The sequence below is a fragment of the Streptomyces sp. NPDC043996 genome (genome assembly GCF_056435225.1).
This window is the reverse complement of record NZ_JBWKEY010000004.1, coordinates 683,087-740,757: the sequence shown is the minus strand read 5'-3', so window position 1 is coordinate 740,757 and position 57,671 is coordinate 683,087. Positions and strand designations below refer to the sequence as shown.

Annotated in this window: 41 protein-coding genes (2 of these 41 running past the window's edge); 22 read left to right on the top strand and 19 right to left on the bottom strand. The window is 74.3% G+C overall.

Features of this window, described 5'->3' with window-relative positions:
• Positions 1-867, top strand: the 3' end of a protein-coding gene (locus AC07A4_RS14080; RefSeq protein ID WP_478597393.1) for a caspase, EACC1-associated type. The gene continues 1,791 nt to the left of window position 1, outside the view; 867 of the gene's 2,658 nt are visible here — the last part of the coding sequence; its start codon lies off the left edge, out of view; its stop codon occupies positions 865-867.
• On the opposite strand, the gene AC07A4_RS14075 is transcribed toward AC07A4_RS14080, so the two are convergent.
• Positions 831-2,438, bottom strand: coding sequence for an acyl-CoA synthetase (locus AC07A4_RS14075; RefSeq protein ID WP_478597390.1), 1,608 nt, complete (start codon positions 2,436-2,438; stop codon positions 831-833). The genes AC07A4_RS14080 and AC07A4_RS14075 overlap by 37 nt on opposite strands.
• Before the next feature lie 166 nt (positions 2,439-2,604).
• On the opposite strand from AC07A4_RS14075, the gene AC07A4_RS14070 reads away from it, so the two are divergent.
• The 5 genes from AC07A4_RS14070 to AC07A4_RS14050 all read left to right on the top strand — a co-directional run bounded on the left by AC07A4_RS14070 (position 2,605) and on the right by AC07A4_RS14050 (position 6,972).
• Positions 2,605-3,411: a crotonase/enoyl-CoA hydratase family protein gene (locus AC07A4_RS14070; protein ID WP_478597387.1), complete on the top strand. Its 807-nt coding sequence runs from the start codon at positions 2,605-2,607 to the stop codon at positions 3,409-3,411.
• 17 nt (positions 3,412-3,428) lie between these two features.
• Positions 3,429-4,388, top strand: coding sequence for a Zn-ribbon domain-containing OB-fold protein (locus tag AC07A4_RS14065; protein WP_478597384.1), 960 nt, complete (start codon positions 3,429-3,431; stop codon positions 4,386-4,388).
• Positions 4,385-5,464 (top strand): thiolase domain-containing protein, encoded by a 1,080-nt coding sequence (locus AC07A4_RS14060; RefSeq protein ID WP_478597381.1) that lies wholly within the window; start codon positions 4,385-4,387, stop codon positions 5,462-5,464. The genes AC07A4_RS14065 and AC07A4_RS14060 overlap by 4 nt, the downstream gene beginning before the upstream one ends.
• Positions 5,457-6,623, top strand: a complete 1,167-nt coding sequence (locus AC07A4_RS14055; protein ID WP_478597378.1) for a thiolase domain-containing protein — start codon at positions 5,457-5,459, stop codon at positions 6,621-6,623. The genes AC07A4_RS14060 and AC07A4_RS14055 overlap by 8 nt, the downstream gene beginning before the upstream one ends.
• A gap of 106 nt (positions 6,624-6,729) precedes the next feature.
• On the top strand, positions 6,730-6,972 hold the full coding sequence (locus AC07A4_RS14050) for a DUF397 domain-containing protein (RefSeq protein ID WP_478597376.1): 243 nt from the start codon (positions 6,730-6,732) through the stop codon (positions 6,970-6,972).
• A 32-nt stretch (positions 6,973-7,004) separates the two neighbouring features.
• Here the strand turns inward: AC07A4_RS14050 and AC07A4_RS14045 are convergent, their stop codons facing one another.
• Both AC07A4_RS14045 and AC07A4_RS14040 read right to left on the bottom strand, forming a co-directional pair.
• Positions 7,005-8,108: a M4 family metallopeptidase gene (locus AC07A4_RS14045; RefSeq protein WP_478597373.1), complete on the bottom strand. Its 1,104-nt coding sequence runs from the start codon at positions 8,106-8,108 to the stop codon at positions 7,005-7,007.
• A 198-nt stretch (positions 8,109-8,306) separates the two neighbouring features.
• A complete protein-coding gene (locus AC07A4_RS14040) occupies positions 8,307-9,878 on the bottom strand; it encodes an amidohydrolase (protein WP_478597370.1) in 1,572 nt (523 codons plus the stop codon).
• Positions 9,879-9,966: 88 nt separating this feature from the next.
• On the opposite strand from AC07A4_RS14040, the gene AC07A4_RS14035 reads away from it, so the two are divergent.
• Entirely contained in the window at positions 9,967-10,599 is a 633-nt protein-coding gene (locus AC07A4_RS14035; RefSeq protein ID WP_478597367.1) for a hypothetical protein, read from the top strand.
• Positions 10,600-10,876: 277 nt separating this feature from the next.
• On the opposite strand, the gene AC07A4_RS14030 is transcribed toward AC07A4_RS14035, so the two are convergent.
• Positions 10,877-12,385, bottom strand: coding sequence for an MFS transporter (locus AC07A4_RS14030; RefSeq protein WP_478597364.1), 1,509 nt, complete (start codon positions 12,383-12,385; stop codon positions 10,877-10,879).
• A 139-nt stretch (positions 12,386-12,524) separates the two neighbouring features.
• On the opposite strand from AC07A4_RS14030, the gene AC07A4_RS14025 reads away from it, so the two are divergent.
• Positions 12,525-12,962, top strand: a complete 438-nt coding sequence (locus tag AC07A4_RS14025; RefSeq protein WP_478597362.1) for a MarR family winged helix-turn-helix transcriptional regulator — start codon at positions 12,525-12,527, stop codon at positions 12,960-12,962.
• Positions 12,963-13,013: 51 nt separating this feature from the next.
• Here AC07A4_RS14025 and AC07A4_RS14020 read toward each other — a convergent pair whose 3' ends face one another.
• The gene (locus AC07A4_RS14020; protein ID WP_478597359.1) at positions 13,014-13,862 is read right to left on the bottom strand and encodes a GNAT family N-acetyltransferase; all 849 of its coding nucleotides are present in this window, start codon (positions 13,860-13,862) and stop codon (positions 13,014-13,016) included.
• 240 nt (positions 13,863-14,102) lie between these two features.
• Between AC07A4_RS14020 and AC07A4_RS14015 the strand changes: the two genes are divergently transcribed.
• Positions 14,103-15,410, top strand: a complete 1,308-nt coding sequence (locus AC07A4_RS14015) for a lysine N(6)-hydroxylase/L-ornithine N(5)-oxygenase family protein (RefSeq protein WP_478597356.1) — start codon at positions 14,103-14,105, stop codon at positions 15,408-15,410.
• Here the strand turns inward: AC07A4_RS14015 and AC07A4_RS14010 are convergent.
• The 4 genes from AC07A4_RS14010 to AC07A4_RS13995 form a co-directional block, all read right to left on the bottom strand.
• Positions 15,390-15,950, bottom strand: coding sequence for a flavin reductase family protein (locus AC07A4_RS14010; protein ID WP_478597353.1), 561 nt, complete (start codon positions 15,948-15,950; stop codon positions 15,390-15,392). The genes AC07A4_RS14015 and AC07A4_RS14010 overlap by 21 nt on opposite strands.
• The gene (locus AC07A4_RS14005) at positions 15,947-18,154 is read right to left on the bottom strand and encodes a tetratricopeptide repeat protein (RefSeq protein WP_478597350.1); all 2,208 of its coding nucleotides are present in this window, start codon (positions 18,152-18,154) and stop codon (positions 15,947-15,949) included. The genes AC07A4_RS14010 and AC07A4_RS14005 overlap by 4 nt, the downstream gene beginning before the upstream one ends.
• On the bottom strand, positions 18,151-19,383 hold the full coding sequence (locus AC07A4_RS14000; protein ID WP_478597347.1) for a hypothetical protein: 1,233 nt from the start codon (positions 19,381-19,383) through the stop codon (positions 18,151-18,153). Before AC07A4_RS14000 ends, AC07A4_RS14005 begins: the two co-directional genes overlap by 4 nt.
• A gap of 1,018 nt (positions 19,384-20,401) precedes the next feature.
• A complete protein-coding gene (locus tag AC07A4_RS13995) occupies positions 20,402-21,127 on the bottom strand; it encodes a leucine-rich repeat domain-containing protein (RefSeq protein WP_478597345.1) in 726 nt (241 codons plus the stop codon).
• A gap of 56 nt (positions 21,128-21,183) precedes the next feature.
• Between AC07A4_RS13995 and AC07A4_RS13990 the strand changes: the two genes are divergently transcribed.
• Together AC07A4_RS13990 and AC07A4_RS13985 are read left to right on the top strand one after the other, a co-directional pair.
• Entirely contained in the window at positions 21,184-21,879 is a 696-nt protein-coding gene (locus AC07A4_RS13990) for a CGNR zinc finger domain-containing protein (RefSeq protein WP_478597342.1), read from the top strand.
• A gap of 109 nt (positions 21,880-21,988) precedes the next feature.
• Positions 21,989-22,489, top strand: coding sequence for a hypothetical protein (locus tag AC07A4_RS13985; RefSeq protein ID WP_478597339.1), 501 nt, complete (start codon positions 21,989-21,991; stop codon positions 22,487-22,489).
• Between the two features lie 107 nt (positions 22,490-22,596).
• On the opposite strand, the gene AC07A4_RS13980 is transcribed toward AC07A4_RS13985, so the two are convergent.
• The 4 genes from AC07A4_RS13980 to AC07A4_RS13965 form a co-directional block, all read right to left on the bottom strand.
• Positions 22,597-24,588 (bottom strand): N-acetylmuramoyl-L-alanine amidase, encoded by a 1,992-nt coding sequence (locus AC07A4_RS13980; protein ID WP_478597336.1) that lies wholly within the window; start codon positions 24,586-24,588, stop codon positions 22,597-22,599.
• A 245-nt stretch (positions 24,589-24,833) separates the two neighbouring features.
• A complete protein-coding gene (locus tag AC07A4_RS13975; protein WP_478597333.1) occupies positions 24,834-26,000 on the bottom strand; it encodes a serine hydrolase domain-containing protein in 1,167 nt (388 codons plus the stop codon).
• Between the two features lie 106 nt (positions 26,001-26,106).
• Positions 26,107-27,009 carry a 4Fe-4S domain-containing protein gene (locus AC07A4_RS13970; RefSeq protein WP_478597330.1) on the bottom strand — a complete coding sequence of 301 codons (903 nt, stop codon included), beginning with the start codon at positions 27,007-27,009 and terminating at the stop codon, positions 26,107-26,109.
• 158 nt (positions 27,010-27,167) lie between these two features.
• Complete coding sequence (locus tag AC07A4_RS13965; RefSeq protein WP_478597327.1) at positions 27,168-28,364, bottom strand: ROK family protein; 1,197 nt, start codon at positions 28,362-28,364, stop codon at positions 27,168-27,170.
• 206 nt (positions 28,365-28,570) lie between these two features.
• Here AC07A4_RS13965 and AC07A4_RS13960 point away from each other — a divergent pair, with 206 nt between their 5' ends.
• The 6 genes from AC07A4_RS13960 (at position 28,571) to AC07A4_RS13935 (ending at position 37,421) form a co-directional block, all read left to right on the top strand.
• Positions 28,571-30,085: a sugar ABC transporter ATP-binding protein gene (locus AC07A4_RS13960; protein ID WP_478597535.1), complete on the top strand. Its 1,515-nt coding sequence runs from the start codon at positions 28,571-28,573 to the stop codon at positions 30,083-30,085.
• A complete protein-coding gene (locus AC07A4_RS13955) occupies positions 30,082-31,086 on the top strand; it encodes an ABC transporter permease (protein ID WP_478597324.1) in 1,005 nt (334 codons plus the stop codon). Before AC07A4_RS13960 ends, AC07A4_RS13955 begins: the two co-directional genes overlap by 4 nt.
• A gap of 8 nt (positions 31,087-31,094) precedes the next feature.
• Complete coding sequence (locus tag AC07A4_RS13950) at positions 31,095-32,117, top strand: ABC transporter permease (protein ID WP_478597532.1); 1,023 nt, start codon at positions 31,095-31,097, stop codon at positions 32,115-32,117.
• A complete protein-coding gene (locus tag AC07A4_RS13945; RefSeq protein WP_478597321.1) occupies positions 32,114-33,325 on the top strand; it encodes a substrate-binding domain-containing protein in 1,212 nt (403 codons plus the stop codon). The genes AC07A4_RS13950 and AC07A4_RS13945 overlap by 4 nt, the downstream gene beginning before the upstream one ends.
• Positions 33,322-34,194, top strand: a complete 873-nt coding sequence (locus tag AC07A4_RS13940; protein ID WP_478597318.1) for a sugar phosphate isomerase/epimerase family protein — start codon at positions 33,322-33,324, stop codon at positions 34,192-34,194. The genes AC07A4_RS13945 and AC07A4_RS13940 overlap by 4 nt, the downstream gene beginning before the upstream one ends.
• Positions 34,195-34,259: 65 nt before the next feature.
• On the top strand, positions 34,260-37,421 hold the full coding sequence (locus AC07A4_RS13935; RefSeq protein WP_478597315.1) for a ThuA domain-containing protein: 3,162 nt from the start codon (positions 34,260-34,262) through the stop codon (positions 37,419-37,421).
• 94 nt (positions 37,422-37,515) lie between these two features.
• Here AC07A4_RS13935 and AC07A4_RS13930 read toward each other — a convergent pair whose 3' ends face one another.
• Positions 37,516-38,694, bottom strand: coding sequence for an aminoglycoside phosphotransferase family protein (locus AC07A4_RS13930; RefSeq protein ID WP_478597312.1), 1,179 nt, complete (start codon positions 38,692-38,694; stop codon positions 37,516-37,518).
• 234 nt (positions 38,695-38,928) lie between these two features.
• On the opposite strand from AC07A4_RS13930, the gene AC07A4_RS13925 reads away from it, so the two are divergent.
• Complete coding sequence (locus AC07A4_RS13925; RefSeq protein WP_478597310.1) at positions 38,929-40,428, top strand: DNA-binding protein NsdB; 1,500 nt, start codon at positions 38,929-38,931, stop codon at positions 40,426-40,428.
• 154 nt (positions 40,429-40,582) lie between these two features.
• Here the strand turns inward: AC07A4_RS13925 and AC07A4_RS13920 are convergent, their stop codons facing one another.
• Positions 40,583-41,995, bottom strand: a complete 1,413-nt coding sequence (locus tag AC07A4_RS13920) for a PP2C family protein-serine/threonine phosphatase (RefSeq protein ID WP_478597308.1) — start codon at positions 41,993-41,995, stop codon at positions 40,583-40,585.
• A gap of 463 nt (positions 41,996-42,458) precedes the next feature.
• Here AC07A4_RS13920 and AC07A4_RS13915 point away from each other — a divergent pair, with 463 nt between their 5' ends.
• From AC07A4_RS13915 to AC07A4_RS13900, 4 genes are all read left to right on the top strand, one after another.
• Entirely contained in the window at positions 42,459-45,950 is a 3,492-nt protein-coding gene (locus AC07A4_RS13915; protein ID WP_478597305.1) for a CHAT domain-containing protein, read from the top strand.
• Between the two features lie 81 nt (positions 45,951-46,031).
• Positions 46,032-47,924 (top strand): caspase family protein, encoded by a 1,893-nt coding sequence (locus AC07A4_RS13910; protein ID WP_478597303.1) that lies wholly within the window; start codon positions 46,032-46,034, stop codon positions 47,922-47,924.
• Between the two features lie 18 nt (positions 47,925-47,942).
• Entirely contained in the window at positions 47,943-48,794 is an 852-nt protein-coding gene (locus tag AC07A4_RS13905) for a VWA domain-containing protein (RefSeq protein WP_478597300.1), read from the top strand.
• Complete coding sequence (locus tag AC07A4_RS13900; RefSeq protein WP_478597297.1) at positions 48,791-49,573, top strand: hypothetical protein; 783 nt, start codon at positions 48,791-48,793, stop codon at positions 49,571-49,573. The genes AC07A4_RS13905 and AC07A4_RS13900 overlap by 4 nt, the downstream gene beginning before the upstream one ends.
• 12 nt (positions 49,574-49,585) lie before the next feature.
• On the opposite strand, the gene AC07A4_RS13895 is transcribed toward AC07A4_RS13900, so the two are convergent.
• The 4 genes in view from AC07A4_RS13895 to AC07A4_RS13880 are tightly spaced (at most 43 nt apart) and all read right to left on the bottom strand, a layout consistent with a single transcriptional unit that may run on beyond the window.
• Positions 49,586-50,503 (bottom strand): protein kinase family protein, encoded by a 918-nt coding sequence (locus AC07A4_RS13895; RefSeq protein WP_478597294.1) that lies wholly within the window; start codon positions 50,501-50,503, stop codon positions 49,586-49,588.
• A gap of 43 nt (positions 50,504-50,546) precedes the next feature.
• Entirely contained in the window at positions 50,547-51,953 is a 1,407-nt protein-coding gene (locus tag AC07A4_RS13890) for a hypothetical protein (protein ID WP_478597291.1), read from the bottom strand.
• Between the two features lie 5 nt (positions 51,954-51,958).
• A complete protein-coding gene (locus AC07A4_RS13885; RefSeq protein ID WP_478597289.1) occupies positions 51,959-55,492 on the bottom strand; it encodes an Hsp70 family protein in 3,534 nt (1,177 codons plus the stop codon).
• A 15-nt stretch (positions 55,493-55,507) separates the two neighbouring features.
• A protein-coding gene (locus AC07A4_RS13880) for a dynamin family protein (RefSeq protein ID WP_478597286.1) crosses the window boundary here: on the bottom strand, positions 55,508-57,671 show its 3' portion. It continues 479 nt past the right edge of the window; 2,164 of the gene's 2,643 nt are visible here — the last part of the coding sequence; the start codon falls outside the window, past its right edge; its stop codon occupies positions 55,508-55,510.

Genomic DNA, 57,671 nt, shown 5'->3' with positions numbered 1-57,671 from the left:
GAGGAGGGACGCCTGGACGAGGCGCGGGAGGAGGCCGAGGCCGCCTACCGGTACGCGACGGGCCAGACCGACGGCAGGGACATCGCACGCGCCCGTGGCTGTCTGGCCCTCGTCGGCGGCCTCGGACCCGACGCGCCCCGGGCCGCGGCGCGCGTCGGCGAGAGCACGCGCCAGGAGGCGGCCGCCGAGCTGCGCCGCGAGGCCGAGGCCGGGCGTCGCCGTGCGGAGGAACGCGATGACCCGGCCCCGCTCGGCAACCTGCTGATGGACCTGGCCGAGCGGGCCCTGGTCGCCGACCTCCTGGAGTACGCCCTGCGGTTCCAGGCCGAGGCGCACGACTGCTTCGAGGCGGCGGGCGACGCGAAGCTGCTGGCCGAGTGCCTCGTCGGGCAGTCGGCGCTGCACATGTTCGCCGGGCAGTACGCGGCCGCGGCGCCCCCGGCCCAGCGGGCCGCCGGGCTGCTCGCCGCCGAGGGGGACGGCGATGGCGCCGCGCACGCGCACGCGTCGGCGGCGGAGGCCCTGCGCAAGGCGGGGGACCTGCAGGGCGCCCGGCGCCACGCCTACCTGGCGCTCGGCCTGTTCAAGACGGCCGGGGACCCCGCGAGCCTCAGTTACGCCTACCGCCTCTCGGCGAAGATCGCCTGGGCGCGCCAGCGGCACGCGCTGGCGCACCGGCTCCTGGCGAAGGCGCACGAACTGCGGCGCGACGCGGCCGCCGAGGGGCCGTCCACGCAGGCGATCGCGCACCCCTTCCGCACCGACCGGGCAGCGGCCCCGAACGGCCTCGCCGCCAGCGGCCCGGACCCGGGGGCGCGGGGGGAGTCGCCTCAGCCCCCGGCCGCCACCGCCCGCGCCCAGCGGTAGTCGGCCTTGCCGCTCGGCGAGCGCTGGACGCGGTCCGTGAACACCACGGCGCGCGGGATCTTGTACCCGGCGAGGTGGGCGCGGCAGTGGTCCTGGACGGCGGCGAGGTCAAGGGGCGCGGCGCCGGGGCGGAGCTGGACGACGGCCGCGACGCGGTTGCCCCAGTGCTCGTCGGGCACCCCGGTGACCAGCGCGTCGTACACGTCGGGATGGGACTTCAGGGCCTGCTCGACCTCCTCGGGGTAGACCTTCTCGCCGCCCGTGTTGATGCACTGGGAGCCGCGGCCGAGCACGGTCACGATGCCGTCGGCGTCGACCGTCGCCATGTCGCCGAGCAGGACCCAGCGTTCGTCGCCGCGCTGGAAGAACGTCTCCGCGGTTTTCCGCGGGTCGTTGTAGTAGCCGAGCGGGACGTGCCCGCGCTGGGCGATGCGGCCCGGCTCGCCGACGCCGACCGGCTCGTGCGTCGCCGGGTCCACCACCTGGGTGCGCTCGTTGACGCTGATGCGCAGGCCCCGCTCGGGCCCCGAGTCGTCGGTGGCGGTGCCGTTGAAGCCGGACTCCGAGGAGCCGAAGTTGTTGAGCAGCATGACGTTCGGGGCGAGCGCGGTGAACTGGGCGCGGACGGTGTCCGACATGATCGCGCCCGAGGAGGAGACGCTGAACAGGCTGGAGAGGTCCGTGCCCGCGAGGGGGCCCGCGAGCGCGTCAATCAGGGGCCGCAGCATCGCGTCGCCCACCAGCGACACACTGGTGACCTTCTCCCGCTCGATGGTGCGCAGGACCTCCTCGGGGGCGAACCCGCGGTGGATGACCAGGCGCTGGCCGAAGTGGAAGCAGATGAACGCGGTGAGGGTGGACGTGCCGTGCATGAGGGGCGGGGTGGGGAAGAACGTGATGCCCTCGCCCCCGGCCGCCACCCGCTCGGCGACCTCTTCCGGCCGCTTCACCGGCTCGCCCGTCGGCGCCCCGCCGCCGAGCCCTGAGAAGAACAGGTCCTCCTGGCGCCACAGCACGCCCTTGGGCATGCCGGTCGTGCCGCCGGTGTAGATGATGAACAGGTCGTCCGCCGAGCGGGGCGCGAAGCCGCGCCCGGGCGATCCGGACGCCTCGGCCGCGGCGAAGGCGATGGCCTGAGGGCCGCCCGGCGCCGCGTCGCCGACCCGGATCAGATGCCGCAGCCGGTCCGCGCGGGGCCGCGCGGCGGCCACCCGCTCGCCGAACTCCGCGTCGAAGACGAGCGCGGCGAGGTCCGCGTCGCGGTAGAGGTAGGCCAGCTCCTCCTCGACGTAGCGGTAGTTGACGTTCACCGGGACCACGCGGGCCTTCAGACAGGCGAGGACCGTCTGGAGGTACTCCACGCCGTTGTACAGGTGCAGCCCCAGGTGCTCGCCAGGATCGATGCCGCTGTCGAGCAGGTGGTGGGCGAGGCGGTTGGCCGCCGCGTCGAGCTCGGCGTACGTCAGACGGCGCTCCGCTCCCGTGCCGGGGTGGTCCACGTACACGAGCGCCTCGCGGTCCGGCACCGCGTCGACGACTGACTCGAACAGGTCGGCAAGGTTGTACTCCACCGCTCCTCCTGACCCCGGCGCCGCGTCGTGTGCCGGTCATCAGAGCAGAGGCGCCCCGAGGGCGGAAGGGCCCGCGCAGAAGAAATCTGACTGACTGTCAGAAGACTCTTGAACTGCCACCTCCGCTCCTGCAACCTGTTCCAGGTCTAAGGACGGGAGGACGGCCATGGCTGGCACGGAACATCTCTCCGTACGGCGCGAGGGCGCCACACTGGTGCTCACACTGAACCGGCCCGAGGCGAGGAACGCGCTCTCGCTCGCCATGCTCGTGGGCCTGTACGACGGGTGGGTGAGCGCCGACGAGGACGACGCCGTGCGCTCCGTCGTCCTCACCGGCGCGGGCGGCGCGTTCTGCGCGGGCATGGACCTCAAGACGCTCGCGAACCAGGGCGAGGGCGCCGCGGACGACCCGTACCGCGCACGCCTGAAGGCCGATCCCGATCTGCACTGGAAGGCGATGCTGCGCCACCACCGGCCGCGCAAGCCCGTGCTCGCCGCCGTCGAGGGCGCCTGCGTCGCGGGCGGCACCGAGATCCTCCAGGGCACCGACATCCGCGTCGCGGGCGCGTCCGCGACCTTCGGGCTCTTCGAGGTCCGGCGCGGCCTGTTCCCCATCGGCGGCTCCACGGTCCGCCTCCAGCGGCAGATCCCCCGCACCCACGCCCTGGAGATGCTGCTCACCGGCCGCGCCTACACCGCGAGGGAGGCCGCCGACGTGGGCCTCGTCGGCCATGTCGTGCCCGACGGCACCGCCCTGGACAAGGCGCTCGCCATCGCCGAGCGGATCAACGCCTGCGGTCCGCTCGCCGTCGAGGCCGTCAAGGCCTCGGTGTACGAGACCGCCGACCTGGGCGAGGCCGAGGGCCTCGCCGCCGAACTCAAGCGCGGCTGGCCCGTGTTCGACACCGCCGACGCCAGGGAAGGCGTCCGTGCCTTCGCGGAGAAGCGCCCGCCCGTCTACCGCCGCGCCTGACGCGAGGAGGAAGCCGCATGAGCGACGTGCTCAGCGCCCCCATGGTCGTGGAGTTCCCCTTTACCCGCTCCCTCGGCCCCGTCCAGTCCGCCTTCCTGACCGGCCTGCGCGCACGCACCGTGCTCGGCGTGCGCACGGCGGCGGGCCGGGTGCTCGTGCCGCCCGTCGAGTACGACCCCGAGACCGCCGAGGAGATCCACGACCTGGTGGAGGTCGCCCCCACGGGCACCGTCACCACCTGGGCCTGGAACCCCGAGCCCCGGCGCGGCCAGCCGCTGCCGACCCCCTTCGCGTGGGTCCTGGTCCGCCTCGACGGCGCCGACACCGCGCTGCTCCACGCCCTGGACGCACCGGGCCCCGACGCCGTGCGCACCGGCCTGCGCGTCCGCGTCCGCTGGGCTGAGAGCCGCTCCGGAGCCATCACGGACATCGCCTGCTTCGAACCGGCCGACTCCCGCGCCCCCGCGCTCCCCGCGCGGCCGCACAGTGGCGTGTTCGCGGGCGAGCCGGTGACCGGTGTCGTCGCGCCCGCCCGCCTCGACTACACGTACACGCCGGGCCGCGCCCAGAGCGCCCACCTCGCCGCGCTCGCCGAGCGCAGGACCGTCGGCGAGCGCTGCCCGGCCTGCGCGAAGGTGTACGTGCCGCCGCGCGGCGCCTGCCCCACTTGCGGCGTCGCCACCACCGAACGCGTCGAGGTCGGCCCGCGCGGCACCGTCACCACCTTCTGCGTGGTGAACATCAAGGCGAAGAACGCCCTCAACGACGGCATCGAAGTGCCGTACGTCTACGCGCACATCGCCCTCGACGGCGCCGACCTCGCCCTGCACGGACGCATCGGCGGCATCCCCTACGACGAGGTCCGCATGGGCCTGCGCGTCGAACCGGTGTGGCGCGAGGGCGCCCGGCACCCCGACCACTACCGGCCGACCGGAGAGCCCGACGCCGACTACGACACGTACAAGGAGCTGCTGTGACCGGGGAGACAGGGGAGAGCGGGGCACCGGCGGACGTGGCGGTCGTGGCCTGCGCGCAGTCCGACCACCGGCGGCGCACCGACGAGGTGTCCGAGGTGGAGCTGCTCATGCCCGTCCTGCACCAGGTCCTTGAGCGCACCGGTCTGACCACCGCCGACATCGGCTTCACCTGCTCCGGCTCCAGCGACTACCTCGCGGGCCGGGCCTTCTCCTTCACCATGGCCCTGGACGGCGTCGGGGCCTGGCCGCCGATCTCCGAGTCCCACGTCGAGATGGACGGCGCCTGGGCGCTGTACGAGGCCTGGGTGAAGATCCTGACGGGCGAGGCGGACACGGCGCTCGTCTACGCCTACGGCAAGTCCTCGCCCGGGTCCGTGCGCGATGTGCTCACGCGCCAGCTCGACCCGTACTACGTGGCGCCGCTGTGGCCGGATTCCGTCGCGCTCGCCGCCCTCCAGGCGCGGGCGCTCATCGACGCGGGCGACACGGACGAGGCCGCGCTCGCGGGCATCGCGGCCCGGGAGCGCGAAGCGGCCCGCGACAACCCCCACGCCCAGCTGCGGGGGGCACGGCCGCACGGCGACTACGTGGTGCGGCCGCTGCGGACCGGCGACTGCCCGCCCATCGGTGACGGGGCGGTGGCCGTGGTCCTCGCGGCCGGGCACCGGGCACGGGAGCTGTGCGCGCGGCCCGCCTGGATCCGCGGCATGGACCACCGGATCGAGGCCCACGCGCTCGGCGTGCGCGACCTCACCGACTCGCCGTCGACCCGGCTCGCCGCCGAGCGCGCCGGAGCCTTCGAGCGGCCCGTCGACACCGCCGAGCTGCACGCGCCCTTCACCGCGCAGGAGGTCGTCCTGCGCAAGGCGCTCCGGCTCGACGACCGGGTGCGCGTGAACCCCTCCGGCGGCGCGCTCGCCGCCAATCCGGTGATGGCCGCCGGGCTCGTCCGCGTCGCCGAGGCCGCCGCCCGCGTCCACCGCGGGGAATCCGACCGCGCGCTCGCCCACGCCACCTCCGGGCCCTGCCTCCAGCAGAACCTCGTCGCCGTCCTGGAAGGGGAGCCCCGTGCCTAAGGAACCCGTCGCGGTCGTCGGCATCGGCCAGACCGCGCACGTCGCCGCCCGCCGCGACGTCTCCCTGGCCGGGCTTGTCCGCGAGGCCGCCCGGCGCGCCCTCGACGACGCCGGGCTGACGTGGGCGGACGTCGACGCCGTCGTCATCGGCAAGGCCCCCGACTTCTTCGAGGGCGTCATGATGCCGGAGCTGTATCTGGCCGACGCGCTCGGCGCGGTGGGCAAGCCGATGCTGCGCGTGCACACCGCGGGCTCCGTCGGCGGCTCCACCGCGCTCGTGGCCGCGAACCTGGTGGCGAGCCGCGTCCAGCGCACCGTACTGACCCTCGCCTTCGAGAAGCAGTCGGAGTCCAACGCCATGTGGGGGCTCTCCCTGCCGATCCCCTTCCAGCAGCCGCTGCTCGCGGGCGCGGGCGGCTTCTTCGCCCCGCACGTGCGCGCGTACATGCGGCGCAGCGGCGCCCCCGACACCATCGGCTCGCTGGTCGCGTACAAGGACCGGCGCAACGCCCTGAAGAACCCCTACGCGCATCTGCACGAGCACGACATCACGCTGGCGAAGGTCCAGGCGTCGCCGATGCTGTGGGACCCGATCCGCTACTCCGAGACCTGTCCGTCCTCCGACGGCGCCTGCGCCATGGTCCTCACCGACCGCGCGGGCGCGGCCCGCGCGCCGAGGCCGCCCGCCTGGGTGCACGGCGGCGCGATGCGCAGCGAGCCCACCCTGTTCGCGGGCAAGGACTTCGTGTCGCCGCGCGCGGGCAAGGACTGCGCCGCCGACGTCTACCGCCAGGCGGGCATCACCGAGCCGCGCCGCCAGATCGACGCGGTGGAGATGTACGTGCCGTTCTCCTGGTACGAGCCCATGTGGCTGGAGAACCTCGGCTTCGCCGAGGAGGGAGAGGGCTGGAAGCTCACCGAGTCCGGCGTGACGGAACTGGACGGTGACCTACCGGTGAACATGTCGGGCGGCGTCCTGTCGACGAATCCCATCGGCGCTTCCGGGATGATCCGCTTCGCCGAGGCCGCGCTCCAGGTGCGCGGACAGGCGGGCGAGCACCAAGTGGACGGCGCGAGCAGGGCTCTTGGGCACGCCTACGGCGGCGGCTCGCAGTTCTTCTCGATGTGGCTCGTCGGGACCGAACCGCCCAGCACATGACGAACCCCCTGGCGCGGACGTGCCGTCGTCGTCGTACGGCGGCCTGTGCGGCGCCCGGGGTGAAAGCTAGGCTGGCGACGGACGACGCACTGGGAGGAGCACGGACGTGGCCGACAGCACCATCACTCAGCATCCGCTAGCGGGCTGGGGCAAGCCGGACCTCGATCTCAGCGCCGCCGAATGGCGGTCGAGCAGCGAGGGCCGCGGAGACGTGCAGATCGCCTTCGTCGAGGGCTTCATCGCGATGCGCAACGGCGATCGCCCCGAGAGCCCTTCCCTGATCTTCACGCCCGCCGAGTGGGGCGCCTTCGTGCACGGAGCCCGCGAGGGACGCTTCGACCTGACCTGACCCGCGCTTCGTACGCGTCAGGGGGCCACCCGCTAGGTGACGTTGACCGCCGTCCACGCCGCGGCGACCGCGCGGTGCTCGGGGCTGCCCGTGCCGTAGAGGTCGGCGGCCGCCGCGAGCGTCGAGACGCGGGCGCGCTGGTAGGTCGTGGAGGCGGTCATGTAGACGGTGAGCGCCCGGTACCAGATGCGGCCCGCCGCGGTCCTGCCGACTCCGGTGACGGGACGGCCGTCGAAGGTGGGGCTGTCGTAGGAGACGCCCCCGATGACCTTGGGGCCGCTGCCCTCGGCGAGCAGGTAGAAGAAGTGGTTGGCGGGCCCGGCGGCGTAGGCCGGGGGCAGCTGGCCGATGCCCGCGTACCAGTAGTCCTTGGACTGGCCGTCCCTGGACGGGCGGTCCATGTAGCGCTGGGCCGACTGGCCGGTGGCGTCGGTGCGTTCGCCGAAGAGGTAGTCGCCGGGGTCGGCCGTGTTGGCCGCGTCGAACTCCGCGGAGGCGGCGAAGACATCGCTCGTCGCCTCGTTGAGCGCGCCCGGCTCGCCGGAGAAGGTCAGACCCGCGGTGGCCGCGGTCACGCCGTGGGCCAGCTCGTGGGCGCCGACCTCGATGCGGGTGAGCGGCAGGGCGGGCGGGGTCGTGCCGTCGCCGTAGATCACGCAGGACGTGGTGGTCTCGAAGAAGGCGTTGACGTAGTTGCGGCCGTAGTGGACGCGGCTGCACCCGCCCTTGCCGTCGCCGCGCACGCCCTTGCGGCCGTGCGTGCGCGCGAAGTAGTCCCAGAACACCGCGTGGATGTAGTGCGCGGCCACGGCGTCCGACTGCCGCCCGCCCTCGCACCAGTCGTTGTCGTCGTCGGAGGCGAGGACGCCGCCCCCGGTGCCGTTGTTCATGTCGTACGTCTTGTGGTTGCCGCGCACGGGGTCGTTGAGCTCGTAGCGGAGCGTCGTCGGGTTGTACGTGGTGTCGAGCGGAACCCGTCCCACGGTCGTGCCGCAGCCGGTCCCGGCCGCCGCGCGGCCGGCGGGTCCGGGGCGGGCGTCGGCGACACCGGCGCCCGTGACGGAGGCCAGGACGACGGCCGCGGTGAGCAGGGCCGTGGATCGGCCGCGTCTGGTGAGGGAGGGGAGCGGGGCCATGTCGGCTCCTTCCGGCGTCGGCTGCGCGAGGAGGTGGGGGAGGAGGTGGGGGAGCAGGGGGGGGAGGTGTGCCGGGACGAGCCTGGCAGGCCCCGCACCTGGTTGTCAGGACCGCGACAAGCCATCGACGTGAGCCTTCGAGATGAGCCGACGCGACAGGCCGTGGCGTCCGGCGCGCCCCGCCCCCCCCCGCACGGCTCAGGCGGCCGCGAGGCCGTCGTCCCCCTCGACGAAGGTGCGGACCACCTCGATGCCGCCGATGCGCCCCGGGTCAACGCGTCGCGGGTCGTCGCCGAGCACCACCAGATCGGCGCGTTTGCCGGGAGTGACGCTGCCCGCGCTGTCCTCCCAGCGGCAGGCGAATGCCGCGTCCACGGTGTACGCGCGCAGCGCCTCCTCGACGCTCAGGGCCTCCTTCGGGCCGATGATCTGGCCGGACGCGGAGGCCCGTTCGACCATGAACTGGATGGCGCGCAGCGGCGCCCCGTCGGCGACGGGGCGGTCCGAGCTGCCCGCGACGCGCACTCCGTGGTCGAGGAAGCCCCGGCCCCGGTACATCCACGGCGCCCGCTCGGGGCCCATGATCGTGGCGTAGTCGTCGCCGAAGTACCGCAGGAAACTGGGCTGTACGACGGCGATCGCGCCGAGCGCCGCGAACCGGTCGAGCTGGTCGGGGCGGACGAGACCGGCGTGCTCGACGCGGTGCCGGGCGTCGGCGCGCGGCCGCGCGCGCCGCGCCGCGTCGAGCGCGTCCAGGGCGACGTCGACCGCGCGGTCGCCGATCGCGTGCACGGCCAACTGCCAGCCCGCCAGATGGCCTTCGACGATGGTCCGCTTGAGCTGGTCGGCGTCGGCCTGGAGCTGGCCGCGGCCTTCGCCGCCGACGTAGGGCGCGGTGAGCGCGGCCGTGCGGGCCATCATGCCGCCGTCCGTGAACACCTTGAGGGCGCCCAGGGAGAGGCGTCCTTCGCCGAAGCCCGTGCGCAGGCCGAGGCCGAAGGTCCGCGTGGTGGTGTCCTGCGGGGCCGCCTCGACCGGGCGCAGGGCGTCCGCCGCCACCATGAGCTGGACGCGCAGGGGCAGCCGCCCCGTCTCGTGGGCGAGTTGGAAGGCGGCGCCCTCCACGGGGCTGTGCGCGAACAGCTCGCTGCCGATGCCCGCCTCCGCGCACGCCGTGATGCCCTCGGCCCTGCAGACGCGGCCGGAGTGCGCCACGGCGTCGGCCAGTTCGGCGAGCGAGTGCGGCGGGCGCAGCGCGAGGGCCGCGCCCATGGCGTCCTCCGCGAGGAAGCCGTCGGCGCTCGCGACGTCGGCGGGCAGGCGCTTGAGGATGGCCGTGTTCACCAGGCAGGCGTGGCCGGACACATGGCCGAGGTAGACCTGGCGGCCCGCGCTGACCGCGTCGAGCTCCCTGGCGGTCAACGGCCGGTCCAGCGTGCGCTGGTCGTAGCCGCCGAGGGTCACCCAGGCGCCGACGTCTCTCGCCGCGACGGCGTCGGCCACGGCGGCGAGGATGTCGTCGACCCGGTTGCTGGGCGCGACCGTTGGGGCCTGCGCCTTGAGTCCCGCCCACAGGAGGTGGACGTGGCTGTCGATGAACCCGGGGAGCACGGTGGCGCCGTCCAGGTCCACGACGCGGCGTGCCGGAAGGCCCGCGATGTCGGAGTCGAGGCCGACGATACGGCCGTGCCAGATGCCGAGTTCACGGGCGAGGGGGCGGTCGGGGTCCATCGTCACGACGGTGGCGTTGGTGATCCTGGCACAGAGCACGAACAGATCCCTTCGGGGGCGTGAGTCTTGATCCCATGCAAGCTATTGTTAGGTGAGGCTAGCCTAAGTCGTCATGGTAGGTGGGTGGGTGGACGAGAGACGGGTGGAACAGCGGCGCACGGCGTGTGCGCACCGACTTGAGGCCTGGGCCGATGGTGTGGTCGCGGACCTCGACGCGCAAGAAGACCTCGAACGTTCCTTATTCAGCGCCCTGCGCGCCGACCCCAGCCTGCGCGCGGAGAGCGCCGTGCGCCGGGCCGACGCGCTGCGCGCCGCCGCGCTCGGGCTCGGCCCGGCCGGGTGTGCCGTGGCGGCGGGCGTGTCCCAGCGGATGCTGCGCAACTGGCAGGACCAGGACCCCTCGTTCGCGGCGGCCATGGCGGCGGCCGCGGGCCTCGCGGAGCGCGAGCGGGAGCGGGCCCGCGCGGCGTCCGTGCCGGCCGGGCTGAGCCCCGCGGCGCTGCGCGTCGTCCTCAAGGCCGTGCGGGACGGCGCCGTGCAGTCGTCCGCGGCGGAGCTGGGCGGCTGGTCCGAGCAGGCCTTCCTGCGGCTGCGGCGCAAGAGCCCGGAGGTCGCGGCCCTCCTCGCCGCCGCGCGCCGGGCCCGGGCCAAGAAGGCGGACCGGCGCGGGCGTCCCCCCTTCGAGCGGGGGTACCGGCTGGTGCGCCTCGACGACGGGGAGACGGGCGGCGCGAACGCGAAGGGGTCGGCCGGGACGTAACGGGGCTGATGCCATGGGGGCGCGTCCCAGGGCGCGTTCAGGACCCGCACGCCGGTGGGTGCGTGGCCGGAAACGTACTTAGTGTGGCCTTACTTCTCCGCATAGCTGCCGCCCGGCTTCACTTTCCGCACCGCCGCCGCCCAGCTTCACTCTTCCGTATCGCCGCCGCCCGGCCTCGGCCGCGCGGTGAACGCCGAAGGGGCCGGGCCCGCGAGTGGTCTCGCGAACCCGGCCCCTTCCGCTTCCGCCAGGGCGCCGGTACCGGCCGCGGGCCGGATCAGACGGCGGCGCGCTCCGCGGCCTCGGCCCCCTTCGCGTCCTCGGCCGACTCGGCCACCTTCGTGCCCCGGGGCGCCACGGGCGCGTGCGCCGCCTTGAGCCCGACCAGGGCGACCACCACGACCAGGGCGAACGCCGCCCCGGCGATGGCGAAGCTGAGCGTGAACTGGCTCTCCTGCGGCAGCGCGGGCATCCCGGCGGGCAGCTCGATGGTCTTCGACGCCAGCAGGCTGGTGATCATCGCGCTCGCGACGGCGCTGCCGACCGAGCGGGAGATGGAGTTGATGCCGTTGGCGATGCCGGTCTGGTGCGCCGGGACGCTCGCGACGATGAGCGCCGGCATGGACGCGTAGCCGAAGCTGATCGCGAGGCCGACCACCATGCCCGCGCCGATCACCGACGCGCTGGTGCCGTGGGCGCCGGTCAGCCAGGCGAAGCCGACGACGCCGAAGACGGCCCCGGCGGCGAGCGTGAGGCGGGCCCCGATCCGGCGCACCAGCAGGCCGCCGAACTGCGCGCCGACGAGCGAGACGAGCGTGGTCGGCAGCAGGTACACGACGGACGCGCCGAGCACCGAGGCGCCGAAGCCGTAACCGGCCACGTCCTCGGGCATCTGCACCAGGTACGAGACGCCGATGAACTGGGCGAACATCGCGAATCCGAGCAGCAGGCCCGCCAGGTTGGTGAACAGGACCGGGCGGTGCGTGAACATCTTCATGTCCACCATCGGCTCCCGTACCCGCTGCTCCGTGACGACCCACACGACCGCCATGACGACGGCGCCCGCGAAGGCGCCGAGCGTGCGGCCCGACGTCCAGCCCCACTCATGGCCCTGCGAGATCGGCAGGAGCAGGAGCACGAGCAGCAGCGCCAGCGTGAGCGCGCCCAGCCAGTCGGTGCGGCCGCCCGTCTTCGTACGGGAGGAGGGCACCACGAAAAGGACCCCGGCCAGCGCCACCGTGGCGAGGACGACGGCGAGCCAGAAGACCCGGTGGTAGTCCGGGTCCGACCCCTGGGTGAGGAGGCCCGCGCCGACCAGGGCGAGGCCGCTGCCGAACGCGAGCGTGCCGCTGACCAGGGCCATCGCGCCGTGGAGCTTCTCCGGGCGGATCTCCTCGCGCAGCACGGACAGGGCGAGCGGGAAGATCGCGGTGGCCGCGCCCTGCATCACGCGACCGACGATCAGCCAGGTCAGCGAGGTGGTGGTGGCGGCGAGCACCGAGCCCGCGATCATCACGAGGAGGACCCCGACGAGGGTCTGCTTCTTGCCGTGCATATCGCCGAAGCGGCCGAGGAGCGGAGTGAAGACGGCGGCCGAGAGCAGTGTCGCCGTGGTCACCCAGCTGACATTGGCCGTGGTGGCGTTCAGATCGTTCTGGATGATCCCCAGGATCGGGACGACCAGCGTCTGCATCATCGAGACGACCATGGCGGCGAGCCCGAGGACCAGGACGACCGCGGTCTGCCCGGAGGGCCGCGCCGCGGCCGGGTGCTGTGCGTGGGACACGGAGAGTCTTCTTTCCGAGCCGCGTGGCGGTGCGCCGCGTGGCTACTTGACAACATAGATACTTGAGAACATCAAACAATTGGTTACTGTAGGCATCAATAGTTGAGATGGTCAAGCTTGTGGACGTAAGGTGGCGCACATGGCAGAAACACCGCGTTCCGACACGGGGCGGCTCATGGAACTGCTCTCGGTGGCCCTCGGCGCCTACTACGGCGACTTCACGGCGGCGGCCGCCCGTGAGAACCTCACCGCGAGCCAGGGCAAGACCCTGAGCGTGCTGCGCCGCGGCCCCGCCGCGATGCGGGTGCTCGCCGGGACGCTGTCGTGTGACGCGTCGAACATGACGGGGATCATCGACCGTCTGGAGAAGCGCGACCTTGTGCGCCGCGAGCCGAGCCCCGGCGACCGGCGCGTGAAGAACGTGGTCCTCACCGCCGAGGGCGAGCGCGTCATCGACGCCATCCGCGGGCACATGCACACCACGCTGGACGGCCTGAACGCGCTGAGCGCGCAGGACCGGGACACGCTGTACGACCTGCTGCACCGCACCTTCGTCGCCGGGCCCGGCGAGGTCTGACCTGGCGGCGGGTCAGCCCTCGCCGGGCTCCTCGCCGCGCTCGTCGACGGCTCAGTCCTTGACGAGGACGGCCCGGGTGTACAGCAGCGTGAAGCCCCGGCGCTGGGTGTTCTGCTGGGACTTGGACGCGGGCTGCGTGGTGACGACCGCGAGCTCGCAGCCGCGCGCCGATGCCTCCGCGAGCCGGGCGGTGAGCAGCGCGCTCTGCACGCCGCGCCTGCGGTACGCGGGCAGGGTGGCGGCCCCGGTGAGCTGGGCGATGCCGTGGGCGACGCGCATGCTGGCGGCGCCCGCGACCTGCCCGTCCACCAGCGCGACGTACCGCCGCATCCCGGCGGCCGCCGTCAGATCGCGCACCGCCCGCTCCAGCACGTCGCGGGGGAACTCCTCGTGCGAGGGGACGCCTTGGGTGTCGGGGTGCGCGAAGCCGCCCACCACGGTGTCCAGCCACCGGTCGAACTCGCTGTCGACGCTGACGCGCACCTCGATGCCGGGCGGCGCGACCTGCTCGGGCAGCTCCCGCAGCGCCCGGCCGAGCACGTTCTCGAAGCCCACGAGGCGGTAGCCGCGCGCGGTGAGCGCCTCGCCCACCGCGGGGTCGCCGAGGTGGGCGAGCTCGACCTGCACCGGAACGCCCCGCGCGGCGAAGGCGCGCTCGACGGCATCGAGGGCGTCGTCCGCCGGAACGCCGTGGAAGCCGAGGCCCGCGACCTTGTTGAGCGGTGAGCCCGCCTCCGTGCAGCACGCGACCCCACCGGCGAGCGGCATGACGAAGCCGTCGGCGCCGTCCTCGCGCCCCAGGGCGGCCTCGCTGCCCGAGGCGACGAGGTCGGCCTCGGCCCGCTCGATCCGCTCGCCGAGCTCGATGTCGCAGAACAGGGGCTCCCCGGGGCTCGTCATGATCCGACCCTAAGGGCTCGGCGCCGCACCGGTCGGCGTATTTTTGCCGTGCCCCGGACGCGGGCCGATTCGCGGTCCCCCAGGGGCCGTTGCGGCCGGGCGGCCGGGGCGGCCGACGGGCGAATCCAGCTCAGACATTGCAAGGTAAGGCTAACCTTATCTAACATGTGCCTGCTTAGGGAGGCGATGAAGCGGGTGAACGCAGTGCACAGCGGGCTGGAATCGAACAGCGGGTCGGAAATGAACGAGGGGCAGGGCGGGGCGGAAGTGATCTACGACGTCCTGGGGATAGGTTTCGGGCCATCGAACCTGGCTCTGGCGATCGCGATCCACGAACACAACGCCGGTGCCGCGGAGGGCGACCGGATACGGGCGGGGTTCCTGGAGCGGCAGCAGGGCTTCGGCTGGCACCGGGGCATGCTCATAGACGACGCCACGATGCAGGTGTCCTTCCTCAAGGACCTGGTCACGATGCGTGACCCGAAGAGCTCCTTCAGCTTCCTGTGCTACCTCCAGGAGCGCGACAGGCTGGTCGACTTCCTCAACCAGAAGACCCTCTTCCCGCTGCGGGTCGAGTTCCACGACTACCTGGAGTGGGCCGCGGCGGGCGTCGCCGACCTCGTCTCGTACTCCTGTGAAGTCGTCGCCGTGCGCCCGGTGACCGAGGACGGGGAGGTCACCTGCTTCGACGTCGAAAGCAGGGACCCCAAGGACCCCGAGCGCACCGTGGTGCGCCGGGCGCGCAGCATCTGCGTGGCCACAGGGCTTGAGCCGCGGCTGCCCGCGGGTACCGTCGGCTCCGAACGCGTCTTCCACAACAGCGAGTTGATCCCGCGGGTCGCCGCCGTCAAGGAGGCGGGGACCCCGGTGCGGCGCGCCGTCGTGCTCGGCGCCGGGCAGAGCGCAGCCGAGTGCGTGGACTACCTCCACCGCCACTTCCCCGAAGCTGAGATCTGCTCGGTCTTCGCCAAGTACGGCTACACGCCCGCCGACGACAGCCCCTTCGCCAACCGCATCTTCGACCCCGAGGCCGTGGACCTGTTCTACGGCGCGCCCCGCGAGGTCAAGCGGTCCCTGTTCGACTACCACCGCAGCACCAACTACTCCGTCGTGGACATCGACCTCATCGAGTCGCTGTCGAAGACCATGTACCAGGAGAAGGTGCAGGGCAGGCAGCGGCTGCGGATGCTGAACGTCTCCCGCATGCGTGACATCGAGGCCCACGACGACCGCCTGGACATCGGCGTGGAGTTCCTGCCGACCGGCGAGCGCGAATCCCTCGCCGCCGACCTGCTCGTGTGCGCGACCGGCTACCAGCCGCGCGGCATCGGCGAGCGCCTCGGCGAGGTCGGCAAGCTGTGCCGCCGCGACGACGAGGACGAACTGGTCGTGGGCCGCGACCACCGCGTGGCCACCAACGCGGGCGTCAGCGCCGCCGTGTACCTCCAGGGCGGCACCGAGCACACCCACGGCCTGACCTCGACGCTGCTGTCCAACACGGCCGTCCGCGCGGGGGAGATCCGGGACTCACTCCTCGCCCGCCGCTAGGGCGAGCCGCGCCGACAGCGGCGTGTAGCCGCCGTCGTGATGCACCAGCGGCCGGCCGTCCGGGGCGTGCCACGCCCCGGACACCCGGCCGATGACCAGGGCGTGGTCGCCGACACGTACGTGCTCCACGGGCGCGAGCACCAGCCACGCCAGGACCCCGTCGAGCACCGGCAGGCCGTGGACCCCGCGGTGCCAGTGCGTGGCCGGGCCGAACCGGTCCTGTCCTGGCCCGCCGAAGACGCGGGCCACGGACTCCTGCCCGGCGGCGAGCAGATGCACCATCACGTGCCCGGCGTCCTCGACCACCGGCCAGGACGCCGAGCGCAGCCCCACCGTGAACGACATCAGCGGCGGGTCGAGCGACAGGGACGCCACCGAGGTGGCGCAGAACCCGACCGGGCGGCGCCCGGTGCCCGCGGTGATGACGGCGACGCCCTTGGCGTGGTGCCGCAGCGTCCGCCGCACCAGGGCCGGGTCGGCGCCCCGGCCGGGCGGCGCCTGGCCCGGGGCCGCCCGCCGGACGGTTCCCGGCTCCCTCACGCCGCCCCCTCCCGCGCCCGGGCCGCCGCCAGGTCCTTGGCGCGCAACTCGATCTCCTGGGCGTGCGGCGACGCCGAGCCAGGGCCGAACGCCTCCAAGTGGGCCCGCCAGTCGGCGAGCGCGCCCTCGGGGTCGGCCAGGGCGTGCCGGCTGACGCCCCGCCGGTACAGCAGGTCCGGCTCGTCGGCCCCGAGCGCGGCCACCGCGACGTCCAGATCGGCCAGGGCGCGCCGGTGCTCGCCGAGGTCCTGCAGGGCGAGCGCGCGGTTGGCGCGCAAGGTGGCGTCGTCCTCGATGCGCAGCGCCGCGTCCAGGTCGGAGACCGCCTGCTGCGGGCGGCCCGCGGCATAGGCGAGGACCGCCCGGTTGGCCCAGGCCGCCAGGTACCCGGGCTCCTGGCGCAGGGCGGCGGAGTAGCTCTCGTACGCCGCCTCCGCGTCCCCGGTCGCCTCCAGGAGCGCGCCCTGCGCGGCGAGCAGCGGGGCGTGACGGGGGTCGATCGCGAGGCCGTGCTCGATGTCGCGGCGGGCACCGGCCGCGTCGCCGCGCGCCAGGAGCAGGTCGGCGCGGTGGGTCAGGGAGTCCACGTGGCCCGGCTCAAGCTCCAGGGCGTAGTCGAGGTCCCGCAGCGCGCCGTCGTCGTCTCCCAGTTCGCGCAGCAGGTCGGCGCGGTTGAAGTGGGCCTCGTAGAACGGCGGGGTGAGGCGGATCGCGCTCGCGTAGTCCGCGAGGGCCTCGTCGGCGCGGCCGAGGGCGCGGTACTGCGCGGCGCGTTCGAAGTAGTAGTCGCCGTAGTCCGGGTCGCGGCGGATCACGTCGTCGTAGTCGGCGACCGAGGCGAGGTGGTCCTCGCGGGCGCCGTGGACCTGCGCCCGGTTGTACAGCAGCACCGAGCGGTGCAGGAGCTGCTCGTCGGGCGCGAAGTCGGCGTCGGTGAGGGCGATCGCCTCCTCGACCAGCGCAAGCGACCCCTCGGCGTCGCCCCGGTGCAGTTCGACCAGGGCGCGGGCGTTGCGCATGAACGCCCGCGCGAGCACCCGCCGCTTGGGGTCGGGGTGGCTGTCGGCGAACGCGATGGCGGTGTTGACCCAGGCGAGCGCCGCGTCCTCGTCGTGGTCCTCCTTGGGCAGGAACCGGGTGTAGAGCATGGCCGTCAGATAGGCCGTGCCCATGTGCACGTCGGGGTCGGCGCAGGCGCGGCGCATCTCCTCCAGGAGCGGGAACGCGTCGTGGCCCCGGCCCAGGTAGCACAGGCACGCGGCGGCCTTGTGGGTGAAGGTGCGGTAGGCCTTGGTCCAGCCGTGCTCCGCGGCGAGCCGCCTGCCCCGCGTGGCGTGGTCCACGACGGCCTCGTAGTAGCCCGCGTCGAAGCACCGGTTGACGGCTTCGCTGAGGGCCGCGACGCCCGCGCCCGCGGGGTCGGTGCCGTGCTCCAGGTGGTAGGGGATCGCGCCGCAGCACGGCGGCGAGTCCTGGGCGGCGAGGACCTTGGCGCGGGCGGTGTGGCGGCGGGCCCGCTCGTACGGCGGAAGGGCGAGGTAGGCGTGCCGCACCGCCGGGTCGTGGCTGGTGCCGTCGGAGTCGATGAACAGCTGCGCCAGGTCCGTGCCCTCGGGGTGGACCGGGCGCGGCCGCGGCGGGCCCACGGCGCGGGTGGTGTACGTGGTGAGGGCGCCGGTGAGCGCGTCCTCGTGGGTGCCCGCGCTCTCGGCGACGACGGTGAGCTGCGCCGGGTCGCAGCGGCGCAGCAGGATGGCCACGAACTCGCGGTCGGTGGGGTCGGCGTCGTCCAGGTCGTGGAAGGCGATGACGGCGCCTTCGGGGTGGGTGAGGCGGGCCCAGTCCCGGGTGAGTTCGGCGACGCCGTGGGCGATGCGCAGGGCGCGCGGCGCCGGGTAGAAGCGGGTGCGCTCCTTGGCGTCGGCCAGGTTGGTGAGCGTCTGCGGGGCGCGGGGCACGACCGGGGTGAGGTCGGGGGCGACGGCGGTGACCTCGGCGGCGTGGGCGGCCACCGTGCCCGGCTCGCGGGCGAGCAGTTCGGGCACGATGCGGCGCAGCAGGACGGCGGCTCCGGTGAACGGCCCGCGCCGTCGGCGGTGGCAGCCCACCTCCAGGTGCGGGCGCGGGTGTTCGGGCAGGCCGCTCGTCTTGGCCGGTCCTTCGGTGAGCAGGATCCAGCGGTGGTGGGGCGGTAGCGCGGTCATGCGGAGGCTCCTTGGTGTGGGCGGGTGCGGGCGGTGGCGGCGCGGTTCTTGGCGCGGCGGTCCCGCACGGTGACGTACAGCAGCAGGCTGAGTTCGAACGCCGTCAGGGCGACGAAGAAGGCGGCGTCGAGGAGGCCGGTGGCCGGTGTGTCCGGGTCCGAGAACCGGTCGATGGCCGTGGACCAGAAGGTCACGGCGGTGGGGATCGCGGCCCAGGCGAGGCTGGCGAGCGAGAAGCCGTAGCCGGACACCAGGATCGGCGCGTACCGGCGGGCCATCGCGAGGTCGTGGGCGGACCACTCGGTGGTGGCCCGCGGTGGCTTCCTGCGCAGCAGGCGCCGGGTGCGGGCGCGCAGGTGGAAGCGGGTGGCGTTCTGGAGGTCGGTGCAGCGCAACGCGTTGGTGACGACGTAGTACAGGTCGGTCTCCAGATAGAACATGAACTGCCACACCAGGCGCAGCACGCAGGTGAAGGCGACCGCGAGGCACAGCGCGGGGATCCAGCCGGGCACGCCGGTGCGGCCGAGCGCCACGGACGTCAGCGTCAGCAGCGACACCAGGACGACATCGGCGACCATGCCCGCGAGGAACGGCAGGTAGCGCCGCCGCCGCTCCACGCTGAGGAGGGTGTCCATGCGGGTCTCGGCGACGAGGTAGTACAGGCGGCGGCCGATGCCGAGCGTCGACGGCAGGCCGAGCCTGCGGCCCGCGAGGGCGTGGAAGCCCTCGTGCGCCAGGATGCAGGGGATGGCCGCCGCGAACAGCGCGAGCGGGATGAGGGAGATGTGCCGGGTGAACATCAGCTGGTGGTACGAGGGCCGCAGCGCCGGGTCGCTGACCATGGCGGCGAGCGTCGCCGCGACGAGCAGGCCGTAGCAGACCCAGGCGGGCCGTGAGAACGTCCACTGCCCGAGCCGCTGCCAGCGCAGCCGCGGGGTCGCCTCGTCGGTGTCGGGTGTCTCGCCGTCGGCGCGCAGGAAGCCGAGGTCGGTGAGGGCCGCGAGGAAGTCCGCCATGTCGAGGCTCTCGCCGCAGGTGCGTTCGTACCACGCGGCCACCTCGGCGACGGTCTTCCCGGTGCCGAGCATCCGCAGCGCCTCGGCGCCTTCCTCGGGGAACACCGCGTACGAGCCGGTGTCGGGGCGGCCGACCATGACGCCGTCGGCGTCGGCCACCATCGTGAGGCGGTGCAGTCGGACGGTGGGCCCGCCCGGAACGGTCACGCTCATGCGGCGTGCCTTTCTGCCGTGCGGCAGCCCTGCGGCTGCCCCGGGGACGTCTGGGCTCGCGGGAAGGTGCGGAGCCGGGCCCTTTGAGGACCCGGCTCCGCGGTGCGTCACTGCTCGGCGCACACGTAGTAGCAGGCGGTCGTCAGGCGGATCGGACCAGCCTTGCGGATCGGCATCTTCGTCATGGTGTCCTCCTCTCGGTGGCTGGGATGGAGGGTGGGTGACGCGACCTGGTCGGCCGGAGGCCGGGCGGGGCCCGATGGCTCATCCGGTGAGCCGTGGAGCTGGTGGCGGAGGGGTCTCCGCCACCCGGAGAGGAATGACACCCGAGTCCGGTGTCGCCAGGTCACTCGTGGGAACGCGCCCTTGCGAAGCCGGCTCCGGATGGAAAAGTCCAAGGCCTGATCCAGACGGCATTCGCCATGGCTGTTCCTTTCTGAGGGCGGCCTGCACCGAGCCGTGAAAAGGCATGAAAGGCCACCGGGGTAAATGTGCGAGGACCGGCGTGAATTGCCGCGTACGGCATATCTGAGAAGGACGGCTCAACCTTGATCCCAGGAGGGGCGCCGGGGATAATTCGACGGCCCGGCGACCCCGCTCCACTGGTCCATGGACAGCTTGTAGTGGCGTCGCCTTTGATGTCAACCCGGGAATGGAGGCATCCGCATTTCCCTCTTGCGGGGCCGTTTTCGGGGTGGGCAAAAAGCGGGGGAGTGTCTCTCGCTTACTTGCATAGATGCAGCTCAGTAACGCGGAACCGGTCCGAAAGTACGGTGATTCCAAGGGTCTTTGAATGGCCCTGTACTTTTGGACAGTTAACGCCTTGTGCGGGAAAGTCAAAGGTAATACGGAATGGCGTCCGGGCATGCGGAATCGCGGTTCCGGCAAGGCCGGCGCGCCCGGAACCGCGCATCCACACCAGTAGTACGGAGCCGGGGGCCCCACGGTTCAGTGCGCGGCGGCCCGAACTTGGCACGAGGCGGCGCGAGGCGGTGTGCGGCGGCGCGAGGCGGCGGGCTCAGCGCAGCACGACACAGCCGCGGGCGCGCAGCGCCGTGAGCGCCGCCTCGCCCGCGCGGAGGTCGTTCCAGCGCAGGTCCAGCTTCTCCAGGGACGGTGACTCCACGATCCAGTCCGGCACGTCCCGCAGCCGGTTCGCGCGCAGATCGAGGCGGCGCAGCAGCGGAAGTCCGCGTACCGCCTCCGGGATCGTCTCGAAGGCGTTCTCGCGCAACTCCAGTTCGCGCAGGGCGCCCAGTTCGCGCATGGACGGGGGCAGGCCGGTGAGCGCGTTGCCACGCAGCCACAGTTCCCGCAGCGCGCTCAGCGCGCCGAGCGCGGCGGGCAGTTCGGTGAGCTGGTTGTGCTGGGCCCGCAGTTCGACGAGACCTGTCATCTGCCCGAGCGTGTCCGGAAAGGCGGTCAGCCGGTTCTCACCGACATTCAGATACCTGAGACGGGTGAGGCGCCCCAATTCCCGTGGGAGGGAGGAGAGATGGTTGTCGTGCAGATAGAGGAATTCGCTCAGGGACGTGAGGTCGCCGAGCTCCGCGGGAACGGCGGTGAGCTGGTTGTGCCCGAGGTCCAGCGTGCGCAGCGCCCGCAGCATGCCGATGCGGGCGGGCAGCCGCGTGAGGGCGTTGTCGGGCAGCAGCAGGATCTGGAGGCGGGGGTGCTCCCACACCTCGTCCGGTACGTCGCCGAGCCCGGCCTTCCAGTAGTTCAGGACCTCCGTGCCGCTCACTCGCGCCCCCTCTCATAGCTGCGGCTAATGGCTGCGGCGCAACCTATCATTAGCCCATGACCGCACCGTCCAGGCCGTCCAAGGCGCCCGCGTCACCCGCGTCGCCTGATCTGTCGCATCTCGATCCCTCGCACCCCGACCCGACCCGGCTCGCCCTCGGCCTGGCCGCCACCCTCCGGCACGACGGCCACGGCGGCGTCGCCGACGACCTCGACGGCCCCGACGGGCTCACCGCCTGGGTGCGCGAGCACGCGGCGCTGCTGCCCGACGGCATCGCCGCCCGGCGCTTTCGCGCGGACGGCCTGGCGCTCGACCGGGTGCGGTCGGTGCGCGCCGCCGTCCGCGCGCTCTTCGCCCAGGCCGTGCGCCCCGGCGAGCCGAGCCGCGCCGACGCCCACGGCCTCCCGCCGCTCACCGAGGCCGTCACCCGCCTGAACGAGGCGGCGGCCCTGGTCCCCTTCGTGCCCGTCCTCACCTGGCGGCGCGGCGCCGGTCCCGTCGTACGGGACGAGCCGGTGCGGAGCGCGCGGGACGCCCCCGCCGCGTGGCGCGCGGACCTCCTCGACGCGGCCCTCGCCCGCGCCGCCCTCGCCTTCCTCGCGGGGCCCGACCGGCAGCGGCTGCGCGCCTGCCACGCGCCGCGCTGCGTGCGGTACTTCCTCAAGGAGCACCCGCGGCAGGAGTGGTGCAAGCCGTCCTGCGGCAACCGCGCCCGCGTGGCCCGCCACCACGAACGCGGCCGCGGCGCCTGAGAGGGCCCGCGCGGGCCGTGCGCACCGGCCCGCCGACCGCCATGACCACCGGTTTCACGGCCGCCGCCCCGACGCCGGAAACGTCACTCGGGGCACGTACCATGGCCGCATGTCCTTCCTCCGCCGCCGCAGCTCCGCCACTCCCGCGGGCCCGGACTTCGATGTCCTGGCCATGGATCCCGGGGACTGGCCCGGCAACCTGGGCGCCGGTCTGCTGCCCGCCCCCGACGGCAGCTGCCAGGGCGTCTTCCTGCGCTACGACCTGTTCGGCGGCCGCGGCCCCGCGATGATCATCGGCAATCTCCCGGAGGGCTCCCCGGCCCGCGAGCTCAGCGAGGGCGAGGTGCCCTTCGAGGTCGCCCAGCTGCTGCTCGCGCTGGAGAACGACGAGGAGGTCACCGTCGTCTCCAGCGAGGACGTGCCGGTGATGCAGGGGGACAACCTGCTGATCGTGCGCCGTCTGCGGCTCTCCGAAAGCCGCGTCTCCTGCGTGCAGTTCGACCGCAGCGACAACGTCCTGGTGACCATCGCCGCCTGGGACCGCCCCATCACCGACGATCTGTACGCGCTCCTCAAGCCGCTGCCCGCCGAGCTGTTCCAGCAGGGCTGAGACAGCCGACACAGACGGGCGCCGGGCCCGGACCTGCCCCCACGCAGGTCCGGGCCCGACGGCTTTCCGGGCGCGCCCGGGGCCCTCGCACCGGACGCCCGTCGCGGCTAAGAGCCCGACGGCACCACCTTCACGTCGGCGGCCCGCACGAACGCCACCCGGTGGCCGAACTGGATCTCGTAGTACGTGTCCTTGCCGCGCACCACGCGGTGCGGCTTCAGGTCGAAGGTCGGCGCGTAGAAGTACTCACCGGGCACCTTGTCGCCGATCGCGTACTTCTGGCCCGCGAGCAGCTTGTACGGCAGCGGCGATACGGCCTGCACCGGGACCTCCGGCGGATAGGCCTCCTTCTCCGGGTAGGCGCGGCCGTACACCGGGACCTCGCTCACGCCGTCCTTCGGCGTCACCGTGAGCCCGCGCGCGTCGACGGCCGTCGGCTGCTTCCGCGGGTTCTTGAACCACGCCTTCTGGCCCAGGTACCACACGGCCGTCCAGTCGCCCTGGCGGTCGGCGACCGCGTACCGCTGGCCGGTGGACAGGCGCGAACCCATGTCGTTGACGTCGATCGTGGACGGCTCGCCGCCCGGGCGCAGGCCGATGTCCTTGACGAGCGGCGCGTCCTCGCGCGGCTCGGTGTACACGCGCACCGCGCTGGAGCCGTGCGGCACGCACTTCTCGCCCGGCTTGACGCAGCCGGTGAACTCCGGCTGGTTCTCGCTGAACCGGGGCGCCACCGTCACCAGGCCGCCCTGGGGGCCCGCCGTGCGGTGGAACGGCTTGCCGAGGAGCTGGAAGTAGTGCTCCCAGTCCCAGTACGGGCCCGGGTCGGTGTGCATGCCGCGGATGGTGGCCGAGGTCGTGCCCGGCACGGTGTCGTGGCCGAGGATGTGCTGGCGGTCCAGCGGGATGTCGTACCGCTTGGCGAGGTACTTCACCAGGCGGGCCGACGAGCGGTACATCGCCTCCGTGTACCAGGTGTCGGGCGCCGTCAGGAAGCCCTCGTGCTCCAGGCCGATGGACTTGGCGTTCACATACCAGTTGCCCGCGTGCCAGCCGACGTCCTTGGTGCGCACGTGCTGGGCGACGTGCCCGTCGGACGAGCGCAGCGTGTAGTGCCAGGACACGTACGTCGGGTCCTGGACGAGCTTGAGGACGCCCTCCCAGCGGCCCTCGGTGTCGTGCACGACGATGTACTTGACGCCCTGTGACGTCGGCCGGTCCGCCTTGTCGTGGTTGCCGTAGTCGTTGTCGCCGAACTCCTCGTACGGCGCCGGGATCCACTCGCACGCCAGCGACTTGGGGCAGTCCGTCGCCGCGTCCGGGGCCTTGCGCAGGCCCATGCGCTTCACCTGCGCGGCGTCAGGACGCAGCCCGGGGCGGGCGGCCAGTTCCACGCGCTGGCCCGCGTCGGTGGTGCGCCGCTCGCCGGCGCGGATGACCGCGAACACCTCGTTGGCGTAGGTGGCCGCGCCCGCCTCGTCGTCGGCGCCGGAGAACGCCGCGATCGCGCCGTACCAGTCGGCGGGGTCGTCGCTGAGCGGCTTGCCGAGGCGCTCCTGGGCCGCGGCGAGCAGCGCCGCGCCGCCCCGGACGTTCGCCGCGGCGCTGCGGCGGAGCTCGGCCGCGGGGATGCCGCTGAGCCGTGCGGCGCGCTTGAGCGTCTTGAGGCGGGCCGGGAGCCGGGAGTCCGCGGGCACCGCGCGGGGCCTGAGCCGCTCGCGGGACGCGTCGCCGCGCGGGTCCTCGTCGCCCTCGCTGTGGTGCGGGGCCCCGGCGAGGGCGGTGCGGGCGTCGGTGAGGTGCATCGGGCCGTAGCCGCCGGTCACGCTGGGCGCGCCGCCGTGCGCGTCCCAGCGGGACTGGAGGTAGGAGACGCCGAGCAGTACGCCTTGCGGCACGTCGTACTCGGCGGCGGCCGAGGCGAACGCGCGCTGCAGGGCGCCGGGTCCCGCGGGCTCGGCCGCGGACGGCGACGGGGCCGCGCCGATGAGCGGCACGAGCAGCGCGGCCGACGCGAGGGCGCCCGCCGTCCTCACGGTGCGTCTGCGCGCTGCGGATCGGGGGACATGGGCTTCGGGGGCGTGGGCGGATCCTCGCAAGACAGCCTCCTGGGACCTCTGGGCCGGTGAAGCGTGGCGGGGCGTGCGGGGCCGGGCGTGGGTCAGTGGTACCCGCTCCCCGACGATCCGTCAATCATGCCCAGAGGAAGGGATTTCCCATGTCAACCGCCCTCCCGCGGGTTTTCGCCACGGGCGGCGTGATCGCCTGCGGCGCGTCAGTGGAATGGACCAATGAGGCGTCGCGGCCGCTGGCGGGCCGGGCGGCCCCCCAGCGGCCAGGCCGCCTAGGCCGCCGCGGCCGCGGCCTTGACCACGGCCTCGATGAGCCGGTGGTTCTCCGGCCCGGCGCCGTAGCCCGAGGGGAACCCGAAGCGGCGGCGCGTGTAGGCGTACGCCACGCCGCTCGCGGGGTCGGCCAGGGCGAGGGAGCCCGTCGCGCCGCTGTGGCCGAAGGCGTCCTCACTGAGGACGGAGTAGCGGCCGCTGAGCTCCTCGAAGCCCAGGCCGAACGCGTCGTCGTTGCCGGTGACCAGGTCCGTGCCGCGGTACTGGACGCGGGCGAACTCGGCGATGGTGTCCGGCTTCAGGAGCGGCGCGCGGCCGTCCACCTCGCTGATCGCCGCCGCGTACATCGCGGCCACGCCGCGCGCGGTGCCGACGCCGCCCGCGGAGGCGGGGCCGAGCGTCCGGGTGAGGCTCCTGTTGCCGAAGTCCACCAGGTCGGTCCGCGGCTTCGCGTTCAGGTTGAAGGCGATGCCCCGGACGCTGTCGGGCTCGGGCGCGTTCGCCAGGAGCAGGTCGGCCTCCTCGTCGGTGGGATGCAGCGGCAGGACCTCGGCGAAGCGGTCGTGCTCCGCCTCGGGCACGCCGATGCGGAAGTCGAGGTCGTAGGGCGCGCGGAGGCGCTCCTCGTACAGCTCCCGCAGCGAGCGGCCGGTCGCCCGGCGGACCACCTCGCCGGTGAGGGCGCCGATCACGAGGCCGTGGTAGCCGTAGGCCGTGCCCGGCTCCCAGAACGGGCGCTGCCCGGCGAGGCGCGCGGCAAGCAGCCGGTCGTCCGCCAGCTCGTCGCGGCTGAAGCCGCCGTCGACGCCGACGAGCCCGGACCGGTGCGCGAGCAGCTCCCGCAGCGTGAGCCGGTCCTTGCCGTGCGCGCCGAACTCCGGCCAGTACGAGGCCACTGTGCGGTCCAGGTCGAGGACGCCCTCCTGCACGAGCAGCGCGACCACCAGGTGCGCGGCACCCTTGGTGATGGAGTACAGGCAGGTCCGCGTGGTGGCCTCGGTGCCCGGCCCGCCCCACAGGTCGACGACCCTGCGGCCGTGCACATGGGCCACCAACTGGGCCTCGGGCGCGTCCCGCTCCCCGGCCAGGAAGGCGGCGAACTCCTCCCGTACGCCCTCGTAGCCCTCCGCCACAGTTCCTCGCACCAGTTCCTCGCCACGCGTCATGTGCGGGCCCCTCCCTTGCCGGTCATGAATGGTTCGGGACGCTACAACAGCGGGTCTGTGCGTCTTATGCCGCCGTAAGGCCGCTGGTCAGGTGGTGTGAGGGGAGTCACCAGCGGTGGGCGGCGAAGTCGACGGGGCGGGGCCGCAAGTGCCGGGCGCGGTCCGCGAGGGCGCGCAGGCGCCGCGCCATCTCGTCGGCGGGCAGCCGCCGCCGGTCGCCGTGGCCCGGCAGCATCCACTCGCAGCGCAGCCGGTCGACGGTCCTGGCAAGGGACGCGGCCAGCTCCTCGATGGAGTACCAGGTGACGTGCTCCGCCACCTCCAGATCGCCGGTCGTGCGGGACCAGTACACGCTGTCTCCGCTGAAGCAGTACCGGTCGTCCGCGAGGTAGAGCACGCTGCCCCGGGTGTGTCCGGGCAGCGGGTGGACGGTGACCCCCTCGCCGACCTCCACCGGGTCCAGGCCCCGGATGACCCGGTCCGCGTCGGGCGCCGCGTCGAGGTCGCCCTCGTGGATCCACAGCCGGGCGCCGAAGTGGTCGGCGTAGCGGCGGCCGTGCGCCGCGTGGTCGCGGTGGGTCAGCAGGACGTCGGTGACCGGGCCCGACGCCGTGCAGCGCGCGGCGAGGTCGCGGCTCCAGCGCGGGGTGTCGACCATCATCGCCGTGCCGGACGGGCGCAGCAGCAGATACGAGTTGGCCCCGGCGGTGTGCGGGGAGTTGTGCCCGCAGAGCAGCACGCGGTCGTCCAGGGGGAGCGGGAAGGGGTCCCACTCCCGGTCGAGGCGCCCCGACGCGGGGCGGACCGAGCGGGTGGGGCAGGCGAAGGCGGCGGCGTGCACGAGCCGCAGTTCCGCCGCGTCGCGCGGCGGGCGCACCACCTCCGAGCGCCCGTCGGCCTCGGTGATCAGACCGGGCGCCAGCTGCCGGGCGACGTCGCAGTTGGTGCAGCGGTCGTCCACGTACCAGCCGTCGTCGCCGTCGTGTCGGTCCTCGTGCCTGTGGTCCATGGCGGGGCTCCTTCCCGGCCCCTCGGCGGGGCCGCCGATTCAGGGATATCCCGTGGGCCGCCGGAACCGGTAGGCCTTGCCGACCTTGTGCTTCGGGGCGCGAGGCCATCTCGCTGACCGTGGCCGAGGTGGAGCAAATGCAGCATTTCCGGCTCGGTTCAGAAGCCGCTCCCCGCCACCACCCGGTCCACCTGACGCGGTGACAGCGCGTGCTCCACCGCGAGGATGCCCGCGCCGACCGCCGCCGCGTTCTCGCCGGTGTGGCTCGGCTCGATGCGCAGCACGTGCGTGGCCAGGGGGTGCGAGCGGCGGTAGACCGCCTCGCGCACGCCCGCGAGGAGCTGGTCGTGGACCGCGGCCAGGGCCCCGCCGACGACCACCGCGTCCGGGTTGAAGAAGTTCACGAGGCCCGCGAGGACCTCGCCGACCGCGCGGCCCGCCTCGCGGACCATGCGGACGGCGTCGTGGTGGCCGGATTTCACCAGGCGTACGACATCGCTCCCGGACGCGGCCGCCAGGCCGAGCGCCGACAGCCTGCGCGCGAGCGCCGCCCCGCCCGCGACCGCCTCCAGACAGCCGGAGTTGCCGCACCGGCACGGTTCCTCCAGGCCGGCGACGCGGATATGGCCGATGTCGCCCGCGGTGCCCTGCGCGCCCCTGTGCAGTCTGCCGTCCGCGACGATGCCGCACCCGATGCCCGTACCGACCTTGATGTACAGCAGATAGCGGGTGTCCGGAAACGCGCGCCGCTGCTCGGCCAGCGCCATCACGTTCACGTCGTTGTCGACCAGTGCCCGCACGCCGAAGCGGTCGGCGAAGAACTCCGGGATCGGATACTGGTGCCAGCCCGGCATGATCGGCGGATCCACCGGGCGGCCGGTGGAGAACTCGACCGGGCCCGGCACGCCCACGCCGATGGAGCGCAGCGCGGCCGCCTCGCGGTCGGTCTCTGCGAGGAGCGCGCGCAGGGTGCGCTCGACATGGCCGAGGACCGACCCCGGGCCGTCCGCGATGGAAAGGCGGTCCTCGCGCAGCGCCAGCGTCTCCCCGCCGATGTCCATGAGCGCGACCCGGCAGTGCGAGGCGCCCAGATCGACCCCCGCGACGGCGTGTTCGCGGGTCCGCAGGCGCAGCCTGCGCGGCGGCCGCCCGCCGGTGGAACCGCCGTCCGCGTCCTCGGCGACGAAGCCGTGCGCGATCAGCGCGTCCACCCGCTGGGACACCGTCGAGCGCGCGAGCCCCGTCATCCGGGCGATGTCCGCGCGCGTGGCCGCCGCCCCGGTGCGCAGCAGGGCGAGCACCTCACCCGGCGAGGAGACGGCGGTGGACGGGGGCTGCTCCGGCGCTCCAGACATGGCAGTCACCCTAAGGGCGAGTTCCGCTGCTCACAAGGCACATGATGTTTGATCGTCGACCTAAGTGACCGTCAAATGCCGGGAAAACAAACGTGCTTGGGCCCTTGACAGGTCAAAGGGGTCTCATCACATTGCTCTGCAGGCCGCTGCCGAAGGAGCTGAGGGTGCACAAGAGGCATGCGCAGCAGACACCGCCGCTTCTGGTGATGCGGGACGTGTCCAAGAGCTTCCTGGGCGTCCGTGTGCTGCACGGCGTCTCGCTCGACCTCGCCGCGGGCGAGGTGCACGCCCTGGTCGGGGAGAACGGCGCGGGCAAGTCGACGCTGATGAAGGTGCTCGCCGGGGAACACGTCCCGGACGAGGGCACCCTCACGCTCGACGGCACCCGGCACTCCTTCAGCCACCCCGCCGAGGCCCAGGCCGCCGGAATCGGCATCATCCACCAGGAGTTCGCCCTCCTCGCGCACCGCACCGTCGCCGAGAACGTCTTCCTGGGCCGTGAGCCCACCCGGCGCGGCCTCGTCGACCGGCGCGCGATGGAGGACCGCACCGCGCGCCTCCTCACCGACCTCGGCGCGGCCGGGATCAGCCCGCGCGCCCACGTCCGCGACCTGTCCATCGCCCGCCAGCAGACCGTCGAGATCGTCAAGGCGCTCGCCTCGGACGTCCGTGTCCTGGTCATGGACGAGCCGACCGCGCCCCTCGCCGAGCACGAAGCCGGCCTCCTTCACGCCCTCGTCCGCCGCCTCGCCGCCCGCGGCCTCGGCATCTTGTACGTCTCGCACCGCCTGCGCGAGGTCCTCGACCTCTCGCGGCGCGTCACCGTCCTGAAGGACGGGCGGCACGTGACGACCCTGCGCACCGCGGACACCGACGCCGACACCGTCGTACGCGCCATGGTGGGCCGGGACCTGAGCGCCTACTACCCGCCGCGCGCCCGCCCCCGCGACATCGGCGACGCGGTGCTCACCGTGCGCGGCGGCTCCAACGCGCGGCTGCGCGGCATCGACCTGACGCTGCGCGCGGGCGAGATCACCGGCGTCGCGGGCCTTCAGGGCTCGGGGCGCACCTCGCTCGCGCGGGCCCTTTTCGGCGCGGACCCCTTCACCGCGGGCACGATGACCGTGGCGGGCCGAGCGCTGCGCCCCACGAGCCCGCGCCGGGCCATCCGCGCGGGCATCGCCCTGGTCACCGAGGACCGCAAGGCCGAAGGCCTCGCCCTGCGCCAGTCCGTGCGGGACAACGCGCTCCTGGTGACCCGGGCGGCACGCACCCGCGCCCGCCCGCCCACCGCGCGCGAGACGACCGCGCTCCTGGAGAAGGTCCGGCTCCAGGCGCGGGGCGAGGACAGCGAGGTGCGCTACCTCTCCGGCGGCAACCAGCAGAAGGTCGTCATCGCCAAATGGCTCGCCGCCCGCCCCCGCGTCCTGCTCTTCGACGAGCCGACGCGCGGCGTCGACGTCGGCGCCAAGGCCGCGATCCACACCCTGGTGCGCGACCTCGCCCGCGAGGGCCTCGCCGTCCTCATCGTGTCGTCCGAACTGCCGGAGCTCATCGGCATGAGCGACCGCGTCCTCGTCATGGCCGAGGGCCGCGTCGTGGGCGAGCTCCCGGCCGGGCCCGCGGAGGAGGACGTCATGCGGCTCGCGACGAGCCAGCCGCGCCTCCTCGACGAGACGACGCCCCCGGCCCCCGGCCACGCCCAGGAAGGAGCGCCATGACCGGCACCGCCGTCGCCCCCGCGGCGCCCCCGGGGACCCGCGCCCCGCGCCGCCGCTCCCGGCTCGCCGACCCCGTCGTCGGCGTCTGGCTCGCGGCCGCGGCCGTCACCGCCCTCGGCTGGACCGCCGTCGCGGCCCGCGGCGGCGACTTCCTCACCCTCACCAACGTCGTCGGCATCCTCCAGAACTGCGTGGCGCTCGGCCTGGTCGCCGTCGGCCAGACGATCGTCGTCCTCACCGGCTCCCTCGACCTGTCGGTGGCGTACCTCATCAGCCTCGGCACGCTCGTCGCCGCCACGACGATGCGGGACGGCGGCGTCGTCACCGCCGTGCTCGCCGTCCTCGCGCTGTCCGCCGCCGTCGGGCTCGCCAACGGGCTCATCGTCACCGGCCTCAAGGTCAACGCGTTCATCGCGACCCTCGGCACCGCGTTCGTCCTGCGCGGCTGGATCGAGGACCACTACACCGGCCCCGCCGGGGCGGTGCCCGCCTCCTTCCAGCGCCTCGGCTACGACCGCGTCGGCCCCGTGCCCGTGTCGCTGTTCCTCCTCCTGGCCGTCGCCGCCGTCCTCTGGGTGATCACCCGGCACACCCGGCTCGGCCACCACCTGTACGCCACCGGCGGCGACGAGCACGCCGCCCGCCTGTCCGGCGTGCGCACCCGCCGCACCGTCGTCGCCGCCCACGTCCTGTGCTCGCTGTGCGTGGGCGCCGCCGCGCTGTTCCTCGCCGCGCGCCTCGGCGCGGGAGCGCCGTGGGCGGGCACCGAGGCACGCTACGACCTGGAGTCCATCGCCGCCGTCGTGCTCGGCGGCACTCTCCTGGCGGGCGGGCGCGGATCGGTGGTGGGCACGCTCGGCGGCGTCCTCGTCCTGGCCGTCCTGGACTCGGTGTTCAACCAGCTCGGCGTCGACCCGTTCGTCAAGAACGTGGTGCGCGGCGTCGTGATCATCGCCGCCGTCGCCCTGTACGCCCGGCGCGGCACGAGGAGGGCCGCATGAGCGCCGACATGCCGCCCGTGGAGCGGACGACCGCGCCGCCGCGGCGCCTCGCACGCGCCCTCGGCGCCCGTGTCTCGCCTGGCGCGCCCGTCTATGTGCTGCTCGCCGCCCTTCTCCTCGCGCTCGCCGTGACCGACCCGGGCTTCTACGAACCCGACCGCTTCCTGGCCTTCGTCAAGCGGGCGGCGCCCCTGGTGATCCTCGCCGCGGGGCAGTACCTGGTCGTCGTGTGCGGGGAGTTCGACCTGTCCGTCGGCGCGATCGTCACCGCCGGGGTCGTCGCGGCCGCCGAGGTGTACGGCTCGTACCCGCACGCCCCCTGGCTTCTGATGACGGCGGGCCTGCTCGCCGCGGGAGCCGTCGCGGGCCTGGTGAACGGTCTGGTCACCACCGGCCTGCGGGTGCCGTCGTTCATCACCACGCTCGGCATGACGCTGATCCTCGAAGGCGCCGTCTTCTACTGGACCGGCGGCTCCCCGCACGGCCAACTGCCGCAGGACTTCCGGCGCCTCGGCCGGGGCACCGCCCTCGGCTGGCTGCCGTGGGCGGTCCTCGCCTGTCTGGCCGCGGCCGTCCTCGTGGTGCTCCTGATGCGCTCCGACTTCGGCCGGACGCTGATCGCCACGGGCGACAACGAGCGCGCCGCGCACCTGGCGGGCGTCCATGTGCACCGCGTCCGCGTCCTCGCGTTCGTCCTGTCCGGGGTCGCCGCCGCGCTCGCCGCCGTCCTCGTCGCCGGGTTCTCCGGAGTGTCCGCGCAGGCGGGCCGGGGCTATGAGTTCGAGGCGATCACCGCCGTCGTGCTCGGCGGCGTGGTCCTCGGCGGCGGCCGCGGCAGCGTGCTCGCCGCGATGGCGGGCGCCTTCTCGCTCCAGGCGCTGTTCACGCTGCTCAACCTCCGGGGCGTCTCCGGAGCCCTGGAGTCCACCGTCCAGGGCGTCATCGTCATCGCCGCCGTCGGCCTGGGCGCCGCCGACTTCTCCCGTGTACGCCGCCGCCGTACCCACTCACCCGGAGGGACCCCCTCATGACCCGCAGCCGCCGCCCGCAGCTCGCCGCCCTGGCCGCCGCCCTCGCGGGGATCCTGCTCGCCTCGTGCTCCAGCGACGCCCCGCCCGAGGACGGGGCCTCCCGGAGCGCGCGGCAGCAAGGCGACAGCGGTGACAAGCCCTCCGCGTTCTTCGACCGCGCCGAGTACGCCCGGCAGCTCAGGCTCGGCGAGGCCACCCCGCGCGGGCCCGCGGGAAAGCCGTGGGAGCAGATGCTCGAACCGGCGATGACCGACACCGCCCGGCACCGCAAGACGGACTCCGGCGACGTCGGCCTGTGCTTCTCCAACGCCGGGGTGTTCAACCCGTGGCGGCAGGTCGGCCTGAGGACCATGAAGGCCGAGGCCGCGCTGCACGAGGAGATCGGCGACTTCAAGGTCCTCGACGCGCAGGGCAAGGACGACAAGCAGATCTCCGACATCCAGGAACTCGCGGGCGACAAGGACTGCGACGCGCTCATCGTCTCGCCCAACACCACCGCCACCCTCACCCCCGCCGTGAGGAAGGCCTGCGGCAAACTGCCCGTCATCGTCTTCGACCGGGGCGTCGACACCGACTGCGCCGTCACGTTCGTGAACCCGATCGGCGGCTACGGCTACGGCGCGGTCGCCGCCGACTTCCTCGTCGAGGAGGTCGCGCCCCGGGGCAAGGTCCTCGCCCTGCGCATCTCGCCCGGCGTGGACGTCCTGGAGACACGCTGGTCCGGGGCGAAGCTCGCCTTCGACAAGAGCGAACTCGACGTCGTCGACGTGAAGTTCACCGACGGCGACCCCGCGAAGACCAAGTCGATCGTGTCCGACGCGATCGCCCGCCACGGCGGCGTCGACGGCGTGTGGATGGACTCCGGCGCCACCGCCGTGGCCGCCGTGGAGGCCTTCGAGGACGCGGGCGCCGACGTGCCCCCGATCACCGGCGAGGACCAGCAGGACTTCCTCCAGGTGTGGAAGGACAAGAAGCTCACCGCGATCGCGCCCACCTACCCCACCTTCCAGTGGCGCACCCCCGTCATCGCCGCCCTGCGCGTCCTGAAGGGCGAACCGGTGCCCAAGGAGTGGAAGCTGCCCCAGCCCACCGTCACCGAGGACACCCTCGACACCTATCTGAAGGACGGCATGCCGCCCCTGCACTACGCCATGTGCGGCTGCCAGAAGATGCCCGGCTACCCCGAGAAGTGGGGAGGCCGGAAGTGACCGGCACCGGCTGGCCGCTCGGCGCGAACCCCTGGATCTGGCACTCGCCCGTCACCGCCACCGCCCTGGCGGAGGTCCTGCCGCGCCTGGCCGCCTGGGGCTACGACGGCGTCGAACTCCCGCTGGAGCAGCCCGGCGACTGGGAGCCCGCGGCCACCGCGAGGCTCCTTGACGGCACCGGCCTCGCCCCCGCGGCCGTCATCGCCGTCATGCCGCCCGGACGCGACCTCGTGTGCGCCGACCCGGCCACCGTGCGCGCCACCCAGGACTATCTGCGCCAGTGCGTGGACGCCGCCCACGCGCTCGGCGCCCCGGTCGTGGCGGGCCCGCTCTACGCCGCCGTCGGCCGCACCTGGCCGATGGACGCCCGCGCGCGCACCGACGCCTACGCGCGGTGGCGCGAGCACCTCGCGCCGCTCGTCGACCACGCCGCGCGAGCCGCCGTCCGCCTCGCGGTCGAACCGCTCAACCGCTACGAGACCAGCCTCCTGAACACCGTCGCGCAGACCCTGGAGGCCCTGACCGGACTGCCCGAGGACCGCGTCGGCATCGCCCTGGACACCTACCACCAGAACATCGAGGAACGCTCCCTGCCCGCGGCCGTCGCCGCCGCCGGGCACCGGCTCTTCCACGTGCAGGTGTGCGCCAACGACCGGGGCGCGCCCGGCGCGGACCACCTCGACTGGGCGGGCTTCCTCGGCGCGCTGCGCGCGAGCGGCTACCGAGGCGCCCTGTGCGTCGAGTCGTTCACGGCGCACCACGCCTCCCTCGCCGTCGCCGCCTCCGTCTGGCGCCCGTTCGCGGACAGCCAGGACGCCCTCGCCGTCGACGGCCTCGCCTTCCTGCGCCGCGCGCTCGCCGACCTCTGACCTCCCGACGGCATCCGGCACCCGCACGTTTTCCCGTCCACCCGCCCTCACAGAGAGGACCCTCCATGGGATGGCATGCACATGACTTAACTGGTGCGCGCGCCCGCGGCGTACGAAGAGCCGTCACCGCCGCGCTCACCGCGCTGCTGCTCGCCGTCGGCTTCCTGCCCGCCACCGCGGCGGCCGCAGGCGCGGAGAAGAAGGCGCCCGCCTTCAGGGCCCTGCTGTTCACCAAGGCCGTGGGCTACGTCCACGACTCCATCCCCGCGGGCGTCCAGATGGTCAAGGAGCAGGCCGCCGCACAGGGCTTCGACGTCGTCCAGACCGACGACGCGGCCGTCTTCGACGACGCGAAGCTCAAGGACTTCGACGTCATCGTGATGCTCCAGAACTCCGGCATGGTCTGGGACACCGACGCCCAGCGCGCGGCCCTCCAGAAGTACCTGCGCGGCGGCAAGGGCATCGTCGCCGTCCACAACACCCTCGACATGGGCATCGAGGACTCCTTCCCCTGGTGGGACGACACCGTCAACGGCGGCGCCCACATGCCCGCCCACTCACCCGGCGTCCTCAAGGGGACCGCGAAGGTCGCCGACCACACGCACCCCTCCACCCAGGGCCTCCCGCGGCGCTGGGAACGCCCCGAGGAGTGGTACAACTTCGACAAGAACCCCCGCGGCGACGTGCACGTCCTGGTCTCCGCCGACGAGACCACGTACGACCCGGGCGGCGCCGCGATGGGCGCCGACCACCCCATCTCCTGGTGCCGCAACGCCGAGGGCGGCAAGGTGTGGGCCACCGCCATGGGCCACGACAAGGCCTCCTACAGCGAACCCGCCTTCCGCGACCACGTCCTCGGCGGCATCCAGTGGGCGGCCGGGAACAAGCCCGGCGACTGCGGCGGAACGGTCTGGTCCGGCTACGAGAAGGTCACCCTCGACGACAACACCGCCGACCCGATGGAGCTCGACGTCGCCCGCGACGGCAAGGTCTACTACGCGCAGCGGGGCGGCGAGGTGAAGGTCTTCGACCCGGCCACCCACGCCACCACCACGGCGGGCAAGGTCGACACCTACACCGGCGGCGAGGACGGCCTGATCGGCCTGGAACTCGACCCCGACTTCGCCCGCAACCGCTGGCTCTACCTCTACTACGCCCCGGCCACCGCCCAGGACGACGTGAACCGCCTCGCGCGCTTCACCGTCACCAAGGCGGGCACCCTCGACCTCGCCAGCGAGAAGAAGATCCTCGACGTCCCCGGCTACCGCGACCGCAGCTTCCCCGAGCCCGGACACACCGGCGGCGCCGTCGAGTTCGGCCCCGACCGCACCCTCTACCTCGGCGTCGGCGACGACGTGCCCCCGAACCTCGACCCCCACTGGCAGGGCTACGCGCCCCTCGACTGGCGCCCCGGCAAGGAGCGCCTGGACGCCGCCCGCACCGCGGGCAACACCAACGACCTGCGCGGCAAGATCCTGCGCGTCAAGCCCACCGCCAAGGGCGGCTACACCATCCCCCGGGGCAACCTCTTCAAGCCCGGCACGCCCAAGACCCGCCCCGAGATCTACGCCATGGGCTTCCGCAACCCGTTCCGCTTCACCGTCGACCCCAGGACCGGAGACGTCCACGTCTCCGACTACGGCCCCGACCGCGGCGGCCCGGCCACGGACCGCGGCCCCGAGGGCCTGGTCGAGTACAACGTCATCAAGAAGCCCGGGAACTTCGGCTGGCCGTTCTGCCACGGGAACAACCAGGCGTACGCCCCCTACGACCCCGACACCCAGCGGGTGGGGCAGAAGTTCGACTGCGCGAAGCCGGTGAACCCCTCACCGAACAACACCGGCCTGAAGGACCTGCCCCCGCTGACGCTGCCCGAGGTCTGGTACGGCTACGGCGCGTCGAAGGAGTTCCCGGAGATGGGCGCGGGCGGCTCGGCGCCGATGAGCGGGCCCGTCTACCGCTACGACGCGAAGAACCCGTCCACGACCAAGTTCCCGCGGTACTTCGACGGCGCGCACTTCTTCTACGAATGGGCGCGCGACTCCGTCAAGGAGATCCGCTTCGACGACTCGGGCAAGCTCCTGAAGATCAACGACTTCCTGAAGTCCGCGAAGTTCACCAAGCCCATGGACATGACCTTCGGCCCCGACGGCGCGCTCTACGTCCTGGAGTGGGGCAGCGAGTTCGGCGGCGGCAACAACGACTCGGGCCTCTACCGCGTCGACTACGCCCAGGGCCAGCGCATCCCCGTCGCCAAGGCCAAAGCCTCCGCGACGAACGGCCCCGTGCCCCTGAAGACCGACTTCTCCAGCGCGGGCAGCAAGGACCCCGACGGCGACCCGATCACCTTCGCCTGGGACTTCGACGGCGACGGCACCTACGACTCCACCGACCCCGACCCCTCCCACACGTACACCACCAAGGGCGACTTCAACGCCCAGCTGAAGGTCACGGACTCCACCGGCAGGTCCGGCTACGCCAACATCCCCGTCACCGCGGGCAACACCGCGCCGAAGGTCACCGTCGAGACCCCCGTCGACGGCAAGCTCATCACCTTCGGCGACAAGATCCCGTACAAGGTGAAGGTCACCGATCCCGAAGACGGCGCGACCGGGGCGATCGACTGCTCCCGGGTCTTCGTGAACCCCGCGCTCGGCCACGACGACCACGAGCATCCGACCACCGACATCCCCGGCTGCGAAGGCACCGTCGACACGAGTGACCTCGGCGGCCATCCGGAGGGCGCCGACCTCACCTACGTCCTGAACGCCAAGTACACCGACAAGGGCGCCCCCGGCACCAAGGCGCTGACCGGCTACGGCCGCTCGGTCCTGCAGCCCCGGCACAAGCAGGCCGAGTACCACGACGCCCAGTCCGGCACCCGGATCGTCTCCCAGGCGGGCGCGGAGAACGGCAAGCGCGTCGGCGACATCAGCGACGGCGACTGGATCGCCTTCACACCGATGAGCGCCGAGGGCGTCGCCAAGGTCAGCTACCGGATGTCCTCGCCGTACGGCGTCGGCTCCATCGAGCTGCGCGCGGGCGCGCCCGACGGGGCGCTCCTCGCCACGACTCCTGTGCTCAACACCGGCGGCTGGGATACGTACCAGAAGACGCCCGCGGTCGACGTCGCGTCCCCGCCCGGCACCCAGGCGCTGTACCTCGTCTTCAAGGCGCCGCGGAACAACGCCTTCGACGTGGACGCCGTGGAGTTCTCCTCCGGCTGACCCCGCCCGGCCCGGCACGGGAAGGACCCGCGGCGCGCTCCGACTCCTCGCGCGCCGCGGGTCCTCCTTCCCTCACCTTCCCCTCACCCCTCCCTCACCGCGTACCGACCGCCGCCCGCACGGCCCGGCGGGCCATCTGGCAGTCGTCGTGGAGCCGGCGCAGCAGGAGCCGCTGTTCCTCGCCGGACGGGGCGGTGACCGGGTGGCCCGGTGCCGACGGGGGCGCCTCGTGCAGGCTGCGCTGCACGGCCGTCTCGCACAGCCTGATCTCGCGGGTGAGCACCAGCATCAGGTTGACCAGGAACGCGTCGCGCGCCGCCGGGCCCGCCTGCTGGGCGAGCTGGCTGATGTCGCGCCGCGCCACCGGGGCGTCACCGAGCACCGCCCACAGCGTCGCCAGGTCGTACCCGGGCAGATACCAGCCCGCCTGTTCCCAGTCGACCAGGACGGGGCCCGCCGGGGACAGCAGGATGTTCGACAGCAGGGCGTCGCCGTGACAGAACTGCCACGTCAGCTGCGGCGCCGACGGATGGGCGTGGGCGATGCCGTGGAGCAGCTTCTGCAGATCGCCCATGTCCCGGTCCGTGAGCAGCCCCAGCTCGTGGAACCGGGAGATCCGCCGCCCGTAGTCCAGCGGCCTGCCGAACATCTCCTGCGGTGGCCGCCACTGGTTGAGGCGGCACACCGCGCTCATCGCCGCCCGCACGTCGGCCCGGGGCGGGGCCTCCGCGGGGTGACGGAGCAGCGCCGCGACCCGGCCCGGCATCCGCTCGATCACCAGCGTGCAGTCGTCCGGGTCGGCCGCGATGAGGCGTGGCGCGCGGACCGGCGGACGATGCCGGACGAACGAGCGGTAGGCAGCTATTTCGTGCCTGATGCGTTCGGCCCACAGGGGCGAGTGGTCCAGGAGGCACTTGGCGACGGCGGTGCTGCGTCCGGTCGTGCCGACGAGCAGGACCGTGCGTCCGCTGCGGCGCAGGACCTGCACGGGGTGGAACTCCGGGCAGATGCGGTGCACCGACGCGATCGCGGTGCGCAGCTGCGCGCCCTGGGGCCCTGACAGGTCGAGTCTGCCGCTGAGCGGACCGCCAGCGGTGGTCGCGCCGCGCCGCGGCCGACCGGTTCCGAGCGGTGCCGCCGCCGTACGGGCCGGGGCCAGGTAGGGGCCGCCTGCCCCCAGGGGGACCTCCGGCGCGCGGGCGGCGCTCCGGGCGGCGGGGTGGGGGCGCAGCGGCCGGGGCGGGGCGGACACGGAGGACGATGCTGCGTACATGGGCGATACAGATCCCTTCGTGTGCCTGCGAGTTGCGGCGCCCTCCCGTCCCGGTCTCCGTGGGTGCACCCTGGGGAATGCCTCGTGGGGACCGGGTCGGGGTGGCGCACTCCTACCTGACACCCGCAGCCCCATGGCACACCATGTGGCGCACCCTGGCGAACCCTGGCGAATAGTCGCTCAGCAACTGACAGAGGGCTACTGTCAATTCAGCCGAGAACCTGGGGGCTTGACGTGAACGGACAACCCAATACCCGCCTGTCGGACCTGTTCGGCCTGGCCGGCTGGTCCAAGGGGGAACTCGCCAGACTGGTGAATCGGCAGGCGGCCGCGATGGGCCATCCGCAGCTGGCCACCGACACCTCGCGGGTGCGGCGCTGGATCGACATGGGGGAGATTCCCCGTGATCCCGTGCCGAGGGTTCTGGCGGTCCTGTTCACCGAGCGTCTCGGCCGTGTCGTGACCATCGAGGACCTCGGTCTGGTCCGGCACGGGCGCGTAGGCAAACAGCGCGGCGACGGGAGCGTGGAGCACCCGGACGGCGTGCCGTGGGCGCCCGAGCGAACCGCCGCGGTCCTCACCGAATTCACGGGAATGGACCTCATGCTCAACCGACGCGGCTTGGTGGGCGCGGGTGCCGCGCTCGCCGCCGGCTCCGCACTCACCAGCGCCATGCACGACTGGCTGCACACCGATCCGACCCTGAAGGCCGACGCCCCCCGTCTCGACGATCCCCTGCAGGCCGATCCCGCCGGGTTCGACCGCTATGAAGCCGCCCCGATCGGGTCCCAGGAGATCGAGGAACTGGAGCGCTCGGTCGAGGTGTTCCGCGCCTGGGACGCCTCCCGCGGCGGCGGACTCCAGCGCAAGGCCGTAGTGGGCCAGCTGAACGAGGTGGGCGGCATGCTCGCCTACCGACATCCCGACCACCTCCAGCGGCGCCTGTGGGGCGTCGCCGCCAACCTCGCGGTCCTGGCCGGCTGGATGTCGCACGACGTCGGCCTGGAACCCACCGCTCAGAAATACTTCGTGATCGCCGCGCACGCGGCCCGAGAGGGCGGGGACCGGCCGCGCGCCGGAGAGGCGCTGTCCCGCGCCGCCCGCCAGATGGTGCACCTCGGCAAGCCCGACGACGCCCTGGACCTGATGAAGCTCGCCAAGTCCGGCTCGGGCGACCAGACGCTGCCGCGCACCGAGGCGATGCTCCACACCATCGAGGCCTGGGCGCAGGCGTCGATGGGCAAGGGGCAGGCGATGCGGCGCACGCTCGGCCGGGCCGAGGACCTCTTCGTCTCCGACCGGGGTGACGTGCCGCCGCCGAGCTGGATGCAGATGTTCGACGAGGCGGACATGCACGGCATGCAGGCGCTCGCCTACCGCACGCTGGCCGACCACGAGCCGTCCGCCGCGCACATGGCGCAGCGGCACGCCAAGGAGGCCATCGCGCTGCGCACCAAGGGCCATGACCGCTCCACGATCTTCGACTACCTCTCGCTGGCCTCGGCGTGCTTCATCGCCGACGACCCCGAGCAGGCCGACCGGTACGCACGGCTCGCGCTCGTGTCGATGGGCTCGAACTCCTCACACCGCACCTGGGACCGGCTGCGGGAGATGTACCGGCTGACCGCGCAGTACGCGGGCTATCCGACGATCGAGGACCTCCGCGAGGAGATCAGGCACGCCCTGCCGAAGGCCGTGGGCAGGCCCGGGGGAGGCAAATGGGTGCGGGCATAGGGCATAGAGGCATACGACGAGACAGGCCGAGCCAGGCCGAGACAGCGAGACAGGGGGAGCGCGCGGGACGAGCGGGACGCCGTCGCGCGGGAGCCGGGGGTCGCGTGCGCGGGTCCGCCGCGCCACGGCCGACGGGGCCGATGGCCGGGCGGGCTCAGGCTCCGACCCTGGCCACCAGCAGACACGCGTCGTCCTCGCGCGGGGCCACGCCGAACTCCTCCACGGCGACCCGGACACAGTCCTGAGCCGTCTTCGCCTCGGCGAAGCGCGGCGCCAGGGCGAGCAGCCTGCTGGTCGCGGCATCTCGGGAGCGCCGCGGCACCAGGCCGTCCGTGTGCAGCAGGAGCAGGTCACCGGAGCGCAGCTGCTCCTCGGCCTGCTCGTAGGAGGCGCCGGACGTCGCGCCGAGCAGGACGCCGTCGGGGGGTGTCAGGGCCTGCCCCGTCCCGTCGCGGTACAGCAGCGGGGCGGGGTGTCCGGCCTGGGACCAGGTCAGCACGTGCCGTGCGGGGTCGTACAGACAGCACACGGCGCTGCCGAGCGCGGGCTGCACGGAGGCGTCCAGTAACTGGTTCAGCCAGCCCATGATGCGGCCGGGCCGGGTGCCGGTGACGGCCATGCCGCGCAGCGCGCCGAGGAGCATCGCCATGCCGGAGGTGACCGTGACGCCGTGTCCGGTGAGGTCGCCGACGCTGAGCAGGGTCTGGCCGTCGGGCAGTTCAAGGGCGTCGTACCAGTCGCCGCCGATGAGGGCGCTCGATGACGAGGGGAGGTAGTGGGCGGCGACGTCCAGGCTCGCCGGGCCGCCGTGCGGGAGGCGCAGGGAGCCGCGCCAGGGCGGCAGGACGGCTTCCTGGAGCTCGACGGCGAGCCGGTGCTCGGTCTGCGCGGCATGCCGCTGGTGCTGGAGCGTGTCGCGGGTCTCGAGCACGGCGCGCTGGCTGCGGCGCAGCTCGCTGACGTCCCGCAGCACCGCCCACATGGAGGCGGTGGTGCCGTCGGCGGCTAGGACCGGCTCGCCCATCATGTGGACCTGGCGGACGCCGCCGTCGGCGCGGACGACCCGGAACTCGCCGTCGATCGGTTTGCCGTCGACCAGGCAGTCCGTGACCATCGCGGTGAGCAGCGGCTGGTCGTCGGGGTGCACGAGGGAGGGCAGTTCGTCGAGGGAGAGCGCGGGGGACTGGGGGTCGCGGCCGAGGATCTGATAGAGCTCGCCCGACCAGTTGGCCTCGTCGGTGAGGAGGTTCCACTCGGCGCTGCCGACGCGGCTGAGGAGGGATCCGGGCGCCGGATCCGGCCGCGCCGCGCCGCCCTGCGGGCGGTGCTGGCGCGGCGGTCCGTCCCGCAGCTGGGCCAAGTGGCCGTGCAGGTCGTTGAGTTGGTGCACCGCGAGGTCGCACAGGGCGCGCTGCCAGCGGCCCGCGGGGTCGCCGTGGTCGGCCGTGGCCTCGCGACGCACGGCGTCGACCTCGCCGCGGAGCCGCCGCGTCTGTGTGATCAGCGCGTCGACCGCGCCGCGCTCCGGCGGCTGAGCGGGGCGGTCCGCGAAGACATGGGACGGCATGGGGTGCTCCGTAGGCGATGCGGTGCGGCCGGGCTCGCGTGGCCGCGAGTGGGGGTGCGGCGGGGCTTCCTGGCGGGCTTCCGAACTGACTTAAGTAACAACTCTTCGACCGGTACCGACTCTGGCACAGCGGACACAGGCGCGTAAGGGATTTGGCAACACACGATGTGGTGGTGCTTTTGGCATATGCCATTGTCCTTCGGTGGAAGGGCCGCGGAAGGACGGTCGCCGCGGCTCTGAACGGGGCTGCTCCGGGGCGGTTTCCGAGGGCTCGCGCCACGACGGCGCGCGCTGTCACGTGCCCCGGGAAACCGGTGCCGCATCGCCACACATGGGGCATTCCGGTGAAGGGTGCGGTCACCGGACACCGCGCTCAGTAGGCTGAGTGCCCGCCCTCGCCGGATGGGTCCCAACTCCCGTGCGGGGTACGGGTATTGGCGGGGCAAGGGCATGGGGGGGACGCATGGACATCGCCCGCGACGTGGTCCGCGTACTGCTCACCGGCGAACCGGCGCCAGGGCGCGGGCACCCCCTCCTTGACGCCGCCGGGGCGCTCGCGGCCGGAGAGCCACGACGGGCCCTGCGCCGCCTCGGAGCCGTGCGCGAGCAGGGCGACGCCCGCGCCCTCGCGGCCGCGCTGCGCGTGACGGCGCAGACCCTCGACCTCAACTGGTACCCGGGCGGCGCGGGCGCCGACCTCGCCGAGGGCGACGCGGAACGGCTGACGGCACGGGTGCCGCGCGCGCTCGGTCCGGACGCGTCCCTCGCCGTGTTCGTGGCCGCGCGCTTCCTGCCCCGGGCGCACGCGGCCCGCAGCGTCGCGGAGAACGCCCGTACCAGCGGGGACGGATGGGCCTCCGCGCAGGTCCTTCGCGACCTGGAGCGGGCCGTCGCCGAGGCGCGCGGCGCCGACGCGGGCCTGACGCGCTGGGTGCGGGCGCACCTGCACCTGGAGGTCGCCGACGTGGCGCTGCGCGCGGGCCGCGGGGCGGACGCCCTCGCCGCCCTCGACCGGTGCCGCCGCGACGCCCACGGCGACCCGTGGGTGCTCGCCCGGACCCATCTGCTGCGCGGTGACGCGGCCCTGACCCCCGGCGCCCGCCCCGAACTCCTCGGCCTGCGGCTCGGCCCGGCAGGACCGAGCGGCCCGAGCCACCCCACGGCAGCGGCCGGGCCCGGAGCGACGCCCGGACCGCCGCCACCGCCGCCGGACCTCGCCGCCGCCCGCACCCAGTACCAGGCCGCCGACGCGCTGTACGCCCGCCTCTCCGCCCCGCGCGCCCGCGCGCACGTCGCCCTGCGCCTGGCCCACCTGGCCCGCGCGGAAGAGGACGACGCGGCCCGCGCCCGCCACACCGACCGGGCGATCTCCCTGGCCGCGCAGGCGGGAGCGGGCGCGCTGACCGTCCTCGCCACCGCGCACCGGCTGCTCGACGGGCTCGCCGACGGCACCGACGCCGACCGCCGCGACCTCGCCGCGATGACGCGGTGGTGCCACGACGACGGCAGCACCAGCTACCTCAGGGGCCTCGTCCGCCTCTTCCTGGCCCGCGCCGACGCCTGGCAGCGCGACGGCCTCACGCTGCCCGCGCTGCGCGCCCTGCGCGCCGCCCGCTTCCTCACCGCGCGGATCACCGCACCCCGCGAGAGCGACCTCACCGACCGCGCGTACGTCGACCTCGTCGACCGGGTCAACTTCCGGCAGGCGTCGGCCGTGCTGCTCGCCGCCGACACCGCACGGGCCGTCGCCGCCCTGGCCGCCCCCGACGCCGACGAGCGCGACTGGCTGCGCGCCGCCGAACTGGCCCTGGCCCTCGACCGGTCGGTGGACGCGCTCGCCGACCCGGACCTGAAGGCCGTCGTGGAGGCACGGCTGCGCGAGGTGGCCGCCGCCGAGCGCTTGGCCTACGCCTGGCCGCCCGCCCACCAATCCGTCGCGTTCGTACGGGAGAGCCTGCGGCGCGCCCCGGTCCAGATCCTGCGCCTGCGGGGGCGCCAGGCGCTGGAGGCGGGCTTCAGGGACGAGGCGCACTCCCTGCTCCAGCGCGCCCTGGACCACGCCGGGGACGACGCGCTGCTGCGGATCACGCTCCTGTACGACCTCGGGCGCCGCCAGGAGGCTCACGCCGTCGCGGCACGCGTCTACCGGCGCGGCGGACTGCACCCCGACCACGCGGTCAGCCTCTTCCTGCGCCTGGGCGACCCGCACACCGCGCGCCAGGCCCTGCGTGTCCTCGACCAGGCGTCCTGGCCCGCAAGCCCCGACCGCCCCTGGGAGGACCAGGCGCGGCGCGCCGAACTCGCCGCCGCCCTCGGCGACCACACCACCGCGGCCCGGCTCGGCGAGAGCGCCGTGGACCGCTTCGAACACTGGTCGCGGCTGCTGGTCCGCGACGTGCTGCGGACCTCGATGACCGACGACGTGACGGTGGCGGCGATGTACCACATCGCCGTGCGCGCCCGCCTGGGCCGCGCCGACGACGCCCTGAAGACCCCCGGCGGCCCGGCGGACGCCGACGCCGAACGCGCCCTGGCCTTCGACCTGGCCGACCGCTGCCGGGGCATCGCCGTCGACGTCCTGCGCGCCCTCGACGACCTGCCGCCCGGGCCGCCGCTCGACGCGGCCCGGCGCTGGCTGCGGGCCGGAGCGGCGTGGGCCGCCGCCTACGAGGGGCTCGCGGACAGCGTGACCGGCGACGCGGCGCGCACCCCGTCAGCGGCGCGGCTGCGCGCCACCGTGCTCGCCGCCGAGGACGAACTCGACACCGCCGAGGCCGGTGTGGCCCAGTCCGCGCCGCACCTGCTGCGCGGCCACGACGACGGCGAGCGGCCGCGCGGCGCCCGCCTGGAGGCCGTCCGCGCCGCGCTCCCCGACGACGCGCTCCTTCTGATGTACGAGACGTTCGACGACGACCTGGTGACCTGGGCGGTCGACGGCGACGGCGCACGCCACACCCTGCGCGCCGTGCGCCACCGCGACCTGGCCTGCGCGGTACGCCGGTTCCACACCGTGTGCGCGGGCGGCCGCCACGACGACGACGCGGCGCGGGCCCTCGCGCGGCTGCTGCTCGGCCCCGTGGAGGACGCCGTCCGCGCCCACCGGCGCCTGTACGTGGTGCCGCACCGGTTCCTCGCGCTCGTCCCCTTCGCGGTCCTTCCCGTCGGCGACGTGCCCCTCGGCGAGCGGTGCGTCCTCTCCCAGCTCCCCTCGGCGTCCCTGATCACCCGGCCCGGCGGCGCCCGCCCGCCGCGCCTCGACGCGCCCGCGCTGCTCGTCGGCGACCCCGCCTACGCGCCGGGCCGGGGCCTGGAGCCGCTGCCGGGCACGGCGACGGAGGCGCGGGCCGTCGGGCGGCTGCTCGGCGCCGCGCCGCTCCTCGGCCCGGACGCCACCGCGAGCGCGGTGGCCGCCGCGGCCCCCGGCAGCGCCGTGCTCCACCTCGCCACCCACGGCGTGCTCCACGAGCGCGGCCCGCACCGCAGCTATGTGGCCCTCGCCGGAGAGGACCGCCTCGCCGTCGGCGACGTCACCGGCCTCGACCTGAACGCCGACCTTGTCGTCCTGTCGGCCTGCCACACCGGGCGTGGCACGGCGACCGCGGGGGGAGACGTCATCGGCCTCGTCCGCGCCGCCGTCGCGGCGGGCGCGCGGCACACCGTCGTCTCGCTGTGGCCGGTCGACGACGCCTGCGGCGCCGTCCTCATGACGTACTTCTACCAAGCGCTGCTCGCCCCGCCCGGCACCCCCGTCGCCGAGGCGCTCGCCACGGCCCAGCGCCGGGTGCGGGCCCTGGACGCGAAGGGGCGCGCGGAGGAGTACGAGCGCCTGCGGGAGGAGACCGGAAGCGGTGTCGCGGCCCGGGGCGCACGGGACGGGAGGGTCCCCGCCGACCTCATGGACCACGGCGACCACCTCCCGTACCACTGGGCGCCGTTCGTCCACGTCGGCGGCTGAGACGGCACCCGAGAGGAGGGTGACCAGGGTCGGACGCCGTGCCATCCTGGCCGGTACGGCGCGCGTCACCGGGGGGCTGCGATGCGTAAACGGGCACTGCTCATCGGCTGCCGCACCGGGGAGCTGCGCGGAGTGGACGCCGATGTCGCGCTGATGGCCGACGCCCTCGACGCCTTCGGCTTCGAGCCGACCCCGCTCCTGGAGGAGCACGCCACCCGGCGCGGCGTCATCGCCGCCTACCGCGCCCTCATCGACACCACCGAGGCCGGGGACGCGGCCGTCGTCTACTACTCGGGCCACGGCGGCCAGGCGTGCGACCCGCGCCCGGGCAGCGGCACCGGGCGGCCCGATCGCATCCAGTACCTGTGCCCCACCGACATCGACGAGCCCGGCCCGGGCGGCGGATTCCAGGGCCTGCTGGCCGACGAGCTCAGCGTGCTCCAGAGCCAGCTCAGCGCGCGCACGGCCAACGTCACGACCATCATCGACAGCTGCCACGCGGCCCGCATGGCCCGAGGCCCCCACCAGCGGCCCAAGGCCCGCGCGGACGGCGACCGCTGGCCGACGGTGTACGCGGCGTGGCGCGAGGCGGTACGAGCCGCTCCGACCGGCGCGGTCCGCGCGCCCGCCGAGTCCCACCCGGACGTCGTCCGCGTCGTGGCCTGCGCGCCCGACGCCAGCGCCTACGAACTCGAACTGCCCGGCCTGAAGGGCGCCCACGGACTGCTCACCGCGACGCTGGCGCGCCTGCTGCGCGCGCCGGGAGCCGCACGGCTGACCTGGCGCGGCCTGATGGGACTGCTGCGGCCCGCGGTCCTGGACGTCGTCGCGCTCCAGCGGCCCGAAGTCGAAGGGCCCGCCGACCGGCTCCTGTTCGACACCGCCGAGCGGCGGGGGACGGGCGTCCTTCCGGTGCGCGTCGAGCGGGGCGTGGCCCTCCTCGACGGCGCCGCCCTGTTCGGCGTCGCCATCGGCGACACCTACGCCCTCGTGCCCCCGGACGGCGAGCGCGACGCCCCGCTCACCACCGCCGTCGTCGAGGGCGTCGGCGCGGGCACCGCCCGGCTGCGCCCGCACGACCCGCCCCCGTCCGGCCTGCCGCCGGGCACCGAGGCACATCCGCTGCGCGTGGGCCTCGGCCGCCGCCCCGTCGCCGTGCGGCCCGGCGGCCACCGGGACCACGCGCGCGTGGCCGGGCGCCTCGGCGCCCGCGCGCACCTGCGGATCGCCGAGGACGACGAACCGGCCCTCGCCACCGTCACCCTCACCGCCGACGGACTGCTCCTGACCGACGCCGACGGCGAACCGCTGCGCGACGCCTCGACCCCGCTCACCGACACCGCGCTCGACGCGCTCGCCGCCGACCTCCAACTCCTGGCGCGCGCCGCCCACCTGCGGGCGCTGACGTCCGGCACCGGCGCGGAGGCCCTGCCCGACGACGTGGCCCTCAGCTACGCGCGCCTGCGCCACGACGGCACCGAAGAGCCGCTGGAGCACGGCGGCGCGCACCTCTTCAGCGGGGACCAGGTCGTCGTGCGCGTCCACAGCCACGCCCCCGAGCGGCGCTACGTCTCCGTGTTCGACATCGGCCTGCGCGGCGCCGTCACCCAGCTCACCACCGCCGAACCCGCGGGCATCGCCCTTGCCCCCGGCGGCCGCTACGAGCTGTTCCGCCTGCCGGGCAGCCACCAACTCGCCGGAATCGAGCTGTACTGGCCCGAAGGACTGCCCCCGGGCATGCCCAGGCCGGAGTCGTTCGTCACCGTGGTCACCGACCGCCCCCAGGACCTGACCCGGCTCACCCAGCGCGGCATCACCCGGCGCGTCCGGGACGGCTCCGTGCTCCAGGAGCTCATCGACGACGTCGTCACCGGCGTCCGCGACGCCCGCCTGCCCGAGGGGGTGCGGCCCCGCGTGCGCTACCGCGTCGCACGCTACGACCTCTCGCTGCACCCCGGCCCTCGGGCCACCTGACGCCTTACGGAGGTAGCCATGGCCTACCAGCAGCGCATCGACCGGCGGCGGCCCGGCTGCTTCCTCTTCCTGGTCGACCAGTCCGGCACCATGGCCCTCTCCATCGGCGGCAGCGCCATGGTGCACAAGGGCCAGGCCCTCAGCGACACCGTCAACGACGTGCTGTACGCCGTGCTCATCGAGTGCACCAAGGACGTGCGCGAGGAGGAGCCCCGGCACTACTTCGACGTCGGCGTCATCGGCTACGGCGGACACGGCACGGTCGCCCCCGTCGTCGGCGCCCTGGGCCGCGACCCGCTCGTGCCCAGCGCCCAACTGCCGCGCTACGCGCGCGTGGAGACCCGCGAAAAGCTCCTGCCCGACGGCCAGGGCCGCTACCGCCCGGTGAGCCGCCGCACCATGGTGTGGCTCGACCCGGTGTGGCAGGGCTCGACCCCGATGTGCGCGGCCCTGGCGTACGCGCACAAGGTCCTCAAAGGCTGGGTGGGGCGGCACCGCGACTCCTTCCCGCCCATCGTGCTGCACGTGACCGATGGCATGGCCACCGACGGCGACCCGCGCAAGGCCGCCGCCCGGCTGCGCCGCCTTGGCACCCGCGACGGTCGGCTGCTCCTGTTCAACCTGCACCTCTCGGAGCGCGACGAGCACGTCGTGTACTTCCCCTCCGCCCCGGTCGGCGGCGCCGACCCGGCGGCCGCGCTGCTGTACGAGATGTCCAGCGAACTGCCCGCCGCCCTCGTGGAGGAGGCCGGGTACGCCGACCGGATCGCCCCCGGCGCCCGGGGGTTCGTCTACAACGCGGACGTGCCCGACCTCGTCGACTTCATGCGGATCGGCACCGCCACCACTGGCCGGGTGCGGGCCGGGTGACCGCCGCCCCGCCGCCGCCCGCCCTGGACGGCGCGGTCCTGTCCGTGGCCAAGTCGCCGTCCGAGCCGAGCGAGGACGCCGCCGCCCTGGACCTGGCCCGAGGACGCGTCGCCGTCTCGGACGGGGCGACGCGCGCCTTCGCGTCCGGCACCTGGGCCCGCTGCCTCGTGCGCCGGTTCGTGACCCGGCCGCCCGACGACCTCGACGCCCGCGCGCTCGGCCGCTGGACCGCCGAGGCCGCCGCCGACTGGTCCCACGGCGTGCGGCTGCCGCCCGACGCGCCGCCGTACCTGTACGACGCCGTCGAACGGGGCAGCCATGCCACCCTCCTCGGACTCGTGGCGGAGCCCGGCCACGACGGCGCGGGCGGCGTGCGCTGGCGGGCCGTGGCCGTCGGCGACACCTGCCTGATGACGGTGGCGGGCGACGCGCTGCGCGGCTCCTTCCCCCTGGACCGCCCCGACCAGTTCACGTCCGCCCCGGCCCTGCTGCCCACGGCGCCCGGCGCGCTGCCGCACGCGGTGGCCGCGGCCAGGTTCGCGTCCGGCGTGTGCGGCGCGGGCGACGTTCTGCTGGTGATGACGGACGCCGTCGCCCGCTGGTCCCTGGAGCGGGCGGCCCGCGGCCCCCAGGTGTGGCGCTTCCTGTGCGGGGCCGCACCGGAGGAGTTCGCGTCCGAGGTGCGGGCGCTGTGGCGGCGCGGGGAGCTGGAGGAGGACGACATCACGCTGGTGCGCTGCCGGGTGGGCGGCGCGGCACCGGACGCCCTGGCCCGGTGAGCGCGGGCGCCGTCACCGCCGCAGCGCGGCGACCAGCTCCTCCGGGGCACCCGCCTGGCCGGGGGCGCGCCCGCAGTCGGCGGCCAGACGGCTCGCCATCGCCGCGACCCGGGGGTCGGGCGACTTGCCGAGGCGGTCCCACAGCGGGGTGCGGCCCGGCCGGGTGAAGTCGGCCGCCCGGAAGATCAGATTCTCCTGGGTGTGCAGCGTCCACAGCCCCGGGTCCGCCGCCACGGCCAGGGCCGACAGGAAGATCACGGAGGCGGGGAAGGCGTCGAGCCGCACGCCCCGCAGCTCGCCGTCCTCCTTGGGGTGGCGGTAGTCGGGGTGCCCGGCGTCGGCGCGCGGCCACCGCCGCTCGCCGGGCACCCAGACCCCGTCCAAGTCGACGAGCTGGAGCCGCAGTTCGTCGTCCACCAGTACGTTGCCGTGCTGGAGGTCGCCGTGCCCGACCCCGGCGCGCGCCAGCTGCACCAGGGCGACGCGCCAGTTGGCGGCGAGGTGCCGCAGCGCCCGGGGCTCGTCCAGGCGCCGGGACACCGCGACGTCCAGGGTGTCGCCGGGCACCCAGGGCATCAGGACCACCGGCCACCACGCGCCGCCGACGCGGATGCCCCGCTCCCGCCAGCTCGCCGGGGTCAGGGCCGGGCACGGGTGGGCGCGCAGATGGCGGCCGAGGGCGTCATAGCGCTCGGCGCCCGCGGCGGGCGGGCGCGTCATGCAGCGCACGGCGCACGGGCCGCCCGCCCCAAGGAGCCGGAAGACCACCGCGTTCCGTCCGGAGCTGGTGCGGGGCATGCCGAGGCGGTTGAGGTCGAGCACCGCCCGGGCGAGCCCGGCGTCCGCGAAGGCCGTCGCCGGGTCCTGCACGGCGTCGGCGTACTCGGTCTTCGTCGGCCAGCGCGCCGTACGGCCCGGTGCCTCGGTCACACCGCACCTCCGCCGAACCCGCCGAACCCGCCGAAGGGCCGCCTCATGCCCGGTACACCACCCTGCCGGGCAGCTCCCTGCCGTCGACGCGGGCCCACAGGCGAAGGCCCGCGAGCACCTGGCCCTGGCGCCCGCCCGCGTCGAGCGGGATGTCGTTGCCGCCGGTGCGCCGACGGGCCTCGCGGTAGGTCGGGGCGAGCACCTCCACGGCGACGTCGGCGCCGCCGTCCCGCACCCGGCGCCGCAGTTCCAGGACGACCCGCTGGGACGCCTCGGCGACGCGCGCCCACCAGCTGCCGGGCGCGGCCGGGGGCAGGTGCAGGACGGAGCACAGCGCCTCGTCCACGGCGAGCGCCGCCCGCAGTTCCTCCGGGGAGCCCGGCTCCTGGCGGGCCAGGTGCCCGATGCGCTGGGCGAGTTCCTGACGGTAGGCGGCGCGGTGCTCGGCGTCGCGCAGCGGCACCACGCCCCGGTGCGCGACGGTCTCCAGGCAGTGGTGCAACTGGTCGTCCAGGTCGGCCAGGCGGGCGACCCACCCGGCGAGGACGACGCACACCGCCAGCGGCGCCCGCCCCTCGCCCGCGGCCGGGGGCACCTCCGCGTCGCCGCCCGCAGCCCGCACCGCCCAGTCGGCCCGGGACCCGGTGGCGGTCAGGCGCACCCCGGGCACGCCAAGGCGCGGCAGCGGCGGCAGCAGCACCTCGCCGTCACCGAGCGCGCGCCACTCCTCCCACCGCTCGTCGGCGGGCGAGTCCGCCGCCACCGCTAACCGGCAGGCGAGGGACCGCCACCGCGCCGCCCGGCCCGTGGGCAGCCGCAGCAGCGTCAGATGGAACCAGCGCCACACCGCCGCCGTGTCCGCCCCGTCGGGAACGGGCAGCGGCCCCAGGTGCTCCGTGTCGCTCAGGCTCCGCGCCAACTCCCCGGCCAGCGCGGCCAGCTGCGGGTCGGCCAGCGGCCGGGCGGCCGGGGGCGGCCCGCTGTAGGCGGAGCCCTGAGCGGCGGCCGCACCCGCGCCGGGCGGCACCGGGGTGCCCATCGGCGGCGTACCGGCGTCGGCGACCGGCATGGCCGGTCGCGCGAACGCGGCGTCCGGCTGCGGGAAGGGACCATCGGCCTGCGTGAACGCCGCGTCCGGCCGCGGGAACGGGGCGTCGGCCTGGGCGAGCGGTGCGTCCGGTCGCGGGAACGCCGCCTCCGGCCGGGCGGAGGGAGCGTCCGGTGGCGCGAAGGTCGCGTCCGGTGGCGGGAACGGCGGCGTCTTCGCGTCGTCCGGCAGCAGCGCCGCCGTGATCTCCGCGAGCGCGGCCCGGCACTCGGCGGCCCCCGAGTCGTCGGGCAGCGCCTCCAGGCCCGCGCTCAGCGCCGCGTGCAGGCCCGCGAGCTGGGCGCGGGCCAGCACGCCGAGCGGGGTGCCGGGCAGTCGGCCGAGCCTGCGCAGCGCGTCCACGGCGGTCAGTGCCCGCCGTTGAACGGGTCGCGCTCGGCGACGTACGACGTGCTGGTGCCGTTCATCTCCACCCGGAACACCGAACCGGGCGCGCGCCACATGCCCGCGATCGAGCCGGCCGTCCAGTAGGGGACGGGCGCCCGGTGCACCCGCAGCCGTCCGCCTTCGTCGAGCGTCGCCACGTACACGACTCCCTTGTGCTGCTCGCCCGGCTCCTCGTCGGGGGCCGCCCGCACGCCGCCCGACTCGGGCACGGGCACCACGCCGAGCAGTTCCCACTTGCGCTCGGGCTCGCCGGGGTAGCGCAGATAGAACGACCACCCGTCGGGCGGCGGGCTGCCGATCGGCTCGCTCGTCATGCCCCGCACCGGCCGCGTGTCCGTGGCCCCGCGCACCCGGAAGACCTCGTCGAACCGCGGCGCCCCGCCGCCCTCGCCGCCCTCGTCTTCGGAGCGCAGCCGCGGGTCGCGGGGCAGGCTGAAGACCACCACGCCCGCGTCCGGGCGGTCCCCGGCGACGCGGTTGTCGGCGACGACCTCCACCGGAACCCAGGCCCCTTCGGGGCCGGTGCCGAAGTCGATCCGGATCGGGGCTGCGGCGTCCACCTCGTACTGCGGGGCGCCGCGCGACAGGTGCACCGTCAGATCGAGGTCGGCGTTCACCTCCAGCTGGAACCGCGCGTCACGCGTCCACTCCGCCATGTTCAGCGTGAAGTCCGGCTCCTTCAGGCGGACCCAGGCGTCCGGGTCGAAGGCGCCCCACTCCTCCCAGCCGGTCCCGAGGTTGCGGTGGACGCGCAGGCTCGCGGGCAGGCTCTGCCACTTGCTGCGCACGGCCCAGCCGCCGCCGGGGCCGATGGGGCTGAGCTGCGCGCCGACCTGCAGCAGGGCGTGCGTGGGGTCGTTCGCCGCGAGCTGGTAGGTGGGGCCGAAGTCGCACGGCAGGTAGTAGCTGAGGTTGTCCACCTCGATGCGCAGCACATAGCGGCCGCGGCCGAGGACGCCCTGCGCGTTGCGCACGGAGTGCGCGAAACGGCGGACGTGGTGGCCCCAGCAGGCGCCGATGGACGTCGCCAGCTTCCCGTACTCCTCCTCCACGGCCACCCCCGCCGGGTTCCACCGCACCTCGCTCTCCTGCCACAGCCGCCGCTCGAGCACCTGACGCACCAGCGGCATGCGGCTGCTCTTGCCGGTGAGGAAGATCCGGTCGAGCTCGGTGCCCGTCACGATGTTCTTCGTGAGGGCGACCACGAGGTCCATGATGTCCTCCAGGTCCGGGGCGAGCAGCGCCGCGAAGGTCTCGGCGTCGAGCAGCGGCGCCCACGCGCCGCCCCCGGCCTCCGCCGCACCCGCCGCGCCGAGCCGCCCCAGCAGCGCGTCCAGCACCTCCGGCAGCGGATGGTGCACCGGCTCACCGGCGCCGAGCTGGATCTTCGCCTCCTCCGCGAGCCGCCACAGCAGCCAGAACGTCTGCTCCGCGTCCTCACGGGCCGCCGAGACCACGCTGTCGTCGCTCCAGCGCGTCGGCACCACCCGGTCCACCAGGTCGGCGGGGTACCCCTGCGGGTCGTCGTGGCCGCGGTCGACCAGCGTGCGCGGCACATAGCGGCCGTCGACGGCGTACGGCTTCTTGAGCGAGCCCACGACGTGCTCGTACCGCTCGGGGTCATGGGTGATCAGATGGTCGGCGAGCGCGCCCTTGTACCAGCGGAACAGCCGCAGCGTCATCAGGTCCCCGCCCAGCTGGAGATGGCCGGTGGAGCCGAGCAGCGTGGGCGTGAGCACGTACAGACGCCCGGTGAACCGGGGGTCCTGGCCCGGCGGCGGGTCGGGCGTCGCGTCCTTCAGGTGCAGATTGATCAGGGCCACGTCGAAGGTGCCGCCGCCGATGTCGGCGACCAGGACGTTCTGCTGCCAGGCCCGGTCCGTGCCCGGCAGCGGGCGGCAGCGCGCCCGGAACGCCTCGACACCGGCCACGAAGTCGCCGCCGAAGTCCCGCATGATGAAGAACAGGGCGGCCGCCACCGCCTCGTCGAACTGCGTGTCCACCAGCGTGACCCCGAGCCCGCCGCCCGCGCCCTCGGGGCCGCCGCCGACCAGCTCCCGCAGCCTGCGGCGCACCGCGGGCGGCGCCACTGTCGGGTACGTCATGACGACGTGGTCGATCTTGCCCTGGTGGTACTCCTTGGGGTTGGCGGCGATGTATTCGTCGGTCTGGTCGAGGAGGTAGCGCAGGCCCTCGCGGATCAGGTCGTCCGCCGTGACGGCCTCCAGGCCCGGGACCGGACGGTCGCGGCCCAGGTACTGCTTCACTCCCCGGTACGAGCGCCCGCCGCCCGCGGGCAGACCGCCCACCGCGATCCGCTCCTCGCCCATCCGCACCCGCAGCTCCGGCAGCGTCTGCACCACTTCGATCCGGCTGGGCAGCTCCTTGCCGCCCGCGTGGTCGAGGTCGGCGGGGAACAGCCGCAGCACGTCCAGGGGCAGCTCGTCGAACGCCCGGTGGTAGCAGCGGTGCAGCAGCGGCGCCGCCGCCCGCCGCAGCCGCTCGTCGCGGGACGCCACCCGCAGCTCAAGCGCCGTGTACAGCGCGTGCACCCAGCCCTCGCCGCCGTACCCGCCGCGCAGGGCCTCGGCGAGGGCGCGGCCCCCGGCGGCGGGGTCGGGGTGCGCGGTGGTGGAGTCGTCGAGGTACTGCCGGGCGACGTCCGCGAGCAGCTCGCGCCACTGGGCCCGCTCCGCGCCGCAGGCGTCGGGGTCGGACAGGACGTCGGCCAGCTCCTCACGCAGCCGCGCCTCCTGGTGCCGCGACATGGCCCGCACGTCCAGCTGGCGCATGTCGTGGATGGTCACCGTGGAGTTCGTGGTGCCGAAGTCGACCGCGGCGAACCCGAAGTGGCGTACGGCGTCCTGGGGCACCCGGCGCCCGACCGGCTCGCCGGAGACGGTGACGGTGTCGGTGTCCGCGGGCGGGGGAGCGGCCTGCCGGGCGGGCTCCGGCTGTGGCTGCGGAGGTGGCTCCGGCACGGCGGGAGCGCCGGCCGGAGGCTTCGACCACTGCCCGGGGTCGTACCACTGGCCCGCACCCGTGTCCGCCGCCTCGGTGGCGCGCCGCGCCGACGCCATGTCCAGGCGGAGCGTGGTGACGATGTCGGTCGTGGCGTGGATGGTGCCCACCGGGCGCCCGGTGACCGGGTTCAGCTCGTGGTGCGTGAGCCGCACGGTCAACGGCAGGGCGTGCGCGCGCGTGTCCGCGGACAGCGCGACGGGGCCCGCGCTCGGCACGGTCACCGGAGCGGTCACGACCTGCCCCTCCAAGGACCGCAGGGCCGACTGGAGCACGCCGTGGTCCGGGCCGGAAAGGCCGGGGATCCGGTAGAGGATCTCGGCCTTGAGGACGAGGACGCCGCTCCCGGTGGGCCGCAGCTCCACATCGGGCGGATACAGCCGCGTCGCGGGGCCGAGCAGCGTGAACCCCTCACCGAGGGCGTCGGCCACGCACGAAGGACCCGAGCTGACGAAACGCGCGTGCAGTCCCATGGGTGTCTCCGTGGCTCAGGGCCGGTCAGCGGCGGCGGGCTTCGGGGTCAGGCTCTTGGGGCCCGCGGCCCGGGCGGCCCCGGGCCGCGCGGCCCGCTTCGGCGCGGGCATCGCCTCCAGGCGGGCCGCGAGGTCCAGGGGAGCGTCGCCCCGGGCCGCCGCGTCGCCGCGCAGCCCCGACAGGAGCAGCTCGGGCGTGTCGGTCGCGTTCACATACCGCTCGCCCTCGGCGAGGGCCTCGCCCGCCTGCTTGGCGAACTCGGCCTGATGGGCGGCGAAGTGCGCGTGCACCAGGTCGACGAGCGCGGCGACCAGCTCGCGCCGCATCCGCACCACGTGCGCGACGTGCCGCTCCAGCGGGTCACGGTCCTCGGGCTGCTCCAGATGCCAGGGGAAGCACCGGTCGAGGCGGAGCGGGAACCCGGCGTCCACGGCCGCGTCCCGCGGCTTCGGCGCCGCCGTCTGCCGCAGCTTCGCGCGGTAGCGCTCCGGGTTGGTGGTGACGATCAGCGCGCCGAACCGCGCCTTGCGGGCCGCGGGCAGCGGAGCGCGCCGCTGCTCCTCGCCGGTGATCTCCACCCAGCTGCCGCGCAGGTCCTCCAGGACGTCGGCGTGGTGGTCGAGGCGCTCCTCGTACGCGGCCCGGATCCGGTCGTGGACCAGGGACAGGAGCACGCCGTGCGTCTCGCGGAACGCGGCGAGCAGCTCGCCGGGGCCGCCGGGGACGCCCGGCGCCGGGTCGTCCTGCTCCGTGCCGGACTCCTCGGTGAACAGGCCGAGCAGCGCCAGCTCGTCCTGCACGTCCTGGGCGAAGTCGGTGGCGGCCGCCGACGCGTGCGGCGCCACGACCAGGTGCCGGTCCCGGTCGACGGCGGCGAACAGCTCCTTCCAGCAGGGCCAGGCGGCGACCGCGGCGGCCGCCTCCTCGGCCAGGTACCGGCGCAGTTCGTCGTCGCCGCGCGGGCCGTCCGCGCCCCGGCGCAGCACAAGGACCTCGCGCAGCTCCGCCAGCGCCTGCCGCGTCGCGTGGAGGGTCCGCTGGATCTCCTGGTACGCGGGCGGGTACACGAGCTCCGGGTGGGCCGACCGCTCGGCCGCGATGAGCGCGCTCCTGGCCCGGTCCACGGCGGTGGCCCTGCGGCGCACCGCGCCGCTCCTGAGCGCACCGCCGTGGGCCCGCGCGTGCCCGGTGAGTTCACCGCGCAGCAGCCTGAGCCCGCCGTCCCTGGCGAACTCCCGCAGCGCCCGGATCAGCGGACTGCCCGGCGCGTCGGCCTCGAGCCGGTCGGCCACCGGAGCCCACAGCGCCGCCACGGGAGCAGGGCCGCCGACCGCGTCGCGCGCCCGCCAGTGCGGCCCCGCGCTGTCGAGCGCCCCGGAGGCGCGCAGCGCGGCGAGACCCACCAGGGGCGAGACCAGGACGAGTTGCTTGTGCTGGCCCGCGGGCAGCAGCGACTGCGCGGCCTCCACGACCTTGTCGAGGACCGCCGTGTCCGGATGCCCGAGCAGGCGCCGCTCCGTGAGCCGCTCCGACGGGTCCAGGAGCGCGGTCCGCAGCCCCGCCGGGTCGTCGACCGGCAGCTGGTCGAAGCGGCCGCCCGCGACCAGGATGCTCTCCCGCAGCTCCTCGTCCGACCTGCGCTCGCGCCCGTCCGCGGTGGGCTCGCGCAGCATGTCGAAGAAGTCCTGCTCACTGGCCACGGGCCCGCGCTGGGCGTTCATCAGGACCAGGACCGTGTGGATGTCGCGCAGCTCACGACGGCTCAGGAACCGGTCCCGCTCCCCGGACTTGGGGCTGTTGAGGCCGGGGAAGTCCATCAGGGTCAGCGCGCCCACGTCCGCCAGGTCCCAGACCCGGCGCGGCACCCGCACCCGCAGCTCGATCCTCCTGATCAGCGGCACGCACGTGGCGAGCACGTCGTCGGGGATGCCGCCGGCCGACTCCACCGCGCCGCGCCGGTCCCAGGCGGAGCCGCCGCCCGGCTCCTGGGGCACGCCCGGCAGCGACATGGCCCGCTTGGCCTGCGCGTCCGACAGGTCGTAGCGCCGCCCGAGCAGCGGCGCGCCCGCGTCGTACGCCGCGTGCAGGTCCAGGGTCTCGGCGGCCACCGCGCTCAGCTTGGCGCCCTGCGCGGCGCGGCCGTACCGGCGGCACCAGTCGGCCAGGGGCTCCCAGTCC

Bases quoted from the DNA above. Each gene is read 5' to 3' on its own strand.
- AC07A4_RS13975 (WP_478597333.1), bottom strand. From the start codon at position 26,000: ATGACGCGTGGCGAGGAACTGGTGCGAGGAACTGTGGCGGAGGGCTAC.
- AC07A4_RS13915 (WP_478597305.1), top strand. From the start codon at position 42,459: ATGGACATCGCCCGCGACGTGGTCCGCGTACTGCTCACCGGCGAACCG.
- AC07A4_RS13905 (WP_478597300.1), top strand. From the start codon at position 47,943: ATGGCCTACCAGCAGCGCATCGACCGGCGGCGGCCCGGCTGCTTCCTC.
- AC07A4_RS14065 (WP_478597384.1), top strand. From the start codon at position 3,429: ATGAGCGACGTGCTCAGCGCCCCCATGGTCGTGGAGTTCCCCTTTACC.
- AC07A4_RS13955 (WP_478597324.1), top strand. From the start codon at position 30,082: ATGACCGGCACCGCCGTCGCCCCCGCGGCGCCCCCGGGGACCCGCGCC.
- AC07A4_RS14015 (WP_478597356.1), top strand. From the start codon at position 14,103: ATGAACGAGGGGCAGGGCGGGGCGGAAGTGATCTACGACGTCCTGGGG.
- AC07A4_RS13910 (WP_478597303.1), top strand. From the start codon at position 46,032: ATGCGTAAACGGGCACTGCTCATCGGCTGCCGCACCGGGGAGCTGCGC.
- AC07A4_RS14020 (WP_478597359.1), bottom strand. From the start codon at position 13,862: ATGACGAGCCCCGGGGAGCCCCTGTTCTGCGACATCGAGCTCGGCGAG.
- AC07A4_RS14000 (WP_478597347.1), bottom strand. From the start codon at position 19,383: ATGAGCGTGACCGTTCCGGGCGGGCCCACCGTCCGACTGCACCGCCTC.
- AC07A4_RS13985 (WP_478597339.1), top strand. From the start codon at position 21,989: ATGTCCTTCCTCCGCCGCCGCAGCTCCGCCACTCCCGCGGGCCCGGAC.
- AC07A4_RS14070 (WP_478597387.1), top strand. From the start codon at position 2,605: ATGGCTGGCACGGAACATCTCTCCGTACGGCGCGAGGGCGCCACACTG.
- AC07A4_RS13965 (WP_478597327.1), bottom strand. From the start codon at position 28,364: ATGTCTGGAGCGCCGGAGCAGCCCCCGTCCACCGCCGTCTCCTCGCCG.
- AC07A4_RS13920 (WP_478597308.1), bottom strand. From the start codon at position 41,995: ATGCCGTCCCATGTCTTCGCGGACCGCCCCGCTCAGCCGCCGGAGCGC.
- AC07A4_RS13930 (WP_478597312.1), bottom strand. From the start codon at position 38,694: ATGTACGCAGCATCGTCCTCCGTGTCCGCCCCGCCCCGGCCGCTGCGC.
- AC07A4_RS14005 (WP_478597350.1), bottom strand. From the start codon at position 18,154: ATGACCGCGCTACCGCCCCACCACCGCTGGATCCTGCTCACCGAAGGA.
- AC07A4_RS13945 (WP_478597321.1), top strand. From the start codon at position 32,114: ATGACCCGCAGCCGCCGCCCGCAGCTCGCCGCCCTGGCCGCCGCCCTC.
- AC07A4_RS13935 (WP_478597315.1), top strand. From the start codon at position 34,260: ATGGGATGGCATGCACATGACTTAACTGGTGCGCGCGCCCGCGGCGTA.
- AC07A4_RS13970 (WP_478597330.1), bottom strand. From the start codon at position 27,009: ATGGACCACAGGCACGAGGACCGACACGACGGCGACGACGGCTGGTAC.
- AC07A4_RS14025 (WP_478597362.1), top strand. From the start codon at position 12,525: ATGGCAGAAACACCGCGTTCCGACACGGGGCGGCTCATGGAACTGCTC.
- AC07A4_RS14045 (WP_478597373.1), bottom strand. From the start codon at position 8,108: ATGGCCCCGCTCCCCTCCCTCACCAGACGCGGCCGATCCACGGCCCTG.
- AC07A4_RS13885 (WP_478597289.1), bottom strand. From the start codon at position 55,492: ATGGGACTGCACGCGCGTTTCGTCAGCTCGGGTCCTTCGTGCGTGGCC.
- AC07A4_RS13990 (WP_478597342.1), top strand. From the start codon at position 21,184: ATGACCGCACCGTCCAGGCCGTCCAAGGCGCCCGCGTCACCCGCGTCG.
- AC07A4_RS13950 (WP_478597532.1), top strand. From the start codon at position 31,095: ATGCCGCCCGTGGAGCGGACGACCGCGCCGCCGCGGCGCCTCGCACGC.
- AC07A4_RS13960 (WP_478597535.1), top strand. From the start codon at position 28,571: ATGCGGGACGTGTCCAAGAGCTTCCTGGGCGTCCGTGTGCTGCACGGC.